This window comes from Brevundimonas sp., from assembly GCF_029945885.1.
Taxonomy (GTDB): Bacteria; Pseudomonadota; Alphaproteobacteria; order Caulobacterales; family Caulobacteraceae; genus Brevundimonas.
In genome coordinates this window covers 166484-222230 of the sequence record NZ_JAQSDK010000014.1, presented here as the reverse complement: position 1 = coordinate 222230, position 55747 = coordinate 166484, and the positions used below count along the sequence as shown (strand labels likewise).

The 55747-nt window shown below is 68.7% G+C and carries 56 protein-coding genes (2 of these 56 cut by a window edge); 22 read left to right on the top strand and 34 right to left on the bottom strand.

Features of this window, described 5'->3' with window-relative positions:
• From dnaA to mutM, 7 genes are all read right to left on the bottom strand, one after another.
• A protein-coding gene (gene dnaA / locus PSV00_RS08850) for a chromosomal replication initiator protein DnaA (RefSeq protein ID WP_300446194.1) crosses the window boundary here: on the bottom strand, nucleotides 1-386 show its start. The gene continues 1048 nt to the left of window position 1, outside the view; the window shows 386 of its 1434 coding nt (coding positions 1-386); the start codon lies at nucleotides 384-386; the stop codon falls past the left edge of the window.
• A 447-nt stretch (nucleotides 387-833) separates the two neighbouring features.
• Nucleotides 834-1103, bottom strand: coding sequence for a 30S ribosomal protein S20 (gene rpsT / locus PSV00_RS08845; protein ID WP_300446192.1), 270 nt, complete (start codon nucleotides 1101-1103; stop codon nucleotides 834-836).
• A gap of 103 nt (nucleotides 1104-1206) precedes the next feature.
• A complete protein-coding gene (locus PSV00_RS08840) occupies nucleotides 1207-1992 on the bottom strand; it encodes an enoyl-CoA hydratase (RefSeq protein ID WP_300446190.1) in 786 nt (261 codons plus the stop codon).
• Nucleotides 1993-2029: 37 nt separating this feature from the next.
• Nucleotides 2030-2248, bottom strand: a complete 219-nt coding sequence (locus PSV00_RS08835) for a helix-turn-helix transcriptional regulator (protein WP_300446188.1) — start codon at nucleotides 2246-2248, stop codon at nucleotides 2030-2032.
• A complete protein-coding gene (locus PSV00_RS08830; RefSeq protein WP_300446186.1) occupies nucleotides 2248-2712 on the bottom strand; it encodes a hypothetical protein in 465 nt (154 codons plus the stop codon). Before PSV00_RS08830 ends, PSV00_RS08835 begins: the two co-directional genes overlap by 1 nt.
• 88 nt (nucleotides 2713-2800) lie before the next feature.
• On the bottom strand, nucleotides 2801-3328 hold the full coding sequence (locus tag PSV00_RS08825; RefSeq protein ID WP_300446184.1) for a DUF1697 domain-containing protein: 528 nt from the start codon (nucleotides 3326-3328) through the stop codon (nucleotides 2801-2803).
• Nucleotides 3329-3332: 4 nt separating this feature from the next.
• On the bottom strand, nucleotides 3333-4196 hold the full coding sequence (mutM, locus tag PSV00_RS08820) for a bifunctional DNA-formamidopyrimidine glycosylase/DNA-(apurinic or apyrimidinic site) lyase (RefSeq protein WP_300446182.1): 864 nt from the start codon (nucleotides 4194-4196) through the stop codon (nucleotides 3333-3335).
• Nucleotides 4197-4374: 178 nt separating this feature from the next.
• Here mutM and PSV00_RS08815 point away from each other — a divergent pair, with 178 nt between their 5' ends.
• On the top strand, nucleotides 4375-6426 hold the full coding sequence (locus PSV00_RS08815) for an OPT family oligopeptide transporter (protein WP_300446180.1): 2052 nt from the start codon (nucleotides 4375-4377) through the stop codon (nucleotides 6424-6426).
• A 219-nt stretch (nucleotides 6427-6645) separates the two neighbouring features.
• The gene (gene typA / locus PSV00_RS08810) at nucleotides 6646-8478 is read left to right on the top strand and encodes a translational GTPase TypA (protein ID WP_300446178.1); all 1833 of its coding nucleotides are present in this window, start codon (nucleotides 6646-6648) and stop codon (nucleotides 8476-8478) included.
• Nucleotides 8479-8561: 83 nt separating this feature from the next.
• Here typA and PSV00_RS08805 read toward each other — a convergent pair whose 3' ends face one another.
• A complete protein-coding gene (locus PSV00_RS08805; protein WP_300446176.1) occupies nucleotides 8562-8801 on the bottom strand; it encodes a GlsB/YeaQ/YmgE family stress response membrane protein in 240 nt (79 codons plus the stop codon).
• A 186-nt stretch (nucleotides 8802-8987) separates the two neighbouring features.
• Here PSV00_RS08805 and PSV00_RS08800 point away from each other — a divergent pair, with 186 nt between their 5' ends.
• Nucleotides 8988-9368 (top strand): helix-turn-helix transcriptional regulator, encoded by a 381-nt coding sequence (locus PSV00_RS08800; RefSeq protein WP_300446174.1) that lies wholly within the window; start codon nucleotides 8988-8990, stop codon nucleotides 9366-9368.
• Between the two features lie 74 nt (nucleotides 9369-9442).
• On the top strand, nucleotides 9443-10240 hold the full coding sequence (gene hisN / locus PSV00_RS08795) for a histidinol-phosphatase (protein ID WP_300446172.1): 798 nt from the start codon (nucleotides 9443-9445) through the stop codon (nucleotides 10238-10240).
• A 40-nt stretch (nucleotides 10241-10280) separates the two neighbouring features.
• Here hisN and PSV00_RS08790 read toward each other — a convergent pair whose 3' ends face one another.
• From PSV00_RS08790 to PSV00_RS08780, 3 genes are all read right to left on the bottom strand, one after another.
• Nucleotides 10281-11372 (bottom strand): alpha/beta hydrolase, encoded by a 1092-nt coding sequence (locus tag PSV00_RS08790; protein WP_300446170.1) that lies wholly within the window; start codon nucleotides 11370-11372, stop codon nucleotides 10281-10283.
• Nucleotides 11369-12259, bottom strand: a complete 891-nt coding sequence (locus PSV00_RS08785; RefSeq protein WP_300446168.1) for a methyltransferase — start codon at nucleotides 12257-12259, stop codon at nucleotides 11369-11371. Before PSV00_RS08785 ends, PSV00_RS08790 begins: the two co-directional genes overlap by 4 nt.
• 122 nt (nucleotides 12260-12381) lie before the next feature.
• A complete protein-coding gene (locus tag PSV00_RS08780) occupies nucleotides 12382-13167 on the bottom strand; it encodes a methyltransferase (protein ID WP_300446166.1) in 786 nt (261 codons plus the stop codon).
• A gap of 268 nt (nucleotides 13168-13435) precedes the next feature.
• On the opposite strand from PSV00_RS08780, the gene PSV00_RS08775 reads away from it, so the two are divergent.
• Nucleotides 13436-13906 carry an Hsp20 family protein gene (locus tag PSV00_RS08775; protein WP_300446164.1) on the top strand — a complete coding sequence of 157 codons (471 nt, stop codon included), beginning with the start codon at nucleotides 13436-13438 and terminating at the stop codon, nucleotides 13904-13906.
• Between the two features lie 75 nt (nucleotides 13907-13981).
• Here the strand turns inward: PSV00_RS08775 and PSV00_RS08770 are convergent, their stop codons facing one another.
• The 3 genes from PSV00_RS08770 to gpmA form a co-directional block, all read right to left on the bottom strand.
• Complete coding sequence (locus PSV00_RS08770; protein WP_300446162.1) at nucleotides 13982-15262, bottom strand: pentapeptide repeat-containing protein; 1281 nt, start codon at nucleotides 15260-15262, stop codon at nucleotides 13982-13984.
• Nucleotides 15263-15326: 64 nt separating this feature from the next.
• Nucleotides 15327-15956 (bottom strand): bifunctional diaminohydroxyphosphoribosylaminopyrimidine deaminase/5-amino-6-(5-phosphoribosylamino)uracil reductase RibD, encoded by a 630-nt coding sequence (locus tag PSV00_RS08765; RefSeq protein ID WP_300446160.1) that lies wholly within the window; start codon nucleotides 15954-15956, stop codon nucleotides 15327-15329.
• Nucleotides 15953-16666, bottom strand: a complete 714-nt coding sequence (gene gpmA / locus PSV00_RS08760; RefSeq protein ID WP_300446158.1) for a 2,3-diphosphoglycerate-dependent phosphoglycerate mutase — start codon at nucleotides 16664-16666, stop codon at nucleotides 15953-15955. Before gpmA ends, PSV00_RS08765 begins: the two co-directional genes overlap by 4 nt.
• Nucleotides 16667-16842: 176 nt before the next feature.
• On the opposite strand from gpmA, the gene PSV00_RS08755 reads away from it, so the two are divergent.
• Complete coding sequence (locus tag PSV00_RS08755; protein ID WP_300446154.1) at nucleotides 16843-18342, top strand: phosphomannomutase/phosphoglucomutase; 1500 nt, start codon at nucleotides 16843-16845, stop codon at nucleotides 18340-18342.
• Complete coding sequence (locus tag PSV00_RS08750; protein WP_300446213.1) at nucleotides 18329-19645, top strand: FAD/NAD(P)-binding protein; 1317 nt, start codon at nucleotides 18329-18331, stop codon at nucleotides 19643-19645. The genes PSV00_RS08755 and PSV00_RS08750 overlap by 14 nt, the downstream gene beginning before the upstream one ends.
• Nucleotides 19646-20024: 379 nt before the next feature.
• Here the strand turns inward: PSV00_RS08750 and glmM are convergent, their stop codons facing one another.
• Nucleotides 20025-21374 (bottom strand): phosphoglucosamine mutase, encoded by a 1350-nt coding sequence (gene glmM / locus PSV00_RS08745; RefSeq protein WP_300446152.1) that lies wholly within the window; start codon nucleotides 21372-21374, stop codon nucleotides 20025-20027.
• A gap of 166 nt (nucleotides 21375-21540) precedes the next feature.
• Between glmM and glmS the strand changes: the two genes are divergently transcribed.
• The 4 genes from glmS to PSV00_RS08725 all read left to right on the top strand — a co-directional run bounded on the left by glmS (nucleotide 21541) and on the right by PSV00_RS08725 (nucleotide 26560).
• Entirely contained in the window at nucleotides 21541-23355 is a 1815-nt protein-coding gene (glmS, locus tag PSV00_RS08740; protein ID WP_300446150.1) for a glutamine--fructose-6-phosphate transaminase (isomerizing), read from the top strand.
• 92 nt (nucleotides 23356-23447) lie between these two features.
• A complete protein-coding gene (locus PSV00_RS08735) occupies nucleotides 23448-24326 on the top strand; it encodes a UTP--glucose-1-phosphate uridylyltransferase (RefSeq protein ID WP_300446148.1) in 879 nt (292 codons plus the stop codon).
• Nucleotides 24327-24401: 75 nt separating this feature from the next.
• Complete coding sequence (locus tag PSV00_RS08730) at nucleotides 24402-25634, top strand: NAD-dependent epimerase/dehydratase family protein (RefSeq protein ID WP_300446146.1); 1233 nt, start codon at nucleotides 24402-24404, stop codon at nucleotides 25632-25634.
• A gap of 5 nt (nucleotides 25635-25639) precedes the next feature.
• Nucleotides 25640-26560, top strand: a complete 921-nt coding sequence (locus PSV00_RS08725) for an SDR family oxidoreductase (RefSeq protein WP_300446144.1) — start codon at nucleotides 25640-25642, stop codon at nucleotides 26558-26560.
• A 66-nt stretch (nucleotides 26561-26626) separates the two neighbouring features.
• On the opposite strand, the gene PSV00_RS08720 is transcribed toward PSV00_RS08725, so the two are convergent.
• From PSV00_RS08720 to PSV00_RS08680, 9 genes are all read right to left on the bottom strand, one after another.
• Entirely contained in the window at nucleotides 26627-27244 is a 618-nt protein-coding gene (locus PSV00_RS08720) for an EipA family protein (protein WP_300446142.1), read from the bottom strand.
• Nucleotides 27245-27388: 144 nt separating this feature from the next.
• On the bottom strand, nucleotides 27389-29797 hold the full coding sequence (gene pheT, locus PSV00_RS08715; protein WP_300446140.1) for a phenylalanine--tRNA ligase subunit beta: 2409 nt from the start codon (nucleotides 29795-29797) through the stop codon (nucleotides 27389-27391).
• Nucleotides 29798-29806: 9 nt separating this feature from the next.
• Nucleotides 29807-30883, bottom strand: a complete 1077-nt coding sequence (gene pheS, locus PSV00_RS08710; protein ID WP_300446138.1) for a phenylalanine--tRNA ligase subunit alpha — start codon at nucleotides 30881-30883, stop codon at nucleotides 29807-29809.
• Nucleotides 30884-30960: 77 nt separating this feature from the next.
• Entirely contained in the window at nucleotides 30961-31164 is a 204-nt protein-coding gene (locus PSV00_RS08705; protein WP_300446136.1) for a dodecin family protein, read from the bottom strand.
• A 139-nt stretch (nucleotides 31165-31303) separates the two neighbouring features.
• Nucleotides 31304-31660: a 50S ribosomal protein L20 gene (rplT, locus tag PSV00_RS08700; protein ID WP_300446134.1), complete on the bottom strand. Its 357-nt coding sequence runs from the start codon at nucleotides 31658-31660 to the stop codon at nucleotides 31304-31306.
• A gap of 109 nt (nucleotides 31661-31769) precedes the next feature.
• On the bottom strand, nucleotides 31770-31967 hold the full coding sequence (rpmI, locus tag PSV00_RS08695) for a 50S ribosomal protein L35 (RefSeq protein WP_300446132.1): 198 nt from the start codon (nucleotides 31965-31967) through the stop codon (nucleotides 31770-31772).
• Nucleotides 31968-32185: 218 nt separating this feature from the next.
• Nucleotides 32186-34147, bottom strand: coding sequence for a S9 family peptidase (locus PSV00_RS08690; protein WP_300446130.1), 1962 nt, complete (start codon nucleotides 34145-34147; stop codon nucleotides 32186-32188).
• A 203-nt stretch (nucleotides 34148-34350) separates the two neighbouring features.
• The gene (gene infC / locus PSV00_RS08685; RefSeq protein ID WP_300446211.1) at nucleotides 34351-34872 is read right to left on the bottom strand and encodes a translation initiation factor IF-3; all 522 of its coding nucleotides are present in this window, start codon (nucleotides 34870-34872) and stop codon (nucleotides 34351-34353) included.
• Nucleotides 34873-34995: 123 nt separating this feature from the next.
• Nucleotides 34996-35973 carry a glycosyltransferase family 9 protein gene (locus PSV00_RS08680; RefSeq protein WP_300446129.1) on the bottom strand — a complete coding sequence of 326 codons (978 nt, stop codon included), beginning with the start codon at nucleotides 35971-35973 and terminating at the stop codon, nucleotides 34996-34998.
• 71 nt (nucleotides 35974-36044) lie between these two features.
• Here PSV00_RS08680 and PSV00_RS08675 point away from each other — a divergent pair, with 71 nt between their 5' ends.
• A complete protein-coding gene (locus PSV00_RS08675) occupies nucleotides 36045-36815 on the top strand; it encodes an alpha/beta hydrolase (protein WP_300446128.1) in 771 nt (256 codons plus the stop codon).
• 19 nt (nucleotides 36816-36834) lie between these two features.
• Here the strand turns inward: PSV00_RS08675 and PSV00_RS08670 are convergent, their stop codons facing one another.
• On the bottom strand, nucleotides 36835-38037 hold the full coding sequence (locus PSV00_RS08670; RefSeq protein WP_300446127.1) for a M23 family metallopeptidase: 1203 nt from the start codon (nucleotides 38035-38037) through the stop codon (nucleotides 36835-36837).
• 547 nt (nucleotides 38038-38584) lie between these two features.
• Here PSV00_RS08670 and PSV00_RS08665 point away from each other — a divergent pair.
• The 4 genes from PSV00_RS08665 to PSV00_RS08650 all read left to right on the top strand — a co-directional run bounded on the left by PSV00_RS08665 (nucleotide 38585) and on the right by PSV00_RS08650 (nucleotide 42670).
• Nucleotides 38585-41737 carry a YdbH domain-containing protein gene (locus PSV00_RS08665; protein WP_300446126.1) on the top strand — a complete coding sequence of 1051 codons (3153 nt, stop codon included), beginning with the start codon at nucleotides 38585-38587 and terminating at the stop codon, nucleotides 41735-41737.
• A gap of 80 nt (nucleotides 41738-41817) precedes the next feature.
• The gene (locus tag PSV00_RS08660; RefSeq protein WP_300446125.1) at nucleotides 41818-42009 is read left to right on the top strand and encodes a YnbE family lipoprotein; all 192 of its coding nucleotides are present in this window, start codon (nucleotides 41818-41820) and stop codon (nucleotides 42007-42009) included.
• 12 nt (nucleotides 42010-42021) lie between these two features.
• Nucleotides 42022-42384, top strand: a complete 363-nt coding sequence (locus tag PSV00_RS08655; RefSeq protein ID WP_300446124.1) for a YdbL family protein — start codon at nucleotides 42022-42024, stop codon at nucleotides 42382-42384.
• A 7-nt stretch (nucleotides 42385-42391) separates the two neighbouring features.
• On the top strand, nucleotides 42392-42670 hold the full coding sequence (locus tag PSV00_RS08650; RefSeq protein WP_300446123.1) for a hypothetical protein: 279 nt from the start codon (nucleotides 42392-42394) through the stop codon (nucleotides 42668-42670).
• Nucleotides 42671-42672: 2 nt separating this feature from the next.
• On the opposite strand, the gene PSV00_RS08645 is transcribed toward PSV00_RS08650, so the two are convergent.
• Nucleotides 42673-43821 carry a DNA cytosine methyltransferase gene (locus PSV00_RS08645; RefSeq protein ID WP_300446122.1) on the bottom strand — a complete coding sequence of 383 codons (1149 nt, stop codon included), beginning with the start codon at nucleotides 43819-43821 and terminating at the stop codon, nucleotides 42673-42675.
• Nucleotides 43822-43915: 94 nt separating this feature from the next.
• On the opposite strand from PSV00_RS08645, the gene PSV00_RS08640 reads away from it, so the two are divergent.
• The 6 genes from PSV00_RS08640 to PSV00_RS08615 all read left to right on the top strand — a co-directional run bounded on the left by PSV00_RS08640 (nucleotide 43916) and on the right by PSV00_RS08615 (nucleotide 48542).
• On the top strand, nucleotides 43916-44410 hold the full coding sequence (locus tag PSV00_RS08640; RefSeq protein WP_300446121.1) for a hypothetical protein: 495 nt from the start codon (nucleotides 43916-43918) through the stop codon (nucleotides 44408-44410).
• A 36-nt stretch (nucleotides 44411-44446) separates the two neighbouring features.
• Nucleotides 44447-45589: an acyltransferase gene (locus tag PSV00_RS08635; protein WP_300446120.1), complete on the top strand. Its 1143-nt coding sequence runs from the start codon at nucleotides 44447-44449 to the stop codon at nucleotides 45587-45589.
• Nucleotides 45590-45625: 36 nt separating this feature from the next.
• Entirely contained in the window at nucleotides 45626-46138 is a 513-nt protein-coding gene (locus PSV00_RS08630; RefSeq protein ID WP_300446119.1) for a CHAP domain-containing protein, read from the top strand.
• 45 nt (nucleotides 46139-46183) lie between these two features.
• Nucleotides 46184-47146 carry a magnesium transporter CorA family protein gene (locus PSV00_RS08625; RefSeq protein ID WP_300446118.1) on the top strand — a complete coding sequence of 321 codons (963 nt, stop codon included), beginning with the start codon at nucleotides 46184-46186 and terminating at the stop codon, nucleotides 47144-47146.
• A 26-nt stretch (nucleotides 47147-47172) separates the two neighbouring features.
• Nucleotides 47173-47985, top strand: coding sequence for a tryptophan 2,3-dioxygenase (locus PSV00_RS08620; RefSeq protein WP_300446117.1), 813 nt, complete (start codon nucleotides 47173-47175; stop codon nucleotides 47983-47985).
• A 71-nt stretch (nucleotides 47986-48056) separates the two neighbouring features.
• The gene (locus PSV00_RS08615) at nucleotides 48057-48542 is read left to right on the top strand and encodes a PA2169 family four-helix-bundle protein (protein ID WP_300446116.1); all 486 of its coding nucleotides are present in this window, start codon (nucleotides 48057-48059) and stop codon (nucleotides 48540-48542) included.
• Nucleotides 48543-48621: 79 nt separating this feature from the next.
• Here the strand turns inward: PSV00_RS08615 and rplS are convergent, their stop codons facing one another.
• The 8 genes from rplS to PSV00_RS08575 all read right to left on the bottom strand — a co-directional run.
• Nucleotides 48622-49044 carry a 50S ribosomal protein L19 gene (gene rplS / locus PSV00_RS08610; protein WP_300446115.1) on the bottom strand — a complete coding sequence of 141 codons (423 nt, stop codon included), beginning with the start codon at nucleotides 49042-49044 and terminating at the stop codon, nucleotides 48622-48624.
• A 2-nt stretch (nucleotides 49045-49046) separates the two neighbouring features.
• Nucleotides 49047-49799 (bottom strand): tRNA (guanosine(37)-N1)-methyltransferase TrmD, encoded by a 753-nt coding sequence (gene trmD, locus PSV00_RS08605; protein ID WP_300446114.1) that lies wholly within the window; start codon nucleotides 49797-49799, stop codon nucleotides 49047-49049.
• 44 nt (nucleotides 49800-49843) lie between these two features.
• Nucleotides 49844-51688: a DUF885 domain-containing protein gene (locus PSV00_RS08600; RefSeq protein ID WP_300446113.1), complete on the bottom strand. Its 1845-nt coding sequence runs from the start codon at nucleotides 51686-51688 to the stop codon at nucleotides 49844-49846.
• Between the two features lie 67 nt (nucleotides 51689-51755).
• Nucleotides 51756-52208, bottom strand: coding sequence for a hypothetical protein (locus PSV00_RS08595; RefSeq protein WP_300446112.1), 453 nt, complete (start codon nucleotides 52206-52208; stop codon nucleotides 51756-51758).
• 11 nt (nucleotides 52209-52219) lie between these two features.
• Nucleotides 52220-53878, bottom strand: a complete 1659-nt coding sequence (locus PSV00_RS08590; protein ID WP_300446111.1) for a thiamine pyrophosphate-binding protein — start codon at nucleotides 53876-53878, stop codon at nucleotides 52220-52222.
• A 33-nt stretch (nucleotides 53879-53911) separates the two neighbouring features.
• A complete protein-coding gene (gene truA / locus PSV00_RS08585) occupies nucleotides 53912-54676 on the bottom strand; it encodes a tRNA pseudouridine(38-40) synthase TruA (protein WP_300446110.1) in 765 nt (254 codons plus the stop codon).
• A 10-nt stretch (nucleotides 54677-54686) separates the two neighbouring features.
• On the bottom strand, nucleotides 54687-55640 hold the full coding sequence (fmt, locus tag PSV00_RS08580; RefSeq protein ID WP_300446109.1) for a methionyl-tRNA formyltransferase: 954 nt from the start codon (nucleotides 55638-55640) through the stop codon (nucleotides 54687-54689).
• 26 nt (nucleotides 55641-55666) lie between these two features.
• Nucleotides 55667-55747, bottom strand: partial view of a hypothetical protein gene (locus PSV00_RS08575; protein WP_300446108.1) — the end only. It continues 144 nt past the right edge of the window; the window shows 81 of its 225 coding nt (coding positions 145-225); its start codon lies off the right edge, out of view; it ends in the stop codon at nucleotides 55667-55669.

Here is a 55747-nt window from a genome sequence, read left to right as displayed (position 1 = left end):
GCGCGGGCCCCGTCGGCCACCGGTCCCACGGTCGGGCGCGGCATCGGCATCACGGCGGCCAGTTCGCCGCGGGCGGCGCTGACGGCGGAGGCGGGCGGGGTCGAGCTCATCTCGGCACGGCAGCGGACGTCGAGGCGACGCGACAGGCCGTCGAGGCCGAGCCACAGCTCGTTCATGCGACGCAGGGCGTTCTTGCGCACCCAGTCCCGGGCATAGGCGGTCGGGGTGACCAGGATCAGCTGGCCCGCGCCATCGACCCGTACGGCCGAGGGGGCGATGTAGGAGCTGAACGGACCTTCGCCGATTTCGGTCCGGAGGCGACCCGACGCCTCGGTCCAGATGCGATCCGGATCCGTCATGCTCGCCATTGCCACGCCCCCCGCCATATCAATCACCCAACCTTACAAATTCAACGTTCAGACCACACTCCAGGGCCGCCGGTACCGAGGACGACTTCTCCTGCCCCGCAAAGCGCTATGCTTTGCAGGCGGGGTCATACTCTCGAACAGACGTCCCACGCCGACGCGATACCCAGGTTCCGCGCCGCCTTCATCCGTGTCGGGATGGAAGTGCGTAAGAGCCCAAAACTTACGCTCAGGACGGGTTGGGTCAACGCTGATTCGCGACTCGAATTGCAGTTAAATTGTTTGACTCCGCTAAAGCCAAACGAGCGTTGAGGAAATGTTCAATTCCCCGTTCAGGCGAGCGCCGATTCTTCGGCGACGACTTATTCGCAGACATGGAAACGGCGAGGGAGCGGTAGCGCCCTCGCCGTTGAAAACCATAATTTTTCGCATGACGGCCCGATGAAGGGCCGTCCGGAGACGTCTAAGTCAGGCGGCCGACAGCTTCTTCAGCTGGGCAGCCAGACGGGAGACTTTCCGCGAACCGGTGTTCTTGTGAACCACACCCTTGGAGACCGCGCGCATCAGCTCGGACTGGGCCTCGATGAAGGCCCCCTTGGCTGCACCGGCGTCGCCCGAGGTGAGGGCTTCCTGGAATTTGCGGAGGAAGGTGCGAACGCGGGTGCGTCGCGCCTTGTTGACCTCGGTACGGGCCGCGATCTTGCGGATCGCCTTCCGGGCGCCGGGGTTGTTAGCCATTTGAAAAAACCTTCAACGGAAAACGCCGCAGACCAAGCGTCCACGGCGTGAAATCTCAAGAGCGCGCGGATATAGCTGAAAGGGTGGAGGGGGTCAACGCGAGTCAGCGCCCCGTGAAATTCGGCTTCCGCTTTTCGACGAAGGCCGACATTCCCTCCTTCTGGTCCTCGAAGGCGAACAGCGAGTGGAACAGGCGGCGCTCGAACAGGACGCCCTGGGTCAGGGTGGTCTCGAAGGCGGCCCCGACCATCTCCTTGTTGGCCATCACCGCGAGGATGGACTGGGCGGCGATCTTCGTCGCCACGGCGCGGGCCTCGTCCAGCAGGGTGTCGGCGGGGACGACGCGCGACACCAGGCCGGCGCGTTCGGCCTCGGCCGCATCCATCATCCGGCCGGTCAGGACCATCTCCATGGCCTTGGCCTTGCCGACGGCCCGGGTCAGCCGCTGCGAGCCGCCGATGCCGGGGGCGACGCCGAGGTTGATCTCGGGCTGGCCGAATTTGGCATTGTCGCCGGCGAGGATGAAGTCACACAGCATGGCCAGCTCGCAGCCGCCGCCGAGGGCATAGCCGGAGACGGCGGCGATGATCGGCTTGCGGAAGCGGGCGATACGGTCGTGGCCGAGGGCGAAGAAATTGCCCGTGTACATCTGGGCATAGGTCTGGTCGGCCATCTCCTTGATGTCGGCCCCGGCGGCGAAGGCCTTGGCCGAGCCGGTCAGGACCAGGCAGCGGACGCTGTCGTCCTGTTCGACAGTGTCGAGAAAGGCGGCCAGTTCGGCAAACAGGGTCGAGTTCAGCGCGTTCAGCGCCTCGGGCCGGTTCAGGGTCACCACCGCATAGCCGTCGGCATGGCGTTCGATCAGCAGGGTGGAATAGCTGTCAGACATGATGGTGCTCCTCTGGGTCGGGGCGAGGTCTAGCGCGTCACCCGTCCCACTGGAACACCTCACCGATATCGACCCCGAACACGGCGGCGATGCGGAAGGCGGCTTCCAGCGACGGCGAGTATTTGCCCTGCTCCATGGCGACGATGGTCTGGCGGGTCATACCGATACGCGCCGCCAGATCCGCCTGGGTCATTTCGCCGGCATGAAAGCGCAGCTCACGGATGCGGTTGCGGATCGGCGGCGGGGCCTTGACCATCAGCGGCCCCGACGGGACAGGACGACCGCAACCAGGTGGCGAACGGCCTCGGCCACGGCCAGGGCCAGGACCACACCGTTGACGGCGACGAGGGCGGCGGTCGACAGGGGTTCGACTCCCAGCAGGTCAGGGTGTTTGACCGAATGGACATAGGCGAACCCCGACAGGCCGCCCAGCACGGCCCCCAGGATTATGAAGGCGGCGTTGCTGGCCTTCAGGGCGATGGCCTGCTCGCGCTCGTCGCGGACGAGGATGTCGGACTGCGGGCCGCTGCGGGCGGCGGCGATCGCGCCGATGATGTAGCCGATCAGCAGAACCACGATACAGCCGATCAGCAGCCACAGGGACCGGTCCGCGGTCAGGGTGCCTTCGGCCGACAGCTGGGCCAGCCGGGTGAAATAGAAGCCCCAGACCAGCACGATATTCACCAGGGCGAACCCCGACAGTTTTTCCTTGAACGACATTGTTTCCCTCATTCCAGAACGAGAGTCCGTGTCGCATTTGAACGACACCATATCTAGTATTTTTTACATCGAGTCCGAATTATCAGACTCAAGCGAGCGCCGCCAGCCTGAGGACGGTGTTCCAGTTGCGCCCGGTGCCGACGCCGGTCAGGCGCGGCACGGCCTTTTCGGCCATCCGCGACCGGCCGATGCCGTCGGCGCACCACAGATAGAGAGTCCCGTCGACGGCGGCGGCCCGTTCGTCGCCGACGGCGAGGCCCTGCAAGGTTTCAAGCGCCCCGTCCGCCAGCCTGGCCTTCATCACCATGACCAGCAGGCGGCTGCCGTCAGTCACGGCCTGTTGCGGAAAGGGATTGGCGGCGATCAGGGCGGCCCACTGATCGGGTGTGCGCACCATAATCTCTATGGGCCGGCCGAAGCGGGCAGCGATGCCCGCTTCCAGCCGGGCCTCCAGATCCAGAGGCTCGGCGTCGCTGTCGACCACCAGATTGCCGCTGGCCAGCAGGGTGCGGGGATTGGCGAGACCGAGGGTGTCCGCGACGGTCTTCAGCTCGGTCATCAGGACCTTGACCCCGCCGACATTGACCCCGCGCAGCAGGCAGATGCGGTGGCTCATGCCCTCACCCCTTCTGGCAGACCGGGCAGAAGAAGGTCGAACGCCCGCCCTGGACGATACGGGTGACGGTGCCGGTGCAGCCATCGGCGAGACAGGGCTGACCCTCGCGGCCATAGACGTCGAACCGGTGCTGGAAATAGCCCTGGCCGCCCTCGGCATTGGCGAAATCCTTCAGGGTGGAGCCGCCGGCAGCGATGGCCTCGGTCAGGACGTCGCGGACCACGGCCGCCAGCGCCTCGAGCCGGGGCTGCGAGACCTGGCCCGCCGGGAGCCGGGGCGAGATGCGGGCGCGGAACAGGGCCTCGCACACATAGATATTGCCCAGGCCGGCGACATGGCGCTGATCCAGCAGGCTGACCTTGATCGAGGGCTTGCGGCCGGCGAAGGCTCCGGCGAGGTGGGTGCCGGAAAACCCGTTGCCCAGGGGTTCGGGGCCCAGGCCGGCGAACCAGGCATGGGTCTCGAGAGCCCCGGCCGGGATCAGGCCCATGAAGCCGAAGCGGCGGGCATCGGTATAGCCGACCCGGGTGACGAGGGGGCCGGAGACGGCGTCCAGACTCATATGTTCATGCTTGCCGGCCGTCGGGACCTGATGGGCGAAACCCCCGGGGGCGACCCCGGCCAGGGTGAAGCGTCCGGTCATGCCCAGATGGGTGACCCAGGTCTCGCCGGTCGACAGGGCCGCCAGCAGATATTTGGCGCGCCGGTCGATGCGCTCGACCACCGCTCCGTCGAGACGGTCGATGAAGCGCTCGGGAAAGGGAAAGCGCAGATCGGGCCGGTTCTGGCGCACCGCGGTCAGCCGCGCCCCGACGAGGACGGGCTCGAGGCCGCGGCGGACGGTTTCGACTTCGGGCAGTTCGGGCATTGGGCTCCGGCTCAAGCGGTAGGGCTTAGGTCTTAGGTCTTAGGTCTTAGGGCTTGGAAGGTTGGGGCGGGAGTCCGCTTCCCCTAATCCCCAGGCCCCCTCACTGCGCCTACTCACTGCTCACTGGCGCCTGGCGCGGTTTCCGGCTTACCTCCATCCGAAGCCGGAGACGACCCTGATGACCGACACACCCGCCGCGACGCCCCGCAAGCGTATTGAACTGACGCTGCGGGCGCTGGTTCTGGGTTGTTTGCTGGCGGTCGTGTTTACCGCCGCCAACACCTACCTGGGCCTCAAGGTCGGGCTGACCTTCGCCTCGGCCATTCCGGCGGCGGTCATTTCGATGGCCATCCTGCGGATGTTCAAGGACTCGACCATCTGGGAAAACATGACGGTCCAGACCGTGGCCTCGGTCGGCGGGGCCATGAGCTCGATCATCTTCGTCCTCCCCGGGCTGGTCATGGTCGGCTGGTGGCTGGAGTTCCCGTTCTGGGAGTCGGTGTTGATCTGCGTCTTCGGCGGCGTGCTGGGGGTGACCTTTTCGATTCCGCTGCGCCGCGCCCTGGTGGTCGAGGCGAACCTGCCCTACCCCGAGGGCGTGGCCGCCGCGGAGGTGTTGACCGTCGGATCGCGCGGTGCCGAACAGACCGAAAGCGCCGTGCGCGAGAACGCGGCCGGCCTGTGGGTCGTGATCACCGGTGCCGTCGTCTCGGCCGGCTACGCCCTGCTGGTCGCGGGACGGGTCTTCGCCGGCGAAGCGGCCCGGTTCATCAGGCTGCCGGCCTCGCTGGGCGGCGGGGCCACCGGCCTCGGCTTCGGCATGCAGTTCGCCCTGCTGGGCGCGGGCCATCTGATCGGCCTCGCCGTCGGCCTGGCCCAGCTGTTCGGCCTGATCCTCGCCTGGGGGATCGCGGTGCCGATCCTCACCAGTCCGGACACCATCGCCTGGCTGACCGCCCACGGCATTCCCTCGATCGCCACCACCCTGCCGGCCGGAATCGGTGCCGAGGAACTGGCCGGCACGGTGTGGAGCCGCGAGGTCCGCTTCATGGGGGCCGGCGTCATCGGCGTGGCCGCCATCTGGACCCTGATCAAGCTGGCCGGGCCGCTGATCGGCGGCCTGGCCTCGGCCCTGGCCGCCAACCGCCGCCGTCAGGGCGGGGAGGTGCTGGAGCGCACCGAGCAGGACATTCCGATCAACATCGTCGCCGGCCTGTCGGTCGCCTGCCTGATCGGCATCGGCTTCATCCTCGCCTGGTTCGCCCAAGGCAATCCGACCCTGGCCGGCTCGACCGCCCTGCTGGTCGGGGGCGGCCTGATCTATGTCGTCCTCATCGGCTTCGCCGTGGCCGCCATCTGCGGCTATATGGCCGGGCTGATCGGATCGTCCAACAGCCCCGTGTCGGGGGTCGGCATCCTGGCGGTGGTCATCGCCTCGGTCCTGATGCTGGGCGTGCTGGCGCTGGCCGGACTTCCGGCCGACCCGTCGGTGGTAGCCTTCGCCCTGATCGTGACGGCCGTGGTGTTCGCCGTGGCCGTCATCGCCAACGACAACCTGCAGGATCTGAAGACCGGTCAGCTGGTCGGGGCCACCCCGTGGCGGCAACAGACCGCCCTGATCGTGGGTGTCATCGCCGGTGCCATCGTGATTCCGCTGATCCTCAACCTGCTGAACAAGGCCTTCGGCTTCGAGGGCGGACCGGCCGGCATCGCGGACCAGCCGTTGGCGGCACCGCAGGCGACCCTGATCTCCGCCCTCGCCCGCGGGGTCATCGGCGGCGACCTGCGCTGGGACCTGATCGGTCTGGGCGCGGTGATCGGCGTGGTCATCATCGCGCTGGACGCCGCGCTGAACGCGGCCACGAAAGGGAAGATGAAGCTTCCGCCCCTGGCCGTCGGCATCGGCTTCTACCTGCCGGCCGCCGTCACCACCATGCTGGTGCTCGGGGCAGTCTGCGGCTGGGTCTACGACAAGGCGATCAGGACGACCCGCTTCGCCGACGTCGGGCGTCGCATGGGCGTGCTGCTCGCCTCCGGTCTGATCGTGGGCGAAAGCCTGTTCCTCGTCATGACGGCGGGGGTGATCGTCTCCACCGGCGACGACGCGCCGTTCGCCCGCTTCTTCCCGGTCGGCCAGGGCTGGCCGGCCATGTTGGCGGGGCTGGCGGTGTTCGTGGCCCTGACGGTCGGTCTCTATGCCTGGGTCCGCAACCGGTCAGCCCGGGTCTGATCCGGCAGGATTCCACCGAGTCCCGTTCCGCCACTGCCCCGCCCTCGCCGTTTTTGCCCGGTAGGAGGTCCGGCAATTGGTCAGGCGGCGTGTTCCACACGCTCTGGCCTTTGCGTGCGCGTCCCTGTATGAGGCGCGCGCTCCCTGAACTGTCGCTCTTTCTCCGCGGCCCGCCCGGTTCATCCCGTTCGCCGGCCGCTTTTCACGTCTGATATCAAAATGAATATGCGCAACGTCGCCATCATCGCCCACGTCGACCATGGCAAGACCACCCTGGTTGACCAGCTTCTGGCCCAGTCCGGCGTGTTCCGAGCCAATGAGGCGACGACCGAGCGCGCCATGGACTCCAACGACCAGGAGAAGGAACGCGGGATCACCATCCTGGCCAAATGCACCTCGGTGCTGTGGAACGGGAAGGCCGGCGAGACCCGGATCAACATCATCGACACCCCCGGCCACGCCGACTTCGGCGGTGAGGTCGAGCGTATCCTGGGCATGGTGGACGGCTGCGTCATCCTGGTCGACGCCGAAGAGGGCGTGATGCCCCAGACCAAATTCGTGCTGACCAAGGCCCTGAAGATGGGCCTGCGTCCGATCCTGTGCATCAACAAGGTCGACCGTCCCCACGCCGACCCCGACCGGGTTCACAACGAGACCTTCGACCTGTTCGCCGCCATCGGCGCGACCGACGAGCAGCTGGACTTCCCGCACATCTACGCCTCGGGCCGTAACGGCTGGGCGACGCTGGACATGAACGTGCCCAACGACAACCTGGCCCCGCTGTTCGACCTGATCGTCGACCATGTGCCGCCGCCCAAGGTTCAGGAGAACAAGGACAAGCCGTTCCAGATGCTGAACGTGCTGATCGAGTCCGACCCCTTCCTCGGCCGTCTGCTGACCGGACGCATCGAGAGCGGCAAGGCCATTCCCGGCATGGCCATCCACGCCCTCGACCGTGACGGCAAGGAAATCGAGCGCGGCCGCATCACCAAGGTTCTGGCCTTCCGCGGCCTGAAGCGTACGGCGCTGGACGAAGGCTCCGAGGCCGGCGACATCGTCGCCATCGCGGGCCTGTCCAAGGCTACCGTGGCCGACACCCTGTGCGCCATCGACGTCACCGACGCCCTGCCCGCCCAGCCGATCGACCCGCCCACCATCTCGATGACCGTCTCGGTCAACGACAGCCCGCTGGCCGGTCGCGAAGGCGACAAGGTCCAGTCGCGCGTGATCCGTGACCGCCTGCTGAAGGAGGCCGAGGCCAACGTCGCCATCCGCGTCACCACCAGCGAGGGCGGCGACGCCTATGAGGTCGCGGGCCGGGGCGAACTGCAGCTGGGCGTGCTGATCGAGAACATGCGCCGCGAGGGCTTCGAGGTCTCGATCTCGCGTCCGCGGGTGGTCTATCAGTTCGGCGAGAACGGCGAGAAGCTGGAGCCGATCGAGGACGTCATGATCGACGTCGACGACGAATATACCGGCATCGTCATCGAGAAGCTGTCGGCGCGCAAAGGCGAGCTCAAGGACATGGGTCCGTCGGGTGCCGGCAAGACCCGCATCAGCCTGATGTGCCCGTCGCGCTCGCTGATCGGCTACCAGGGCGAGTTCCTGACCGACACGCGCGGTTCGGGCGTGCTGAACCGGGTGTTCAGCCACTATGAGCCGCACAAGGGTCCGATCGAGGGTCGCCTGAAGGGCGTGCTGGTGTCCAACTCGGACGGCGAGACCGCCGCCTTCGCCCTGTGGAACCTCGAGGACCGCGGCGTGATGTTCGTGGGCTCCGGCGAGAAGACCTACCAGGGCATGATCATCGGCGAGAACAGCCGCTGGGATGACCTCGACGTCAACCCGATCAAGGGCAAGGTGCTGAACAACATCCGCGCCTCGGGCAAGGACGAGGCCGTGCGCCTGACCCCGCCGCGGGCCATGTCGCTGGAACAGGCCATCGCCTATATCGGCGAGGACGAACTGGTCGAGGTCACGCCCAAATCGATCCGCCTGCGCAAGCAGATCCTGAACCCGAGCTTCCGCAAGAAGCGCGCCCGCCCGGAATAGGGTCGCGGCCCGATCCGGACCGGAAACGAAAAAGGGCGGCCCCGACGGGGCCGCCCTTTGTTTTGTCGGCGACGGCAAACGCCCTAGCGACGTTTGACCAGTCCCAGCAGGAACAGCAGCACGATCGCGCCGATGGTGGCGACGATGGTCGAACCGATCCAGCCGCCCCAGGTGAAGCCGAGGGCGTTGGCGATGAAGCCACCGATCACGGCACCGATGACGCCGACGATCAGATTGGTGATCAGGCCGTGGTTACGGCCCATGATCTGCTCGGCCAACCAGCCCGCGATGATACCGACGATAATCCAGAACAGGATAGACATGAGGATTTCCCTTCCTTGAAAGCCAAGCTCCCGCAGTAAATGCCCCGGTCACAATCCGGTTGCGTCGCGCTGGTAATCCACCGTTCGACGACATTCCCCCGCCGCGCGAACGCGGCACGCCCCTTGCCCCATGAGAGGCGAGCCGTTCCGTTTCGGGACAGCGCGACATCAAGGGGATTTGGGGCCATGGCTACCGATATCGATCTTCACCTGGGACGCCGTCTGCGTCGTCGTCGTCGCCTTCTGGGCCTGACGCAGCAACAGCTGGCGATGCAGGTCGGGATCCGTTTCCAGCAGATCCAGAAATACGAGTGCGGGGCCAACCGCATCTCGGCCGCCCGCCTGTGGCAGCTGGCCGAGGCGCTGGAATCGCCGGTCAGCTATTTCTACGACGGGCTGGAAGAGGCCATCGAACGTCAGGAGGCTGCCGGCGCGAACGGTGGCGAGATGTTTTCCCGCAAGGAAACGCTCGACCTGATCCAGGCCTATTACCAGCTGGGCGAACGGCCGCGCCGCCGCCTGCTGGACCTGGCCAAGTCGCTGCATGCCGAGGGCGACGCCGCCTGATCCGGCGCGTCGGGGCCCGGTCGGGCCCACAAGACGGGTGACTTGCCGGCGGCGCTTGCTGTATGCCGCCGGCGATGACCGAGCTTGAATCCTTCACCGTCGACCTGGCCCGCGAAGCGGCCCGGGTGTCCCTGCCCTTCTTCCGCAGCGTCTTCGCCCAGGAGGACAAGGGGGCCGACGGAGCCTTCGATCCGGTCACCGAGGCCGATCGCGCCGCCGAGGCCGCCATCCGCCGGCTGATCGCCGCCCGCTATCCTGACCACGGGGTCATCGGTGAGGAATATGGCGAGGATCGCCCCGAGGCCGAGCACGTCTGGGTACTGGATCCGATCGACGGTACGCGCGCCTTCATCGCCGGCCTGCCGTCCTGGACCTGTCTGATCGCCCTGCGTCACGCGGGCCGGCCGCGCATCGGCGCGATCGCCCAGCCCTATCTGGACGAGATATTCCTGGGCGGCCCCTCCGGCGCACGCCTGCTGAAGGGCGGGGCCGAGACGGCGCTGCGGACCCGTCGTTGCGCCGGTCTGGACGAGGCCCTGATCTCGACCACCGATCCCGAGCTGTTCACCCCGGTCGAGCGCGCGGCCTGGGCCCGGGTGCGCGCCGCAGCGCGCCTGGCCCGGCTGGGATGCGATGCCTATGCCTATGCGATGCTGGCCGCCGGCAATATCGATCTGGTCGCCGAAAGCGGGCTGAAGGTCTGGGACTGGTCGGCCCTGGTGCCGGTCATCGAGGCTGCGGGCGGCCAGGTCACAGACTGGCACGGCGGCGCGCCCAACGACGGCGGACAGATTCTGGCGGTCGGCGACGCCGGCCTGCAGGAGCCGGCCCTGTCCAGCCTGCGCACGGCCGCCCTGGCACCGGCGGCCTGAAGCCACCGGCCCGGCACCGTCAGACAGCGGACATCAGGCCTCAGGCGACCTCGGAGGAATCCCGGGTCGGCTCGGGGAAGGCCAGGGGGGGCGCAGCGGGCTCCGCGGCCGGACCGGCCACCGGTGCCGCCGCGACCGGGGACAGGTCCTGGATCGGCGAGACATAGGCCGCCATAGCATCGAACTCTTCCAGGAAGACGGCGCGCAGGTCGTCGGTCTCCATGATGACCTCGTGTCTGGATCCCGGCACCTCGACATAGCGGCCGCGGCTGAGCCGACGCGCGGCCCATTTGTTGGTCTGTTTCCAGACCCGGTCGTCGTCGCCGGCCTGGACGATGGCCACGGGAATTTTCACCGCCTTCAGGGCCTTGGGCTTGAGGGACCGCTCGCCGGCGTCGAGGGCGAAGGCCAGCCAGCCCCAGGTCGGGCCGCCGACGGCCAGGTGCGGGCAGGCGTACAGCTGCTGGCGCCAGAGCTCGTAGCGGGTCTCGTCCGAGGTCAGGGCGTCATTCTCGAAGGTATGGTCGAACGGATCATCGGCGTCGTCGAGCACATAGTCCCCGGCCTTGCCGTGACGCAGGTTCCAGCGGGCGGCCAGCTTGACCGACCACATCGACCGTTTGCCGGTCTTGATACGCAGCATCGGACTGCACATCAGCGCGCCGGAGAACCGGGTCTCGCCGGCCTCAAGCGTCATCAGATTGAGCGTCGCCCCCATCGAATGGCCCAGCATGATCCACGGCTTGGGCGCGCGGGTCTCGAAGGCTTCCAGCAGGCGGCCATAATCGTCCAGAAACTCCTCGACCGCCCGGGCATGGCCCTTGAGCCGGTCCGGCAGCAACCGGGCCGACAGACCCTGGCCGCGCCAGTCATGGGCCAGGACACAGAAGCCGCGGGCCAGCAGATTGCCGATCAGTTCGAAATATTTCTCGATCGGCTCGGTGCGACCGGTGCTGAGGACCACAGTCCCCCGCGGCTTGGCGGCGACCAGGCTCGAGGGCGTCCACAGGGCGGCGCGCAGTCGCAGACCACCGGCTCCACGGAACCACTCCCCCTGTCCGCCGGGCGGGGGGGCGGCGCCTGGCACACCCATCAGGGGGGCGTTGGCGGCATAGGCGACAGCACGGTTCACTCGGGCTTCCTGAACTTCAAGGTCATGCGATCGCTCTCACCGATCTCATCATATTTCTTCCGATCGAACGTCGGATCGGGCGTCTGGCCCCGCGGTGCCGTCAAACTCTGGGGCGGCAGGGTGTCGACGCCGAACGGATGATCCTTGGTATCCCTTTCATTCGCGTTGATTTCCGAAGACGCGACGAAGATGAAACCGGCCTCGGCGGCCAGCTGCCGGACGAAGGCCTCCTGGACGTAGCCGTTGGCGGCCGCGGGATCCTGGTCCTCATCCGGGGCCAGGCGATGCTGCTCGATCCCGAGGGTCCCGCCGGGCCGCAGGGCCGCATAGGCGTCGGAAAAGGCCTTCTCGGCCACGCCGGCCGCCATCCAGGCGTGGATGTTGCGCATGAACAGGACCAGGTCCGCCGTCCCCGCCGGGGCCACGGGGCCGCTGGTGGGGCCGAAGGCGCTGAATTTGAGCTCGCCGTACAGTTTGCGGTCGGCGGTGAAATGGGTCTGGAAGGCCGCCATCAGGGCCGACTGGGCCGGATCGTCGCCACCGCCGGTCTGGAAGCCCGCCGCATAATAGGTGCCACCGCCGCGCGCCAGATAGGGGGCGAGGATTTCGGTGTACCAGCCACTGCCCGGCCAGAAATCGACCACGGTCATGTTCGGTTGCAGGCCGAAGAACCGCAGGGTTTCCATCGGATGGCGGGCGGCGTCGCGGCCCCGGTCCTGGACCCGCCAGTCGCCGGCGATCGCCCATTCCAGCGAGCCCGCCGGCGGCCCCGACGGCGCGTCCTCGACGACCGGCACCTCGGCCTTCTTGCCGCGACCGCAGGCCGCCAGGCCCGTCAGGACGACGGCAGAGGCTCCGAGAAGCATACCGCGACGCGACGCGACCATTCGCCGGTCCTGCCAAGACTCAAGCATACAATTCCCCCGTGCCGTCGATCCGCGTTCCAGCCACCGACCTCGACAAGGCTGGATTAACCACGTTCGCCGCCATCGTCAAAACGACCACCGGCTCAGCCCGGTTTGCGGAACCGCAGGGTCATGCGGTCGCTTTCGCCGACGGCATCGAAGGCTGCCCGCTCGGCCGGGGTCAGGGTGCGGCCCTGTCCGGACGAGCGCCGTACCGGCGGCAGGGTCCAGACACCGAACGGATGGGCGTGGTCATCGCGCGGATTGGCATTCAGTTCGCTGCGGGCGTCGAGGACAAATCCGGCCCGTTGGGCCGCCTCGATCACATAGGATTCGGAGACATAGCCGGTCGGTGCCGTGACCGAGACATCCAGGTCGCCGGGACTGCGGTGTTGCTCGACCGCCAGCACACCACCGGGCTTCAGGGCCTGGAAGAAGGCCGCCATATAGGGGTCGGTGCGACCGTCCCGGGCCCAGTTGTGCAAGGCCCGGGCGACGACGACCAGATCAGCGGCCCCGTCGGCCACCCCCATGCCGTCGCCCGGCCGGTTGACGGCGACATAACGACCGCCGCTGTCGCGGGCATAGGGCTCGAGGATACCACGCCACCAGCCGGCCGCGCCGGGCTCGATCTCGACCACGGTCTGGCCGGGGGTCAGGCCCCAGAAGGTCAGGGTCTCGAACGGATGACGCGCGGCGTCGCGGGCCACGTCGGCCGCCGGACGGGACGGGGCGGCGATCACAGACCGCAGCAGCTCATCCTCCTGCGGAACCGGCGGAACCATGGCCAGAGGCCCATGGCCGGCCCGGGCAGCGGTGGGGCCGGTTTCGGCGACGGCAACCGCGGGCAGGATCAGGGCGGTGGACAGGACGAGGGCGAGCAGACGCATGGGCGAACTCCGGAAGGGGAAGGACAGGCAGGGCGTTTCATACGACGCATGGCGGGCGGGGCAAGTCACGATCCCGAACATCGTCGCCCGTTTGACCCTGCCCCTTGACCCGGGAAAGACGCTTCCCACATCGGACTCCGAGAGCGCCGGTTTCGGGCTCTCCAGACCCGACGGGGCCCACCAGGGACCGTCACGGCCTGATCCCCACCGCCGTCCGGGGCAAATTCGCCGGGCGGCTCAACCTTGCTGATCCCCAGGAGGATGACCCATGCGTGCCTATGATTTCACTCCGCTCTACCGTTCCGCCGTCGGCTTTGACCGGCTGGCCCATCAGCTGGAGACGGCCGCCCGAACCGGCGAGCCCGGCGGCTGGCCGCCCTACAATATCGAGACCACGGGCGAGAACGCCTATCGCATCGAGATCGCCGTCGCCGGCTTCAGCCCTGACGAACTGACTCTCGAGGTGAAGGAAAACCTGCTCACCGTCACCGGTCGCAAGACGGCCAATGACGACAGCGACGGCCGCACCTATCTGCACCGCGGCCTGGCCGAGCGCGATTTCGAGCGACGGTTCCAGCTGGCGGACTATGTCATCGTGACCCGGGCTGATCTGGTCAACGGTCTTCTGAGCATTGATTTGAACCGCGAGCTGCCTGAGGCGTTGAAGCCTCGTCGTATCGAGATCGGCACCGCTGCACCGCTGATCGAGGGCCGCAAGCCCAAGACCAAGGCCGCCTAGCGCGGGGTTTCGAGACGACACTCCGACGGACATCGGACTGAAGGGGGTGGCGTTCGCGCCGCCCCCTGTTTCGTATCAGGCGGCGACCTCGGGCGCGTCGGGCACTTCCAGGCCCCGGACCCCGGTCACGACAGCGTCGGTCAGTTCGGCCTGCCGCAACTGGGCCCCGTGCAGGATGGCGCGGGACAGGTCCGCCCCGGTCAATACCGCCCGCCGCAGATCCGCCCCCGTCAGGTCCGTTCCGCGCAGGCAGGCCCCGGTCAGATCAGCCGGCAACAGCCGGTCGACGGCCAGCATCAGCGGTCCCAGCTGGGCCCCGCGCATATCCGCCCCGTTGAGGCGCGCCCGGGCCAGTCGGGCCCCGCGCAGGTCGGCCCCCTGGAGGTTGGCCGAACGCAGGTCGGCATCCTCGAGATGCGCGCCCTGGAGCTGCACCCCGGCCATGTCGAGGCCGTAGAAGACCGCGCCACGGGCCGACAGGGCCGTCAGATTGAGTCCGGTGATCGATTTCAGGGCCCGCAGGTCGACGCCGTCGAACACCGAGGGCTGACCCTCGGCCCCGCCGGTGTCGCACCAGCGCGCATGGGCCCCCAGCATATCGGCCGCCGGCATGACCGCGACCGGTGCCCCCGACGAGCGATGGTCGGTCAGGGCCCCCTCCATATTGGCCCCGTCGGTGCGCCACATGTCCACCTTGACCCCGACCAGGATGGCGTCACGCAGATCGGCCCCGGAAAGGTCGGCCCCGGACAGGTCGGCCCCGGCCAGATCCGCCCCGCGGAAGCTGGCCTGTTTCAGATTGGCCCGGACCAGTTTGCAGTCCTTCATGATCGCATCGGTGAAGTCGGCCGAGACGGCGATGATTCCGGTCAGCTTGGACCGCTGCAGATTGGCCCCGGCCAGACAGGCCCCCTGGGCCTGGGTATCGGCCCGGGATTTCGACTCGACGACCCGGAAGCCGAGCCGGGAATCGGCGGCGGCGATGGTGCCTTCGCGCAAATCAGCCTCGAACATGTCGGCACCGGACAGGTCGGCCCCGCGCAGACAGGCCCCGCGCAGGTCGGCGCGGCGCAGGCTGGCCTCGACCAGGATCACGTCCTGCATGTCCGAGCCGAAGAAGGTGGCGTTGTCGAGCCGCGCCCCGGTCAGATCACAGCCGATCATACAGGCGGCCGAGAAATCGGCGTCAGCGAGGTTGCGCCCCGCCATGCTCAGGCCGCTGAGGTCCATCCAGGCGAAGACCGCGCGCGCGCCGCCAGGCCTGGCCTGCCAAAGGCGATCATGCCGCGCGCAGACTGCGTCCAGCTCGGGCTGGGTCAGGCGGCGGCGAGTGGCATCTGGCGAGGGCGCAGGCATGGATTCATGATGAACCCCTTCACTTAACGAAGACTTGCGGAAATCCCGGTTTTTGTCTTCAGACTCAAGCGGTCAGCAGGCCCTGTTCAGCCAGGGCATCCGCCAGCTCGCCGGGACCGGTCCACAGGCGCGTATAGCCCGCCTCGCCGAGGCGTTTCAGCTCCATGCCCAGGTCGGCCCGGGGCGAGGCGGCGAAACGGGCATCGAACCCGGCCCCTTCCTCGCTGATCCGGACCATCGGCCGGCCGGTTTCGAGCCGGTGCAGATAGCCTTCGTACAGGACGGCCGCGTCATCACTGAGCAGGCCGGTCTCGACCGTCAGTCCTGACTGGCGCAGGCGTTCGATGCCGCGTCCCGAGGCGAAGGGCGACGGATCGACGGCCGCCACCACCACCCGGGCGATACCGGCCTCGACCAGAAACTGGGCACAGGAGGTCCGCCCCGACGATCGCGCACCACAGGGCTCCATCGTCACATAGGCGGTTGCACCCCGGGCCAGGTCGCCGGCAGCGGGAATGGCCTGTTCCTCGGCGTGGGGACGGCCGCCGGCGGCGGTCGCGGCCTCGGACACCATCACCCCGTCACTTACGATGACGCAGCCAACGGCCGGATTGGGCCAGGTGTCGCCCATCCGGGCCAGGGCCAGGTCGATGGCCCGGCGCATGAAGCCGAGATCGGCGGCGGCGTCGTTCACGGCATCACCGGCAGGGCCTGGGCCCGGTCCGTGTCGAGATAACGGGCGGCGACCGGCTTCAGCCCGGCGTCGAGATCGATCTCGAGCGGATTGCCGGTCGGAATCTCGACCGCGACGATCCGGTCGTCCGGCACCTGGAACAGGTGTTTGACGATGGCCCGCAGCGAATTGCCGTGGGCGACGATCAGCACATCCTCGCCGGCCCGGAGGCGCGGGGCGATGGTGTCGGTCCAGTAGGGCAGGACCCGTTCGAGCGTGATCTTCAGGCTCTCGGTGTCGGGAATGGGCTGGCCGGCGTAGCGGGGATCGGCATGGAAATCATAGGCCCCGCCCGGGGCCAGGGGTGGTGGCGGTACATCGTAGCTGCGACGCCAGATACGCACCTGGTCCTCGCCGTGCGTTTCCGCCGTCTCGGCCTTGTTGAGCCCGGTCAGGCCGCCGTAGTGGCGCTCGTTCAGCCGCCAGTCCTCGACGGTCGGGATATCCTTGAGACCGGCGGCCTGCAGGGCCAGGGCCCCGGTCCGTTTGGCCCGTTTCAGCACCGAGACGAACATCACATCGGGCTTGAAGCCGGCCGCGGCGATCAGTTCACCGCCGTGACGGGCCTCGGCCTCGCCCTGGGCGGTCAGGTCGACGTCAACCCAGCCGGTGAAGCGGTTCTCGAGGTTCCACTGGCTCTGGCCGTGACGCAACAGGATCAGACGGGGCATACAGGGTCTCCGGAGCAATAGACGGGGCGTAGGACCGGGTGCGCGCCGGGTCAAGGCGACCCCGGCGCAGCCGCTGTCGGGACGAGGGAGCCGTCACCGGCGACCGGCGTTGTTGTTGGCCCTGCCCCGGGTGTCCTATAGCCAGCCCCAGTCCGGTCTCATTCAAGGCTCCGTCCATGCAAAAGCCCCGTTCCGACCTTCGCGCCAATACCGCCGACTACGAGACCATACCGCTGGTGAAGGCGACGGGGTTCCGCGAATATGACGCGCGCTGGATCCTGGACACGGAGATCAACCTGCTGGGCCTGCAGGCCCTGGGCCTGGGCCTGGCCACCTATGTCCATGAGGTCGGGACCCGGCCGCGCATCGTGGTCGGTCACGACTACCGCTCCTATTCGCTGAGCGTGAAACAGGCCCTGATCCTCGGCCTGCTGGAAGGCGGGATGGAGGTGCTGGACATCGGCCTGGCCCTGTCGCCGACCGCCTATTTCGCCCAGTTCGCGCTGGATGCCCCCTGTGTGGCCATGGTCACCGCCAGCCACAACGAGAACGGCTGGACCGGGGTCAAGATGGGGGCCAATCCGCCCCTGACCTTCGGCCCCGACGAGATCGGGCGGCTGAAGACCATCGTGCTGGAGGGCCAGGGCGTGGCCCGGCCCGGCGGACGGCTGGAACGGGTCGAGGGCTTCCGCGACCGTTATCTGGACGAGGTCACCACCGGGGTGAAACTGACCCGGCCGCTGAAGGTGGTGGCCGCCTGCGGCAACGGCACGGCCGGGGCCTTCGCCCCCGAGGCCCTGCGCCGCATGGGGGTGGAGGTGATCGAGATGGACACCGAGCTCGACTATAATTTCCCCAAATACAATCCCAACCCCGAGGACCACGCCATGCTGAGCCAGATGGCGCAGCGGGTGCGGGAAACCGGGGCCGACCTGGCCCTGGGCTTTGACGGCGACGGCGACCGCTGCGGCGTGGTCGACGACACCGGCGAGGAGATCTTCGCCGACAAGATCGGCCTGATGCTGGCCCGCGACCTGTCGGCCCTGCACGCCGATGCCACCTTCGTCGTCGATGTGAAATCGACCGGCCTGTACAAGACCGACGCGGTGCTGAAGGCCAATGGGGCGGACACCGTCTACTGGAAGACCGGCCACAGCTATATCAAGCGCAAGACCGCCGAACTGGGAGCCCTGGCCGGGTTTGAGAAGTCGGGCCATTTCTTCTTCAACGCCCCGATCGGCCGGGGCTATGACGACGGCATCGTCGCCGCCGGGGCCATCCTGGCCATGCTGGACCGCAACCCCGGGAAAAAACTGTCCGAGCTGAAGGCGGCCCTGCCCGACGCCTGGACCAGTTTGACCATGAGCCCGCATTGCGACGACGAGCTGAAATATGAGGTGCTGGAGCGGATCGTCGCCGGCTACGAGGCGCTGGCGGCGGCGGGCGGGTCGATCCTGGGGCGCAAGATCGTCGAGGCCATTACCGTCAACGGCGTGCGGGTGCACCTGGAGGACGGATCCTGGGTGCTGGTGCGGGCCTCGTCCAACAAGCCGGAACTGGTGGTGGTGGTCGAGAGCATGCGCTCGGCCGACGACATGCGGGCCCTGTTCCACGACGAGGTAAAGCCGCGGCTGGCGAAATACCCCGAGATCGGGGCCTACAATCAGGAAATCTGAACCCATACGGTCCGTCGCCATCGTCGGCGGGGGGTTTTCCGGGGCCATGCTGGCCGTGCGGCTGGCCGGCAGCGGCGTCGCCTCGACCCTGATCAACCGCAGCCCGGACTTCGGCCTGGGCGTCGCCTATGCGACCCCGTTCGACGGCCATCTGCTGAATGTGCGCACCAGCCGGATGAGCGCGGTCGAGGCCCGGCCGGACGACTTCCTCGACTGGGTCCGGGAGCGGCATCCGGCATGCGCGGACCCGGACGGCTTCGCGCCGCGCCGGCTGTTCGGCCTCTATGTGCAGGACCGGCTGGCGGCGGCCGAGGCGGCCCATCCGGGACGGATCGAGCGGATCGTCGGCGAGGTCGTGGCGCTGGAGGTCGAGGCTGTGCGGCTGGCCGACGGCCGGGTCGTCACCGCCGGGGCCGTGGTGCTGGCGACCGGCAACCCCGCGCCGCGGACGGCAGCGGGCGGGGCGGCCAATGATCGTGTCCTGAGCGACCCCTGGGCCCCCGGGACCCTGTCACGGATCGGGGCCGGCGAAGACATCCTGATCATCGGCACGGGCCTGACCATGGTCGACATGCTGCTGCAGCTGACGGCGGGCGGCTGGCGTGGCCGGGCCACCGCCCTGTCGCGCCGGGGCCTGCTGCCCCGGGCCCACCGGGTCCATCATGAGGTGCCGATCGCCCCCACCCCCGGCATGGTCGCGGGCCCGGCCTCGCGGCGACTGGGCGACGGACGACGGCTGGCCGGTTCCGGGGGCTGGCGGTCGATGATGGACGGGTTGAGGCCGGTCACCGCCGACCTGTGGCGCGAGACCGACCCGGCGGTGCGGGCGCGGCTGGTGCGGCATCTGCGGCCGTGGTGGGACGTGCATCGCCATCGCCTCGCCCCGGTCGTGGCCGGGGCCATCGACGGGCTGGTGGCGGACGGACGGCTGCAGGTCGTGGCCGGCCGGGTACGGCGGATCGCGCCGGTAGGCGACGCGGTGAGCCTGCACTGGATGCCGCGTCATGCGACAATGGGGGAGACCCTTACGGGTGGCTGGCTGATCGACTGCACCGGCCCCGGCCACGATCCGGCGCGGGACCCGCTGACCGGCCCGCTGATCAGCAACGGACGGGCGCGGCTGGACGCCCTGGGTCTGGGCCTGGATCTGGATGGCGACGGGCGCGTGCTGGGGGCAGACGGCAGGCCGGATTCCCGGCTGTTCGTGCTGGGTCCCCCGGCCCGGGCCGCCTTCTGGGAGACGATCGCCGTGCCTGACATCCGCCAGCGGGTCGAGGCCGTGGCGGCGGCCCTGACGGCCTAGCGGTAGGCCCCTCACGCAGGTTGATGTCATATTCGACCCAGGCCTTCAGGGCCGACAGCATCTGGGTCCAGCCGGCGCAGTTGCCGTAGGAGGCCCTCAGTCCGGCCGGGGTTGGCGTCCAGCCGTCGTCGAGCGGGGCAAAGGTCAGGGTCACGGTCGTGTGGCCGTCATCCAGGCCTTCGGCACCGGCCCCGCGCAGCACGATCTTCCGGTCCTGAACAACCTCGATCACCTCGACCGGAAAGGCCCCGGGGAAGTCGGCGAAATCCCACCGGACCGTCGCGCCGGTCTCGAGCCGCCCGCCCGTACAGCTGTGCGCGGCCGAGCCGTCGCTGGATCGCTGTACGGTGATGCAACACCTGAGGCGGGTGGAGGGAGCCTAGCCGACCGCCTCGATCGCCGCGACGATGTCGGTGACCACGCTCTCGACCAGGGCCGGATCGTCGCCCTCGGCCATCACGCGGATCAGTTTCTCGGTGCCGGACTTGCGCACCAGAAGCCGGCCGGTTCCGGCGAGGCGGGCCTCGCCGTCGGCCATGACCGCCTTGACCGCAGCGGACTCCAGCGGCCGACCGGCGCTGTAGCGCACGTTCTGGAGCAGTTGCGGCACCGGCTCGAACTGTCGGGCCAGATCGCTCATCTTGCGGCCGCTCTCGACCATGACGGCCAGGACCTGCAGGGCCGACATCAGGCCGTCGCCGGTGGTGGCATAGTCATGCAGGATGATGTGGCCCGACTGTTCACCGCCGAGGTTGAACCCGCCCGAGCGCATCCGTTCCATCACATAGCGATCGCCGACCCTGGTCCGCTCCAGGGTCAGGCCGTCGGCCAGCAGGCCACGCTCCAGCCCGAGGTTGGACATGACGGTGGCGACGACACCCCCGCCGGTCAGCAGGCCGCGCCGGGCCCAGTCGCGGGCGACCAGGGCCATGATCTGGTCGCCGTCGACGACCTTGCCATGCTCGTCGCAGATGATCAGCCGGTCGGCGTCCCCGTCCAGGGCGATGCCGATGTCGGCCCCGTGATTGCGGACCGCCGCCGCCAGGGCCATCGGATAGGTCGAGCCGCATTCGGCATTGATGTTCAGCCCGTCCGGGTTGACCCCGATCGGGAAGACCTCGGCCCCCAGCTCATAAAGGGTGGTCGGGGCGACGCGGTAGCCGGCGCCGTTGGCGCAGTCGATGGCGATGCGCAGGCCCTGCAGGCTGAGGGCCTTGGGGAAGCTGGCCTTGGCGATCTCGATATAGCGGGCCTGGGCGTCGTCGATCCGTTTGACGCGACCCAGTTTTTCCGGCGCGGCCAGACCCTCGTCCAGGGCCGTGTCCATCATCGATTCGATCTTCAGCTCGACCTCGTCCGACAATTTGTAGCCGTCCGGACCGAACAGCTTGATGCCGTTGTCGACGAAACTGTTGTGCGAGGCCGAGATCATCACCCCGATGTCGGCGCGCATCGACCGGGTCATCATGGCCACGCCGGGCGTCGGCAGCGGTCCGAAGGTCAGGACGTCCATACCGGCGCTGGCAAAGCCGGCGACCAGGGCCGGTTCGATCATATAGCCCGACAGACGGGTGTCCTTGCCGATCACGACCAGATGGCGACGCTCGTTGCCGGACATGAACAGACGGCCGGCGGCGAGGCCGACGCGCAGGGCCACCTCGGGGGTCATCGGATAGGTATTGGCCCGGCCGCGAATGCCGTCAGTGCCGAAATAGCGTCTCTCGCCCAAAGGGGTTCTCCCGTGGCGTCGCCGGTATGGAAACCTTGCGAAACCGCAATTCAGATGCCTCAAGGCTGCAGATCGCCTAGATGCGCAACCGGACCTTCCGTGCCGGATTAGACCGTCAGGCACCGGCGCGCAAAGCAGCGGTCATCAATTTCCGGGGAAAGACATCATGTGCGGCATCATCGGAGTCACCGGTACCGGCCCTGCGGTCCCGCGGATCATCGACAGCCTGAAGCGGCTGGAATACCGCGGCTATGACTCGGCCGGGATCGCCGCCCTGGTCGACGGCCGAATCGAACGTCGCCGCGCCAAGGGCAAGATCCGCGAGCTGGAGGCCGTTCTGCTGGCCGAGCCGCTGGCGGCGACCATCGGCATCGGCCACACCCGCTGGGCCACCCACGGGGCCCCGACCACGACCAATGCCCATCCGCACCAGGCCGGGCGGGTCGTGCTGGTCCACAACGGCATCATCGAGAATTTCGCCGAGCTGAAGTCCGAGCTGGCCGTGGCCGGCCGCGTGTTCGAGAGCCAGACCGACACCGAGGTCGTGGCCCATATGCTGGATGAGGCCCTGAAGACGGACACCAATCCCGTGACGGCGTTCAAGTCCGTGCTGGACCGGCTGACCGGGGCCTATGCCCTGGCGGTGCTGATCGAGGGCGAGGACGGGCTGATCCTGGGGGCCCGGCGCGGCAGCCCGCTGGTGGTCGGCTGGGGTGAGGGCGAGATGTATCTGGGCTCGGACGCCCTGGCGGTCGGCCCCTTCACCCAGAAGATCAGCTATCTGGAAGAGGGCGACTACGTCGCCGTCAGCCGGGACGGCGCGCGGATGTTCGATGTCGACGGGACCGAGGTGAAACGCCCGATCGTCCAGGTCTCGGCCTCCTCGGCCATGGTCGAGAAGGGCGAATACCGGCATTTCATGGAGAAGGAGATCCATGAGCAGCCCGACAGCGTGCAGCGGACCCTGTCGGAATATCTGGACTTCGTGAACGGCCGGGCCAAGACCCCCGCCATCGACTTCACCGCCATCGACCGCATCCAGATCGTCGCCTGCGGCACCGCCTTCTATGCCGGCCAGATCGGCCGCTATGCCTTCGAGCGGCTGGCGGGTCTGCCGTGCGACGTCGAGATCGCCTCGGAGTTCCGCTACCGCGAACCGGCCGTGACCCCGGGAACCCTGGCCGTGGCCGTGTCCCAGTCGGGCGAGACGGCCGACACCCTGGCCTGTCTGGCCTGGTGCAAGGCGCACGGGCTGAAGACCGCCGCCCTGGTCAATGTCCATTCCTCGTCGATGGCCCGCGAGGCGTCGCTGCTGTGGCCGACCCATGCCGGCCCCGAGATCGGCGTCGCCTCGACCAAGGCCTTCACCGCCCAGGTCGCGGCCCTGCTGGCCCTGGCCGTCGCCGCCGGCGTCGCCCGCGGTCGGATTGACGCCCCCACCGAGGCCGAACTGGTCAAGGCCCTGTTCGAGGCCCCGCGCCTGATCGCCGAGGCCCTGCAGATGGACGGCGACCTGCGCGAGGTCGCCGTCGACATCGCCAAGGCGACCGACGTCATCTTCCTGGGCCGGGGGCCGATGTTCCCCCTGGCCATGGAGGGGGCGCTGAAGCTGAAGGAGATCAGCTATATCCACGCCGAGGGCTATGCCGCCGGCGAGCTGAAGCACGGCCCCATCGCCCTGGTCGACGAATTCACCCCGATCGTGGCCCTGGCCCCGATGGACGATGTGTTCGAGAAGACCGCCTCCAACCTGCAGGAGGTGGCCGCGCGCGGCGGTCCGGTGATCATGATCGCCCCGACCCGCGCCCCCGATCCGCACGGGGCCGGCATCCGCCGCATCGCCGCCCCCGACTGTCATCCGCTGATCGCGCCGCTGGTCTATGCGGTGCCGATGCAGCTGCTGGCCTATTACACGGCCGTGCAGAAGGGCACCGACGTCGACCAGCCGCGCAACCTGGCCAAGTCGGTGACGGTGGAATAGCGGCGCTCAAGCCCGCTCCGACGAAATCGGGAGGGGTACGAAGTTTCGCATTGGGCGCTAGGGTGCCCGCAAGAACCGACTCAGGACCTCCCATGACCTCCACGCCCCGCCGTCTTCGCAAGGCCGTCCTGCCCGTCGCCGGCCTGGGCACCCGGGTCCTGCCCGGGACCAAGACCACGCCCAAGGAACTGCTGAACGTCGTCGACCGGCCCATCCTCAGCTATATCGTCGAGGAGGCCCGCGAGGCCGGGATCGAGCATATCGTCTTCGTCACCGGCCGCTCGAAGGGCGCGATCGAGGACTATTTCGATCACCAGATCGAGCTGGAGGCCCAGCTGCTGGCCAAGGGCAAGACCGAGATCCTGGCGGCAATGAACGCCGAACTGGCCACGGCCGGCGAGATGAGCTTCACCCGCCAGATGCAGCCGCTGGGCCTGGGCCACGCGATCTGGTGCGCCCGCGACATCATCGGTGACGAGCCGTTTGCCGTGCTGCTGCCGGACGTCATCGTCGATTCCCGGCCCGGCGCGCTGAAACAGCTGGCCGGGGTCTATGCCCAGGTCGGCGGCAATGTCATCGGCGTCGAGGCCGTGCCGGACGCGGACACCCATAAATACGGCATCGTCGACCCGGTCGATCGCGACGGTCGCAACATCCGCATGCAGGGGATGGTCGAAAAGCCCGCCCGGGGCAGTGCCCCGTCGAACCTGTCGATCTCGGGTCGCTACATCCTGCAGCCGGAGATCTTCGACATCCTCGAGACCCAGGAACGCGGGGCCGGTGGCGAGATCCAGCTGACCGACGCCATGGCCCGGTTGATGAAGGACCAGGGCTTTACCGCCGTCGAATACGAGGGCGTGACCCATGACTGCGGCGACAAGATCGGCCTGCTGCGGGCCAATGTCGCCCTGGCGCTGAAGCGGCCCGATCTGGGGGCCGCGGCGCGCGCCGCCATCACCGCCCTGCTCTAGGTCCACCGCTGCGCTTTGCCCGCGCCCGCGCTTGGGCTAGTCAGGGAGCCCTGTAGCAATGAGGGTTTGAGCGAGATGCGTGTACTGGTTCTGGGTGGTGACGGGTTCTGTGGCTGGCCGACGGCGCTGCACCTGTCGGCACGGGGCTGGGACGTGACCGTCGTCGACAACCTGTCACGCCGCAACATCGACAATGAGCTGGAAGTCCAGTCGCTGACGCCGATCCGCACCATGGGCGAGCGGATCGCGGCCTGGAAAGACGTGTCCGGCAAGACCATCGATTTCGTCAACATGACCGTCGGCAAGGAGTTCGACCGGCTGGTCGCCCTGATCCGCGAGCTGAAGCCCGACAGCGTGGTGCATTTCGCCGAACAGCGCGCCGCGCCCTATTCGATGAAGTCGGCGCGGCACAAGCTGTACACGGTCGACAACAACATCAACGCCACCAACCATCTGCTGGCGGCCATCGTCGAGAGCGGGCTGGACGTGCATCTGGCCCACCTGGGGACCATGGGGGTCTATGGCTATGCCACCGCCGGCCTGCGCATCCCCGAGGGCTATCTGAAGGTCACGGTCGACACCGACAACGGCCCGACCGAGCAGGAAATCCTGTTCCCGCCCAATCCGGGCTCGATCTATCACATGACCAAGACCCAGGACGCCCTGCTGTTCCAGTTCTACGTCAAGAACGACCGGCTGCGCGTCACCGACCTGCACCAGGGCATCGTCTGGGGCACCCAGACCGAGGAGACCCGGCAGGACGAGCGGCTGATCAACCGGTTCGACTATGACGGCGACTACGGCACGGTGCTGAACCGGTTCCTGATGCAGGCGGCGGTCGGCTATCCGCTGACGGTGCACGGCACCGGCGGCCAGACCCGGGCCTTCATCCATCTGCAGGACACGGTGCGCTGCGTCGAACTGGCCCTGGCCAATCCGCCCAGGCGTGGCGACCGGGTCAAGATCCTGAACCAGATGACCGAGAGCCACCGGGTGCGCGACCTGGCGGCGATGATCGCCGGTGTGACCGGGGCCACGGTCAGCAATGTGCCCAATCCGCGCCTCGAGGCCGACGAGAACGACCTGGTCGTGGCCAATGACCAGTTCCGCGACCTGGGGCTGAAGCCGATCACCCTGGCCCAGGGGCTGCTGGACGAGGTCACCGGCATCGCCCGCCGCTATGCCGACCGCGCCGACCTGGGCAAGGTGCCGTGCGTCTCGTCGTGGAACAGCGCCCGGGCCGAGGCGGTCCAGGCCGGCCCGGCGGTCGTGCCCGCCCCCCGGCCCTCCACAGCGCGCAGCGCCTGACCCGGATGGCCCGTCCAGAGCCCGCCGTCCCCGCGTCCCTGCTGATCTATGGCGGCGGCTGGCTGGGTCAGGCCGTGGCCCGGGCCGTGCTGGCCCGGGGCGGCCATGTGATCGCCACCTCGCGCGATGCCGGACGCCGCGCGCGGCTGGCCGAAGCCGGCATCACCCCGCTGGACCCGACCGACGCGGCCGCCGTGCAGACAGCCGTGGCCGGAGCCTCCGCCATCCTGGTCACCGCCCCGCCCGAGGCCGGGGGCTGCCCCGGCGCGAGCGACCTGATCCCGGCCCTGGCGGCCTCGGGATCGTGGCCGGACTGGATCGGCTATGTCTCCTCGACCGCCGTCTATGGCGATCGCGACGGAGGCTGGGTGTTCGAGGACGACGCCCTGAACGCCGCCAGCCTGGAAGGCGCGCGCCGGGTGCGGGCCGAACAGGACTGGCTGGACGCCGGACAGGGGATGGGGCTGACGGTGCAGGTCTTCCGCCTGCCCGGCCTGTACGGACCCGGGCGGTCGGCGATCGAACGGCTGCGCGACGGCACGGCCCGGCTGGTGCGCAAGCCCGGCCAGGTGTTCAACCGCGTTCATGTCGATGACGTGGTGTCCGGCCTGTTCGCCTCGATGGCGCGGCCCCGGCCGGGGGCCGCCTATAATCTGACCGATGACGAGCCGTGTGCCGCCGAGACGGTGACCGCCTGGACGGCCGAGCGGCTGGGCCTGCCGCGCCCGCCCGAGGTCGACTGGACCGACCCGTCGGTCAGCGAAGGGATGCGGCGCTTCTATCTGGACTCGAAGCGGATTTCGAACGCCCGGGCCAAGGCCGAGCTGGGCTGGTGCCCGCGCTATCCCAGCTACCGCGAGGGTCTGGAAATGCTCATCGCCAACGCGGATCGCGGGCCGGGCCAAACGGAGACAACAGGGACATGACCGTGGCCACATCCGGTACAATCCGGCGATAAGCGGGACAGGCGGGACAAAAGCCCCGCCGACCGGTCAGAACGGCAGCAGGTTGCGCTGGCGGCTGTAGGCCATGGTGCCGACATTGGCACCGAGGCGCAGGCCGACGCCGGTGCGGATCGGGGCCAGGACGATGCCGTCGGCCTGCTGGTAGTTCACACCGAGGCCGCCGATCAGATAGGCGCTGCCCTCGACCCCGGGGTAGCGGCGGTACAGGGCGTCGGGCTGGTACAGGCCATAGACCAGGGTGAAGACGCGGCTGGCATTGCCACCGACGTCCCAGCCGATCGAGATACCCTGCCAGAACACCTCCTGCGAGGCCGAAAGGTCCTTCATATGCAGGGCCCCGCGGCCGTAGCGCAGGCCGATGCCGGCGGCCCCGGCCCCCTCCTCACCGGCGATATAGGCGGTGGGACGGTCGCCCTGTTCGGCGAAGACCCGTTCGATGGCGCTGCCCATGGCCTCGGCGGCGATGCCCAGTTCGCGCGATCCGGCGGCGATCAGTTCGTCGGCGGTATAGGCCGGGGCCTGGGCGTCGGACGAGATCGGATAGCTGGGCTCGGACGGCTGACGCGGGCCCGAGGCGCAGGCGCCGAGCGCGGATCCGGCGGCGGTGGCGGCGAGACCGGACAGGATCAGTTGACGACGATGCATGGCGGGACTCTCTGGCTGTCGACGGAGACGGTCGGCCACGCGACTCGCGACCGGACCCACAGGGTCACCGCCTTTTACGGCAGACTTGCGGCCCCAAGGTTAACGGAACCTTGCCGCGCCGCCGCTCATCCCTGTCAGCGGGCCTCAGGCCCGCAGGGTCGCGCCGGTTTTTTCCGCCGCCGCCACGATCTTCGCCGACAGGGCCTCGATCTCGGCCTCGGTCAGGGTCGCCTCGCGCGGCTGGATCACCACCTCCAGCGCCATCGAGACCCTGCCCTCGGGCACGCCGGGGCCGCGATACAGGTCGAACACCCGGACCTCTGTGATCAGGGTCTTGTCGGCTCCGGTGACCGCCCGGACCAGGTCTGCCGAGGCTGTGCCGTCGGCGACCAGGAAGGCGAAGTCGCGGGTCAGGGGCATTAGATTGGCGAGGCTGGCGGGGCCACGGGCCTTGCCGCCCTTGCCGCGCGGTTCGGGCACCGAGTCCAGCACGATCTCGAAGGCCAGCATCGGGCCGTCGGCGTCCAGCGCCTTGAGCACGCGCGGATGCAGGGCCCCGAATTCGGCGATAACGGTCCTGGGACCCAGTTGCAGCCGGGCCGAACGGCCGGGGTGCCACCAGTCGCGGTTCTGGCCCTGGTTCAGCTGCATCGAGGCCACCGGGGCCCCGATCTGCTCCAGCAGGGCCAGCAGGTCGCCCTTGAGGGCGAACAGGGCATCCTCGCCCGCCCCGGCCCAGTGGCGGGCCGGATGCGGCGCGATCAGGCCGGCGATGGCCGTGCGCTGGTCGCCGGGACCATCGCCCAGATAGACGGGGCCGATCTCGAACAGGGCGGCGTCGGGATGGCCGCGGGCCGCGTTGCGGGCCGCCGCCTGGATCAGGTTGGGCAGGATCGACGGCCGCATGCAGTCGAGGTCGGCGGCGATCGGGTTCTCGAGCACCAGCCGCTCATCACCGCCGCCGAACATTTCGGCGATGGCGCGGCGGGTGAAGGACCAGGTCACGGCCTCGGCATAGCCGAGACCCGCCAGGGCGCGGCGGGCCAGACGGACGCGGGCCTGACGCGGGTTGAGCACCCCCTTCGAAGCGGTGGGCATGTCCGGCAGGGGCGTGTCCGGCAGGGCGTCGAAGCCCTCGATCCGGGCGACCTCCTCGACCAGGTCGGCCGGTCCCTCGACGTCGCGCCGCCACGACGGCGGCGTCACCGACCAGGGCGTGCCGCGGGTCAGGCTGAAGCCGAGCGCCAGCAGAATTTCGGCGATCCGGTCTTCGGTCAGGGACAGGCCGGACAGGCGCTGCACATAGGCGGGGTCGAAGGCGAAGGCGGCCGGGTTAGCCGGGGCCTGTCCGGTGACCACGACCCCGGACGGTTCGCCGCCACACAGGTCGAGGATCAGCCGGGTGGCCAGTTCCAGGCCGGGTACGACCGAGGCCGGATCGACGCCGCGGGCGAAGCGGTACTGGGCGTCGGAATTGATGCCGAGGGTCCGACCGGTCTGGGCCGTGACGATCGGGTCGAACCAGGCGCTCTCGAGGAAGACGTCGGTGGTCGCGTCGGAACAGCCGGTCGACTCGCCGCCCATGACGCCGCCGAGGCCGATCGGGCGCTCGCCCGCCGCATCGGCGATGACGCAGACGGCGGGGTCGGCCGCATAGGTCTTGCCGTCCAGCGCGATCAGATGTTCGGGCTCGCCGGAATCGGTCGCGACCTGTCCGGCGCGTACGACGATCTCGCCACCGACCAGATGGGCCGCGTCATAGACGTGCAGCGGCCGGCAGCGGTCGTAGGTGATCAGGTTGGTGATATCGACCAGCCGGTTGATCGGCCGCAGGCCGATGGCGGTCAGCCGGGCCTGCAGCCATTCGGGCGACGGGCCGTTCTTCACGCCACGGATCATCCGCCCGGCGAAGACCGGACACAGGTCGGGAGCGTCGATCCGCACCGTGATAGGCGACGGGAAGGTGCCGGGCACCGGATCAATGGCCGGGGTCTTCAGCGGGCCGAGGCCGGCGGCGGACAGGTCGCGGGCGATGCCGGCGACACCGAGCCAGTCGGGCCGGTTGGGGGTGACCTCGAAATCGATGACCGGCTCGGCCCCGAACACCTCGGCGGCCGGGGTGCCGACCCTGAGGCTGTCATCAAGGTCGAGGATGCCGTCGCTGTCACCGGCCAGTTCCAGCTCGCCCGCCGAGCAGAGCATGCCGTTGGAGACCACGCCACGCACCGGCTTCTCGACCAGGGTGACGCCCAGACCGGGCACAAAGGCCCCGATCGGGGCATAGATGGTGACCAGTCCCGCACGGGCGTTGGGCGCACCGCAGACGATCTCCTTCATGCCGTCGACGGTCTCGACCTGGCAGACGCGCAGGCGGTCGGCATTGGGATGCTGCACCGCCTCAACGATCCGGGCGACGGTGAAGGGGGCCATGGCCGCGGTCGGGTCGGTGACGTGCTCGACCTCAAGCCCGGCCATGGTCATGGCGGCGGCGATGTCGGCGACAGGGGCTTCGGTCTCAAGGTGATCCTTGAGCCAGGACAGGGTGAATTTCATGTCGTGTCCTCAGCTCAGGCCGCTGGCGGCATTCGGGGCCGCGAAGGCGGAGAAGCCATAGTGGGCCAGCCAGCGGGTATCGGCCTCGAACATCGGGCGCAGGTCGGACACCCCGTATTTCAGCATGGCCAGCCGGTCGACGCCCATGCCGAAGGCGAAGCCCTGGTATTCATCGGGATCGATGCCGCAGTTGCGCAGCACATTGGGGTGGACCATGCCGCAGCCCAGAATCTCGAGCCAGTCGGTACCCTCGTTCAGCTTCAGCTGACCGCCCGAGCGGTCGCAGCGGATATCCATCTCGGCCGAGGGTTCGGTGAAGGGGAAATGGTGCGGGCGGAAGCGGGCGTCGACGTCGTCGACCTCGAAGAAGCGGGCGATGAAATTGGTCAGGGTCGTCTTCAGATGGCCCATGTGGATGTCGCGGTCGATCACCAGACCCTCGATCTGGTGGAACATCGGCGTATGGGTGGCGTCCGAATCCTTCCGGAAGGTGCGGCCGGGCGCGATGATGCGGATCGGCGGCGTCTGCGACATCATCGTGCGCACCTGCACGGGCGACGTATGGGTGCGCAGCACCTTGCGCTCGCCGGTCCCGGGGTCGGGCTTGAGAAAGAAGGTGTCGTGCATTTCCCGGGCCGGGTGTTTGGGCGGGAAATTCAGGGCGGTGAAATTGTGGAAATCGTCCTCGATGTCCGGGCCCTCGGCCACGGCAAAGCCCATGTCGGCGAAGACGGCGATCATCTCGTCCATCACCTGCATGGTCGGATGGACGCTGCCCTTGCGACGCGGCCGGGCCGACAGGGTCAGGTCGACATGTTCGGCCAGCAGGCGGGCGTCCAGCTCGGCGGCTTCCAGTTCGGCCTTGCGGGCAACCAGGGCGGCCTGAACGCGGTCGCGCAGACCGTTCAGCCTCGGCCCCTGTTCGCGGCGCTCGTCGGGGCTCATGGCCCCCATGCCCTTGAGCAGGCCGGAGATGGTGCCGGACTTGCCGAGGGCGGCGACGCGCAGGTCCTCGACGGCGGCCACGGTGGCGGCCCCGCCGATGGCGTTGATGAGGTCGAGTTCGAGTTGGGCGAGATCAGTCATGGTGCCGACCGTCTAACCCGCCGACGCCGTCACGCAAAGCCTTTGCCCCGGACCGAAGCGGCCCGGGGCGCGACGGCTCAGTCGTTGAGGATGAAGGTGATCTTCATATTGACGCGGTATTCGACGATCTTGCCGCCGCGGACGACGACCTTCTGGTCCTGGATCCAGGCCCCCTCGACATTCTTCAGCGTCTTGTCGGCCCGGGCGATGCCCTGGGTGACGGCATCCTCGAAACTGGTGGCCGAGGAGGAGGTGATTTCGGTGACTCGGGCGATGGACATGGAGGGCTCCGTGAGATTCGACCCGGTCGCGACGTAGCGTCGGACGGTCTGAACCGTACGCCGGGGACCCTGGGCCAACGGAAAACGCCCGCCCCGGTTCCCCGGAGCGGGCGTCTGTGTCTTCAGATCGTCCGACAGATCAGGCGGCGAGCGCGCCGCGGACCTTGTCAGCGATGTCCTTGAAGCCGGTGCCGTCCATGGCCAGGGCGGCGAGGACCTTGCGGTCCAGCTCGATGCCGGCCTTGTCCAGTCCGTGCATGAACTGGGAATAGGTGAAGCCTTCGGCCCGGGCAGCGGCGTTGATGCGCTGGATCCAGAGCGAGCGGAAATTGCGCTTGTTGGTCCGACGGTCACGATAGGCATATTGCCCGGCGCGATCGACCGCGGCCTTGGCGGCGCGGATGGTGTTCTTGCGGCGGCCGTAGAAGCCCTTGGCCTGGGCCAGAACCTTCTTGTGCTTGGCGTGGGAAACTACGCCCCTTTTGACGCGAGCCATGTGGCTTTATCCTTGTCTGGGCCCCTGACGCGGCGCTCGTGGCGCTCGGCGATGTCGGGGGCAGTGTTCAAATTCAGTGAAAGAAGATCAGGTCGAACCGCTACGCCGATCAGGCGTAGGGCATGTAGGATTTGATCTTCTTGACGTCGGCGGCGGCCATCAGCTTGGTGCCACGGTTCTGGCGGATATATTTGCTGTTGTGGCTGATCAGGCGGTGACGCTTGCCTGCCACACCGGACTTGACCTTGCCGGTCGCCGTGAATTTGAAGCGCTTTTTTGCGCCTGACTTCGTCTTCAACTTGGGCATTTCTACTCTCTTTTGAGTGGGCTATCGCCCCTTGGACCTTGTGAGCCCCCGGGGTGCAGACCCTTGATTAAGAACCGCCCAGGCATGCCTGTAAGCCCGGCGGTTCGGTACGCGAAGGCGCGGCTTGTAGGCCAGGCCTGAACGGAAGGCAAGATGAGTCTGGGCCTGCCCGACCGGATGCCGCCTCACGGCCGGGGCGCGTGAGGCGGCGGGTCGGATCAGCGGGGCGGGTTGTGCTGCTCGAGGAAGGGGATCAGGGCCTGGAATACCGCCAGGCGGCCCGCGGCGCTCGAGAGCCAGTGGTCCTCGCCCACCAGATCGACCATTTCAACATCCTTGCCGGCCCGACGCAGGGCCGTCGCGAACATCTCCGACTGGGCATAGGGCACGACGCTGTCGTCGCGGCCATGGATCAGCAGGATCGGCACATTGGCATTCTGGACCATCCGGGTCGGCGAGACCTCGGCGAGACTGCCGTCATTGATGCGCGTCGCGCCCATGAACCGCTTCCAGTAGCGCATCACCGGGGTGTCGCGACCGCCGGTCTGGTCCCGTTCCCAGTCCAGCATGCGCGGCAGGTCCGAGACGCCGGCACCGGCGGCGGCACAGCGATAGACGCCCGGGTCGATGGTCGGGCCGGCCATGGCCGCATAGCCCCCATAGCTCCAGCCCCAGATGCAGACCCGCGCCGGATCGGCGATGCCTTCAGCGGCCAGATAGCGGACGCCGTCGGACAGGTCCGTCTGCATCTTGCGACCCCATTCGCCGAAGCCGGCCTCATAATGGGCCTTGCCGAAGCCGACGGAGCCACGGAACTGCGGCTGCAGAACCGCATAGCCGCGCGAGGCCAGCAGCTGGGCCCAGTAGTCGAAGCCCGGCTCGTCGCGCGCCTGGGGCCCACCGTGCGGCATGACGATCAGCGGCAGGTCGGCCACGTCCCGTCCGGGCGGCAGGGTCAGATAGGCGGGGATGTCGGTGCCGTCGGCGGCGGCATAGTGGATGAAGCGCACCTCGCCGATCGCCTCGGCGGGGATGGCCGGATACTGCGACCCGATCCGGACCGCGCGACCGGCGGTCAGGTCGACGAGCTGGTAGGTGCCCGTATCGCCTTCACCCTGGGTCTGGACGATCAGTTTTGTGAAATCGGGCGTCGACGAGACCAGTGAGACATCCTGGTCGGGATAGGCGGCCATGACCGAGGCCCAGGCCCCGCCCATCCGTTCCTCGGTGAACACATATTCCCGGTCATTGTCGCCGAGGAAATAGAAGCCCAGCAGGGCCCCGGTGCGCGGGTGATAGATCGGCGAGGCCTCACCGACATTGCCGAAGGCCAGCTTGCGCGGCTCGCTGCCGTCCAGCGGGATTTCATAGAGGTGATCACCGCCGTCCTCTGGCACCCGGACGATCACGGACTCGTCGGTCCGGCCGAAACCCAGCAGGCTGGGGGTATCGATCATATGGTCCTCGCTGGTCCAGATCTGGGCCAGACCGACCGCGCGCCGGGCGGACACCCACCAGCGCCCCCGGCTGGAGTCCCAGCCGGCCTCCGCCACGGCGCGGCCATCGGGGCCCATCACGCCGTTGAAATCGTCACGCGGGGTGCCGATGCCGGTGTCCAGGTCGACCTCGAAGGTCTTGAGCTGGAATTCCCGATCATAGCTGGTGACGAAGGTCCGCGGCACGCCGTTGACAACATGGACGAACGGCGGCCCGGCCAGAATATTGACCACGCCAGCCCCTCCGGAGATGCGGGTGCTGGCCATATTGGCCCCGCCGCCGACCGTCCGGTTGAGCAGGGCCACAAACCGGCGGGTCCGCACATTGTAGGACTGGGCCGTGTAGAATTCGCGCTCGGTCGCCATGCCGGCGAGATCGGTGAAGCTGGAGGTATAGATCAGCACGTGATCGTCGTCGGCCCAGCGCACGCTGCGGACCTTCTGGGTGCCGATATCGACCACACCCAGGGGCTCGCCGGAAACGGTCTGGACGCCGAGGCGACGACTGGCGCCGACCTGGCCGATGAAGGCGATACGCTCGCCGTTCGGCGAGAGGGCCAGGTTCGACAGGGCCGGCAGGGAGGCATAGGCCTCGATCGGCGGCGGAGCCGGCTGCGCAACCGCAGGCAGGGCCACAGCAGCCGTCAGGGCAAGCGCCCCCGCCGCGAGAAGTGATCGGATCATATTTACCCCTGTTCCGTGCCGGACCGCGGTTCCCGCTGCCCTCCCCACCGGCCGTTTATCGCGCGGCGGGTCCGGTTTGAAAAGCGCTACCGGGACGCGATTTTGCCATAAAATAACCCCGGACGCTCGCCGAACGGAGTTCGGAAACGAAAAACGCCCCGGCCGCAGGGCCGGGGCGTTTGTCTTTATCGGGGTCTATTCCGTCAGCGTGGGGCCAGGATCATGATCATCTGGCGGCCTTCCATGCGGGGCGCATATTCGACCTTGGCGATTTCGTCGAAATCGGCCTGGACCTTGTTGAGCAGTTTCATGCCCAGTTCCGGGTGGGCCATTTCACGGCCGCGGAAACGCAGGGTCACCTTGACCTTGTCACCCTCGTCGAAGAAGCGGTGCATCGCCTTGGTCTTCACCTCGTAGTCGTGCACGTCGATGTTCGGGCGGAGCTTGATCTCTTTCAGCTCGACGACCTTCTGACGCTTGCGCGCCTCGGCCTTCTTCTTCTGTTCCTGGAAACGGAATTTGCCGTAGTCGAGAATCTTGCAGACCGGCGGCTCGGACGTGGACACGATCTGAACCAGATCCATACCCGCCTCCTCGGCGGCCTCAAGCGCGGCCGACGTGGGCATGACGCCCTGCTTCTCACCGTTCTGATCAATCAGCAGAACGCGCGGCGCGCGGATGTCTTGGTTCATGGGCGGCCCGTCCTTGACGGGCGGCTGGTTCATCGGACGGCGAATGGGCGTCGTTTCCTTGTGTGGTCGGAAGGGTAGATGGACTTGCAGGAGAAAACGCACGATCGACGATCGCGTTCTCCAAGGTTCGCTATATGCCCGCGAAAGGGCCTGACTTCAAGGCGCAGCCGGTGACGGCGATGCGATGAAGTCCGCATGCAGGGCCAGGACGGCCGCAAACACCTGATCGACGGACAGGGCCTCGATCGGCGCGAAGGCCCCGCGTCTCTCATTGGAGGCGACGGTGCGGGTGGTCGTGCCCCACGGCCCGTACAGCCACCATTCGGTGGGCCCGAACAGGCCCAGGGTCGGCCGGCCCAGGGCGGCGGCGACGTGCATCAGGCCGGAATCATTGCCGACGAACAGGTCGGCGGCGGCGATGGCATCGGCCGAGGCCAGGATGTCGCCCTTGCCGATGAAGTCGATGCCACGCGGACCGGCCGCCTCGAGGGCCGGGGTGGCCGGAGGCCGGTCACCGGGTCCGCCGACGGCCATGAAGCGCCAGCCGTCGAACCGGGAGTCCGCCTTCAGCCGTTCCACCAGCTCGCCCCAGCGGTCGGCGGGCCAGCTCTTGCCCGGCTGATGGGCGATCGGGGCGAGGGCAAGGATCGGACCGGGGCCGCTGCCGGCGGCGAGTTGCGGCGCGAGCACCGCCCGGCGGTCTGCGTCGGACTGCGCGTCGAGGAAGATCTCGGGCTCCATCGTCCCGGACGCCCCCATCAGGCGCGATACCATCTCGACCTTGCGCACCCCGGTTTCCCAGCGGCGGTTGTAGACCACGCGTCGCCGGGCCGGGATCAGATAGCTGAGCGCCGAGCCGCGAATGTCGATGACCAGGTCCCAGCGCGTGCCGACGACCTGTTTCCACAGGTCAAGCCAGTGGCCGGCCGCCTTCTTCTTGTCGAGAATGATGACCCGCTCGACGCCCGGGGCCGAGCGGAACAGCGGGGCCGGCGGACGGCCGCAGGCGACGGTGATCGCCGCCCCCGGCAATTGCCGTCCGATCTCGCGAATGATGCCCGAGGAGATCACGCAGTCGCCGATGCGGTTGGAGGTGACGAACAGCACCTTCGGGGCGTTCCTGGAGTCGGGCACGTGCATTCGCCTTCGCTTCATCGGTCAGGGTTCGCTATCAGGCCGGGAACGATTGGGCGAGAGGAACGGCCATGAATGACGACACGATCCGCTATCTGACGCGCCCCGACGGCGAGCGACTGGCCTTTCGCGCCACCGTGGGGACGGCCCCCACCGTCGTCTGGATCGGTGGCTTCCGATCGGACATGGAAGGGACCAAGGCCCTGGTGCTGGAAGCGGCGGCCCGCGAGCGCGGCTGGACCTTCGTGCGCTACGATCATTTCGCCCACGGTCGGTCGTCGGGGGACTGGCGGCAGGCGACGATCGGGCGCTGGCGCGAGGACGCGGTGGCCCTGATCGACAGTCTCGACGGGCCGGTCATCCCGGTCGGATCGTCGATGGGCGGCTGGATCGCCCTGCTGCTGGCCCTGGCCCGGCCGGAGCGGATGGCCGGACTGGTGCTGGTCAATCCGGCCCAGGACTTTACCGAACGGCTGATGTGGCCCGGCCTGGCCGACCACGAGCGGCAGGCCATCCTGCGCGACGGCGAGACGGTGATCGTCGAGGAGGGACCGGGTCCCTATGTCCTGACGCGGGCGATGTTCGAGGAGGCCCGGACCTGGCTGTTGCTGGACGGGGCGATCACCCTCGCCACCCCGGTTCACATCCTGCAGGGACGGGCCGATGCTGTTGTGCCGTGGCGACACGCCCTGGCCCTGACGGAACAGCTGACCGGGGGGGATGTACGGCTGGATCTGATCGAGGGCGGCGATCATCGGCTGTCCGGTCCGGCGGACCTCGAGCGGCTGATCGCGGCGGTCGAGGCCATGCGGACGCGCGGCCAGGCCGGGTCGATTCGCTGAAGGGGCGGGAGTGCGGGCCCTAGGCGCGGGCGGGACGCAGACCTTCGACCGAGGCTTCCAGCACCGCCGGCTTGCGCTCACCGCCGGCGGCGATGATGCGATCGATCCGGGCCTTTTCGGCGCGGAAGGCGGCCAGGTCAGACCCTGACAGGATCGTGCCCTCGGAGGTGCGGATGCCGGCGGGGTTGATCCGCTGGCCGTTGCGCCAGATCTCGTAATGCAGGTGCGGTCCGGTGGAGGCCCCGGTCGAGCCGACATAGGCGACGACCTGGCCCTGGCGGACGCGCTGGCCGGCCCGGATGCCCGAACCGTAACGCGACAGGTGGCCGTAGCCGCTTTCCAGTCCGTTGGCGTGGCGGATCCGCAGCCAGTTGCCGTAGCCGCCCCAGCGCCGGGCCTCGACCACCACGCCGTCGGCGGGGGCGATGACCGGGGTGCCGGTGCCGGCGGCGAAATCCATCCCCTGGTGCATCTTGCGATAGCCGGCGATCGGATGACGACGGAAGCCGAAGGTCGAGGAGATGCGGAAGCCCCGGTCCAGCGGCGTGCGCATCATGGTCGAGCGCATATTCTTGCCGGTGGCGTCGAAATACTGGGCCTCACGTTCGCCCGGAACCTTGAAGCGGTAGAAGACCACGCCCTTCAGCTCGGCATAGAGCAGGTCGCCGGAGCTGACCGTGCGGCCGTTCTCGGTCACCGAGCGGGGGAAGACGAAGGTATAGTCGTCACTGGCGCGGACATCGCGGTCCAGATCGAATTTGTGGGCGAACAGCTGGATCGCGCGACGCCGGACCGCAGCCGGGGCCCCGGCCCGCTGGGCAGAGGACGACAGGGATCCGCGGACCTCGCCGTGCAGGACCACGGTTTCGTCGGTCACCTTCTCGTCGAGCGCGCGCAGGCGCAGCGCGCCGTCGAAGCTGCGTGACACGGTGAGCTGGCTGGCCGGACCCGTACGCATGGTCAGGCCGATCAGACGGGCGTCGCCGCGACCGGCGCGGGGCTGTGAGATGGCGGTTTCGAAACGGAGGCCGGCGCGAAGATCCTTGAGATCAAAGGCACTGGCGATGGTCGCGGCGACGGCACTGGCCTCCTCGGCACCGATGCCGGTGCGGCGGACAGCCTGTTCGAACGTCTCGCCGCGGCGGATCTGGACGGGGATGGCCTCCGGGGCCGTCAGCCCCTCGGGCATGCCGGCCGTCGCAAAGGCCTGGGCCTCAAGCACGGAAAATTCTTGCTGGGTCAGAGACGGAGCCTCTACCGCATGAGCGGGTTGGTAAACCCGTCCAGCGAGCAGCGCCACCGAGATCGCGGCCACCGCCGTGAGGGCGTGCGGTGCGATACGCATCGGCTGGCGACGTGGGTCGAACTGAGCCATCGGTCCCCGACATACTACGACGCCACACGGCGCCAAGTCACTTCAAGCAAGGATCGCGCCCAGGAGCCCCATGGGTCGCGAAGCGAGCGATATAACCCGTCAAATCCATCATGGGAAGCATCAGGGTTACAAATGATTAACCGCTGTCCGTTTCAGCGGTATTACAGGCACCAACATGGCGTCCCCCGCCGGGAGCGAACAGTCTATTCACGGCGTTAGGGTAAAAATCGCGCCTCCAACGACTCATCCGCCCGTCCCGTTACCGCAGCCGAACTGAAAGTGTCTGAAGTGCAACGCTACAGTGTTCAATCAGCAACGTTAGTGATGCTGTCTATGGCAGGAATGCTCATCTGTTCCGCCACCGTCCCACTTCAGGACTCCGATGGATCAACCGGTGAGTGACGCCCCCCGCCCGACCGCCCGACGGGCGCAGACGGGACGCGGTCGCCGCGTCGCCGTGGGGCTGGTCGCCGGCCTTCTGATCCTGCTGGCCGCCCTCTATCTCAACCGCCGGTCGGTAACCCGCGAGGTCCTGGTCGGCTGGCTCGAGAGCCAGGGGGTCGAGGCCGATGTCACGGTCGACCGCGTCACCCTGGACGGCATCGTCGCGCGGGTGCGACTGGGGCCGGCCGAGGCCCCCGATCTGGTGGTGGACCGGGTCGAGGTCGACTATGGCATCACCCTGCCCTGGTCGTCCGGCGGTGCCGGCCTGACCCCGGATCGCATCCGTCTGGTGCGGCCGGTCATCCGGGCCGGCTGGCACGACGGCAAATTGTCGTTCGGATCGCTGGATCCGATGATCACCCGTCTGATGGCCCGGCCGCCCAGCGACGTGACCCCCGGGCCCCGCATCCTCGTCGAGGGTGGACAGGTCCGGCTGACCACCGACCAGGGGCCCGTCGCGCTGCGCGCCGACGCCCGTGTCGAGGACGGCCGGCTGATGCAGCTGACGGCCGTGCTGCCGGCCCAGCCGCTGGGCCGGGACGGCGATCTGGCCCGGGGACTGGGCGGGACCCTGAGCCTGATCACCACCGGTGACCGGATGGCGCTACGACTGGCCGCAACCGCGGACCAGGCGGATCTGCAGGGCTGGAGCGGGCGCGGTCTGCGGCTGACCGCGACCGGGGACCTGCCCTATCCGGACAGCAAGGCCAGACAGATGACCGGCCGGGCGATGCTGAACGCCCGGCTGACGGGTGACCGGATCGGGGGCAACGGCATTGAGGCCGGGGCGGCCGTGGCCAGCCTGGACTTCGCCGGACAGGTCGAGGGCTGGACCAATGCCGTCAAGGTCGCGGGCCAGAGCGACCTCGGCCTGACGGCCGACCGGATCGAGGGTCAGGACCTCGACCTTCGGACCGTGCGGCTTGGCCTGACGGAAGCCCGCACCGAGGTCGATCATAATGATCGCGGCCTGGCCTGGCGTCTCGACGGTGCCGCGAACCTGCGCGCCGCCCGGGCGCGCGGCGCGGGGGTGGACGGCACCGGCCTGGACCTGGGCGGATCACGCTTCACCGTCGGCGGCCGGGGCGCGGCGGTCGAGGCCAGCGGGCCCGTGCGACTGACGGCGCGGCAACTGGTGTGGAGCGACCTGAGCCTGAAGGATGTGGCCGGAGCGCTGGATCTGGATCTGATCTTTGACGCCGGGCTGCGGCTGGATGCGACGGGATCGCTGCAGGCGGCCCACGGGGCCTGGCCCCTGTTCGGGACGGTCAGGGCCGACGACCTGCCGGATCTGGCGGCGATGAAACAGGCCCTCGGCGACTTTTCGCTGAGCGCGCCGGGCCTGACCCTGTCGGCCGGCGAGCCCGGGGTGCGGGTGGTGATGGACCGGCCTGTGCGGCTGGTCCCGGCCAGCGGCGGGGTGCTGACCCTGACCCCGGCGGCCGGACCGGTCTTTGCCGCCCCCAGCGGACAGGCGGGCGGCGGGTCGCTGAACCTGACGGCGACGCGCGGACCGGGCCTGCCCGAGGCGGAGTTCGCGATTCCGGCCTGGGGACTGACGCCCGGTGGCTTCCGCGCCGAGCTGGACGGGCGCGCGGCCCTGGACTTCGACCTGGCGCGCGGCCTGACCCTGCAGACCCGGGGCGTGCTGGCCTCGAACCGGGGCACACTGACCTACAGTTCCACCGGCTGCGTCGCGACGACGGTGGCGCGGCTGGAGCTGGGCGACAATGACGTCACCGGAATCACCGGCGACCTCTGCCCTGACGGACGGCCGCTGGTCACCGTGGCCGACGGCCGCTGGCAGGCCGGGGGCGCGCTGCGCGGGGTGAGCGCCGAAGCCCCCTTCCTGGCCATGCGTTTCGCCGACGTCGCCGGGGCCCTGAGCGCGACCGGAGGACCGGCCGGGATCGGCCTCGACACCCGGATCGACGCGGCGCGGGTCGCCGACACCGCCAGCCCGGTGCGTTTCTATCCGGTCGACGCCTCGGGCGCGGCGCGGCTGGAGGACCAGAATTGGCGCGGTACCTTCGACCTCGAGCGTGGCGGGCATCGTCTCGGGCGGCTGGTGCTGGCCCATGACGGACGCAGCGGGACCGGCGGCATCGACATCACCACCCCCGACCTGGTCTTTGCCGAGGGCGGGTTGCAGCCGGCCGAGCTGACGCCGCTGGCCGAGCTGCTGGGTCCGCCGGTGACCGGGACGGCCCGGTTCGAGGGGCGGATCGACTGGGCCGCCGACAGCGAGGGTTCAAGCTCGGGCCTGCTGACCGTGCCCGGGATCGATTTCACCAGCCCCGCCGGACGGGTGACCGGGCTGAAGGGCGACATCGCCTTCACCAGTCTGACCCCGCTGGTCACCGCCCCCGGCCAGGTGCTGACCGCCAACCGGCTGGAATCCTTCGCCCCCCTGACCGACCTCGACCTGACCTTCGGCCTCGACGCGGCGACGATCAGCGTCGCGGGCGGTGAGCTGGTGGTGGCGGGCGGGACGATCCGGCTCGAGCCCTTCAGCCTGCCGCTGGACCGCAACCTGCCCTTCACCGGGGTCATCGTGCTGGACCAGGTCCAGCTGGGCGAGATCATCGCCGGGGCCGGGTTCGGCGACCGGGTGCAGATGGACGCGGTCGTGTCCGGCCGCCTGCCCTTCGTCTCCGACCCCGCCAGCGGGATCAAGGTCACCGGCGGCTCGCTGTTCGCGGCACGGCCGGGGCGGCTGTCGATCCAGCGCTCGGCCCTGAGCGATCTGGAGGCCGGCGGCGGCGGGGCGGTACCGCCGTCGACGGTCGAGGACCTGGCCTACCAGGCGATGGAGAACCTGGCGTTCGACGTGCTGACGGCCGAGGTCAACAGCCTCGACGAGGGCCGGCTGTCGGTGCTGTTCCATATCAGGGGCCGCCACGACCCGCCGCAGAAGCAGGAAATCCGGCTGACCCTGTCCCAGCTGATCCGGCGCGACTTCCTGAAGGAGACCCTGCCCCTGCCGTCGGGCACGGCCATCGACCTGACCCTGGACACCACCCTGAACGTCAACCAGCTGGTCAATGACCTGCTGGACCTGAACCACGCCCGTAACGGCGGGGTCGGGCCACGCCTGCCCTGAGCGTCACCGTTCAGGACCCATTCACCCCGACTCGCGTTACATCACCGCAATCGCACCTCGCACACCCGGAGCGCCACGACATGATCACCAAGCGCCATCTCGGCCTGATACTCGCGGGAGGCCTGGCCACCGCCGGGCTGACGGCCTGTACCCCGACCATCCGGCTGCAGGTCGACCCGATCCAGATCTACGCCAAGCTGGATGCCGACGTCCGCATCCGCCTCGACAAGGAGCTCCAGGACCTCCTCGTCGAAAACCCCAACCTGTTCTAGGGAGTCGCTCAGATGAACATGCGCAAGATCTTCGTCGTCGGGGCCGCCATCGCCGCCCTGGGCGTCGCCGCCGGGGCTGCCATCGCCCAGACCCCGGCCCAGAAGGCCATGGTCGACGCCGCCAAGACCCAGGGCGTCGTCGGCGAACAGGCCGACGGCTATCTCGGCTTCCGTGTCCCGGCCCCCAGCCCCGACCTGACCGTCGCGGTCCAGACCATCAATACGGCGCGCCAGCAGCTCTATATCGAGAGCGCCACCGCCGCGGGCACCACCGCCGAGGTGGCCGGGGCCCGGATGTTCGAGAGCCAGCTTCTGCCCCGCATGACCACCGGCCAGTGGTATCGCAATACCGACGGCCAGTGGGTGCGCCGCTAGGCCGGCCATGTCCCGACTACTGAAACGCGCCCTGCTGACCGTCGCGGTCGTGGCCCTGGCCGCGGCGGCCACGGTCGGCACGGCGCGGATCTGGACCGCGATCGGGGGTGCCCCCCTGTCGATCCACGGCTGGATCGCCATGGCCGTCGGTATCGGCGGCACCGTGGCCCTGGCCTGGGTCCTGATGGCCCTGGCTTTCCGCTCGGACCGCGATGGCTGGGACGCCCGGGCCGACCGCCTGCCCGAGGCCGATGACGCGGCCGCAAACCCTCCCGGCCTGCCCTGACCCTAGAGGCCGCCGGACAGGGCCGGCCGCAGCAGGCCGTCGGCCAGGGCCCGGACCACCGGCACGGCGACGGCGTCGCCCATCAGCTTCAGCGCCGCGCCCTCGCCCGCCGGCAGGGCATAGGCCTCATCGACCCCCATCAGCCGGGCCGCCTCACGCCCGGTCAGGCGGCGCGCGCGGATCCGGCCGGCGTCACAGACCACCACATATTGCCGCGAGGAACCGCCCGCCGGCGTGCGCAGACAGCCGGCCAGGCCGTCGAAACGCAGCTCCAGCCGCTGGACCTTGCGTCCGGCCTCGGTGCGGACGCGGCGATAGCCGGCCCCGACCTGACGCCCGCCGGAGGCCAGCGCCCGCTCCAGCTGGATCCGGTGCAGGGGTGCGCACAGGGCCAGCAGGGCCGTCGTGCGCTCGGCATCGAACCAGTCGACCCGGTCGTCCGGCTCCAGCACGGCTGACAGGTCGACATTGCGCCGCGCCGGGGCCGCCAGCGCCCACCAGACCCAGGCCGCCCGCGCGGCGCGCGGCAGGCGGGCGTGGGCGGCGACCAGACGGCGACTGTGAAAGGGGGCCACCGGCCCCGGCACGGTCGGACCGGCGACGCCGCGCATGGCGACGATGAACAGGCGCGGGCGCGACTGGGGCAGCCACAGGGCGGCGTCCATCTCCAGTGCCCCGACGCGGTAGCCGGCAGCGGCCATGGCGGCGCAGACGGCGGCGAAATCGGCTCCGCCCCCCGAGGTCAGCAGTCCGGCGACATTCTCGACGACGATGACCGGCGGGGCGCGCCCCGCCGCGTCCAGCGCCTGGATCAGCTGCCAGAATCCCCAGAAGGCCCCCGAGCGGACGCCCTCCAGCCCGGCCCGCGCCCCGGCAAGACTGAGATCCTGACACGGGGACGAGGCCCAGCACAGGTCCGGCGTCCCCGGCAGGTCGGCCGCCGACAGGGACCAGACGTCGGCCTGATGCAGGGGGATGCCGGGATGGTTGGTGCGGAAGGCGGCGGCCTTCATCGCATCAATGTCATTGGCCAGGCCGATGCTGAACCCGGCCAGACCCAGCCCGGCCAGCCCGCCCCCGGCGAAGAATTCCCACGCCACCGGAACCGGGGCGGGACAGGATACGGCAGGGGCGTCGACGCGAATCGTCATCCGGCCAGCATAGGGCAGTCGCCTGCGGTCGGTGCCCCCCCTTGACCCCTGTCGGGCGGCGGCGCTCCATGGGCCCGACCTGCCGGAGCCTGTCATGCGTATCGCCCCCCTGTTCGGCCTGACCATCCTTGTGCTGGCCGCCTGTTCGCCGTCCCCCGAGGTTCCCGACGCGCCGACGATCGACGTCTCGCCCGCCACCCTGGCCGGGGTCGATCTGGGGCGACCGATCCGGGCCCTGGGCAACGAGCCTTTCTGGGCCGTGACCATCAGCCCCGAGGGCATCGTCTATTCCGGAGTGGACCGCCCCGAACAGACGGCCGACAATCCCGGCCCGCTGCTGCAGGGGACGACCGCCCGCTATGAGGCCACGACCGGCACGGGCAAGCCGATGTCCGTGGCCCTGATCGCCACCACCTGTTCGGACGGCATGAGCGACCGCACCTATCCGCTGACCGCCGTGGTCAAGATCGACGGCGAGACCCTGACCGGCTGCGCCGCCTCGGTAGCGGCCCTGGCCACGGCCGGGGAGTCGGGACTGGTGGTCGAGACGGTCGGGCCGACCCCGCCGGCGGGCCCGCCCCCGGCTTAACCCTTCACCAAGCGATCATGCCGCAAGATGGCGGCCATGACCCCGACCTCGCCTCCCGCCGACCTGCGCGCCCTGACCTCCCTGCGGTTTCTCGCCGCCGCCTGGGTGGTGATGTACACCTTCTGGCCGGACCTGAATTTCGGCCTCGTGCCCGTGGCCGTGACCAAGGGTTATCTGGGGGTCGAGACCTTCTTCATCCTGTCCGGCTTCATCCTCAGCCATGTCTATCTTCAGGCGGCGGGCGAAAAGCAGTTCCGTTACGGCGGCTTCCTGTGGGCCCGGGTCGCGCGCGTCTATCCGCTGCACCTGCTGACCCTGGCCGGGGTGATGGTCCTGGGCCTGGCGGCAGTGGCGGCCGGCATGACCATCCACGGCGACGTGCTGAGCTGGGCCTCCCTGCCCGCCCAGTTGACGATGACCCATGCCTGGGGCCTCGCCCCGGCGGCCGGGTTCAACCATCCGTCCTGGTCGATCTCGGCCGAATGGTTCGCCTATCTGGCCTTTCCGGCCTTCGCCTTCGTGGCCTGGCGGCTGCGGTCGCGGCCCTGGCTGGCGGTGGCGGGGGCCGCCCTGTTCCTGGTGGGCCTGTACCTGGCCTTCGAGGCCATGGCCGGATTTTCCCTGACCGAGGCCACCTTCCGCTGGGGTGCCCTGCGGATCGTGCCCTGTTTCGCCCTCGGCTGCGCCCTGTACCTGGTTTATCGCCGCGCGCCGCTGAAGCGGGCCGGGCTGTGGGTCGCCGGGTTCGCCGGGGCCATGGCAGTCAGCGCCTCCCTGGGGGCGTGGGACGGGATCACCGTCCTGCTCGCCGGCGGACTGATCCTCGGCCTGGCGTCGATGACCAATGCCGGGGCCGGCTGGCTGGCCTCGAAGCCGGCCGTCTATCTGGGGGAGATCAGCTATTCGATCTATATGGTCTGTGTGCCGTGGCAGATCCTGGCGGTGAACATCGCCGCGCGGCTGACCGGGGCCGAGGACAAGCGGCTGTCTGTGGGCGTCTGGCTGGTCGTGGTCGCCCTGCTGCCGATTGTCGCAGCCGCTTCCTACCACCTGGTGGAACGCCCGGCGCGGACGGCGCTGCGGGGCATGGCCAACAGGCGACGCGCGGCGCAAACGGACACCGCCGACAGGGTAAATTCCCCGGAAAGGGTTCTTCAACCTTCGGAAACTATCGTCTAAGGCTACCTTCCCGGAAACAATCGGAAACACGCCAGTATGACAAAACGGATCACCGCCGCCGTGGTTGCAGCCTCCCTCGGGTTTTTTGCCCTGGGCGCGGCACCGGCAAAAGCGGACGATCCCTACTGGCAGTGCGTGACCTTTGCCCGGATGTTCTCGGGCATCAATATCTTCGGCGACGCCTGGACCTGGTGGAGCCAGGCGGTGAACAGCCTGCGGACCGGCCATGCGCCGGAGACCGGCTCGGTGCTGGTGTTCCGTCCCGAGGGCCGGATGAGCCGCGGCCATGTCGCGGTCGTTTCCGACATCCTGACCGACCGGGTGATTCGCGTGACCCACGCCAACTGGGGCGGCAGCCGCGGCAAGGTCGAGGAAAACGTCACCGTGGTCGACGTATCGGGCGACGGCGACTGGAGCCAGGTCAAGGTCTGGTACAATCCGATCAGCGACCTCGGCTCGACCGTCTATCCGACCTACGGATTCATCTACAAGAACGCCCGCGACGCCTTCAGCGGCGCGCGCGAGACCGGGGCCAGCGGCCAGCCCTGACGGTCGCCCGTCGGGCCGCATCCTTACGCCGCCGGGAACCTTCGTATGATCCATATCCATCGCCGGGGCGACGCCGCCGGACCGGCCCCGGACCCGTCGTCCCCGACCTTCGTGGTCGGCCCGGACATCCTGTGGGTTGACCTGATCGACCCGACCCGGGACGAGGAATTGATCATCGAACGGGTGCTGGGTCTGTTGCTGCCGACCCGCGCGGAGATGGCCGAACTCGAGGCCTCGAGCCGGTTGTACCGCGAGAACGGCGCGACCTATCTGACCGCCGACCTGATTCACAACGGCGACGCCGAGGTTCCGGCCGTCGACCCGGTCACCTTCGTGATGACCCCGGGCCCCCTTGTGACCATCCGCTATTTCGACCCCCGCCCCTTCCCGATCCTGAAGGAGCGACTGGATCGGGATCCGGACCTGTGCAGCAGCGCGCCTGACCTGTTCCTGAACCTGATGGAGGCGGTCATCGACCGCGCCTCGGACGTGCTGGCGCGCAACGCCGCACGCGTTGAGGTGATCGCAGGCCAGATTTTCGCCGGCCGCAAGACCGTTGGCTTCGGAAAGCTGATCACCCGACTGGGCCAGGCCCAGATGGCGGCGAGCCGGATCGAGCAGAGTCTGGCGGACCTGGCGCGGGTCTTCGCCTTCATCACCCTGGACGACCGCATCGGCCATGATCCGGATGCCCGCGACCACGTCAAATCCCTCAGTCGCGACGCCGCCAGCCTGAGCGCCCACAACCAGGCGGTGGCGGCCAATCTCAATTTCCAGCTCTCGGCGGCCCTGGGCCTGATCAATATCGAACAGTCGTCGATCATCAAGATCTTCTCGGTGGCGGCCGTCGCCTTCATGCCGCCGACCCTGATCGCCTCGATCTACGGCATGAATTTCCGCCACATGCCCGAGTTGCACCAGGTCTGGGGCTATCCGCTCGCCCTGGTCGCCATGTTGGCGGCGGCCGTGATGCCGCTCGTCTGGTTCAAACGCAAGGGCTGGCTCTAGCGGGCCATCCGGGGATAGGACAGGGCATGACCGAACCCAGCACCGAAGCGACCGCCGAGATCACCTATGCCAGCTATCTGGACCTTGATGTCCTGCTGAGCGCCCAGAATCCGCGCTCGGACGAGCATGACGAAATGCTGTTCGTCATCATCCACCAGACCAAGGAACTGTGGCTCAAGCAGATCCTGCACGAGGTGGCCCTGGCCCAGAGCCTTGTACGGGCCGGGGATCTGGTGCCCGCCTACAAGAGCCTGGCCCGCGTCAGCCGCATCCAGGCGGTGATGACCCAGAGCTGGGACATCCTGGCCACCATGACTCCGGCCGACTACCTGCGGTTCCGCGGGGCCCTCGGGACCTCGTCCGGTTTCCAGAGCGACCAGTTCCGCCGCTTCGAGACCATGCTGGGACTGAAAGACGACCGCTTCCTCAAATTCCACGTCGACCGGCCCGAGGCCCATGCGGCCCTGACCGCGGCCCTGGACTCGCCCAGCCTGTATGACGACGCCCTGTCGCAGCTGGCGGCGGCGGGGCTGCCCGTGCCGGCCGAGGTGCTGAACCGCGACGTGCGCCAGCCCTATGTGGCCTCGGCGGGGGTCGAGGCGGCGTGGCTGGAGGTCTATCGCGACACCACCCGCTGGTGGCCGCTCTACCAGCTGGCCGAGAAACTGGTCGACCTGGACGACGCCCTGCTGACCTGGCGACACAAACATGTGGTGACGGTCGAGCGCATCATCGGCCGCCGACGCGGCACCGGCGGCACCGAGGGGGTGGCCTATCTGGCCTCGACCCTGGAGCGGCGCTGCTTCCCGGAATTGTGGTCGCTGCGCACCAGTCTCTAAACGGCCACGCTGAAACCAAACGGGGATTTCCGCGCTTTTTCACTGTTCCTCCCACAGCGAAAGGCACGATCATGAGCACCCCCAACCATCACGATATCAAGGTCCTGAACAGCCTGATCGAGACCACCCTGGACAGCGCCGACGGCTATCGCGAGGCCGCCGGCGAGACCGAGGACCGGCGCTTCAAGACCCTGTTCGAGCAACGCAGCTTCGAACGCCAGGGTCTGGCCGGCGACCTGAAGGGCGCGGTCCTGACCCTGGGCGGCGAGCCCGAGGATGACGGCTCGGTCCTGGCCAAGGCCCACCGCGCCTTCCTCGACGTCAAACACGCCCTGCTCCGCGACGAACAGGCGGTCGTCAACTCGGTCGAGAACGGCGAGGACTTCATCAAGGCGAAGTTCGAAAAGGCGCTGGAAGACTCCGACGTTTCCGACTCGACCCGCGACACCATCCGCCGCGCCTATGCGACGGTGAAGGACGGCCACGACCAGATGCGCGACCTGAAGCACAGCCTGGAAGGGCAGAAGGACGCCTCGAACCCGCTGTTCCCGAACTAGCCGCTCGGCGAAACACCCATGAAAAAGGCCCCGGCGGATCCCGCCGGGGCCTTGATCAATTCGGGTGATCCGGAGGGGATCAGCTCTCGGCGGGCGTTTCGGCCTTGCCGGTTTCCGGCACGATGGCCTTCTTGTCCGGGCGCACGGTCTGCTTCTCGGCGATCCGGGCCGACTTGCCGCGACGATCGCGCAGGTAATAGAGTTTGGCGCGCCGGACGACGCCGCGACGCTTGACCTCGATGGACTCGATCATCGGCGAGACCAGCGGAAAGACGCGCTCGACGCCCTCGCCGAAGCTGATCTTGCGGACGGTGAAATTCTCGTTGATGCCGCCGCCGGCGCGGGCGATGCAAACGCCTTCGAAGGCCTGGACGCGCTCGCGCTCGCCTTCCTTGATCTTGACGTTGACGCGCAGGGTGTCACCGGGCTGGAAGGCCGGGATCGGACGGATGGCGGTCAGGCGGGCTTTTTCTTCAGCCGCAATCTGCTGGACGATATTCATATCTACTTCTCCTCGAGCTTTGCGCTCTTTACCTGTGATTTGGCGGGGTCATGCCCCGCGGTCGTCTGTGCAAGGCGCGCCGCCCAGAGGTCCGGCCGTCGCGCCCGCGTGGTCTCTTCCCGCTGCGACTGACGCCAGGCGGCGACCTTTTTATGGTCGCCCGACAGCAGCACCTCGGGAATCTCCAGCCCCTCGAACGTCCGCGGTCGCGTGTACTGCGGGTGTTCCAGAAGGCCGTCCTCGAAGCTCTCGGATGTCAGGCTTTCGGCCTGGCCCAGAACACCGGGGATCAGTCGTACGCACGCCTCGATCACCACCATCGCCGCCGCCTCGCCACCGGCCAGGACCGCGTCGCCGACGGCGACCTCCTCGAACCCGCGCGCATCGAGCACGCGCTGGTCCACCCCCTCGAACCGGCCGCAGAGGACGGTAATCCCGTCCGCCTTCGCCCATTCCTTGACGCGCGCCTGGGTCAGGGGCCGACCCCGGGCACTCATGTACAAAAGCGGCCGTCCTGACCCGGATACGCTGTCGAGCGCCCTGGCCACCACGTCCGCCTTGAGTACGGCTCCGGGACCGCCACCCGCGGGGGTATCGTCCAGGAAGCCGCGCTTATCTTCGGAAAAGGCGCGAATGTCCACTGTTTCAAGCGACCACAGGTTCCGCTCACGCCAGGCGGTGCCGATCAGCGACACGCCGAGCGGGCCGGGAAAGGCCTCGGGGAACATGGTCAGGACGGTGGCGGTAAAGGGCATGGCGCGCGCCCTTTACCGCCGATGGGCCGTCGAGGCGAGAGGCTTCAGCCTGCCGGGCGGCCGCCACCGGCCGCGATCCAGCCGTCGACCCGGGTTTCGAGCACGTCCAGCGGCACGGCACCGCCGCCCAGCACAACGGCGTGGAAATCCCGGATGTCGAACCGGTCCCCCAGGGCCTGGCGGGCGCGGGCGCGCAGCTCGAGGATCTTCAGCTGGCCGATCTTGTAGCTGGTCGCCTGGCCGGGGTTGGTGATGTAGCGCTCGACCTCCTTGACGATGTCGCGTTCGGATACGAGCGTATTCTGCTGGAAATAGGCGATCGCCTGTTCACGGCTCCAGTGTTTGGCATGCAGGCCGGTATCGGTGACCAGACGCGCCGCGCGCCAGATCTCCAGCGAGAGGCGGCCGAAATCGGCATAGGGGTCCTGGTAGAAGCCCATCTCCTTGCCCAGCAGTTCGGAATACAGACCCCAGCCCTCGGAAAAGGCCCCGTAGCCGCCGAAGCGACGGAAGCGCGGCAGGCCCTCGATCTCCTGGGCATAGGCGATCTGGAAATGGTGACCGGGCGCGCCCTCGTGATAGCTGATGGCCTCGACCTGGGGCTTCAGCACCTGGGTCATGTCCGCCAGGTTGACGTAGTAGATGCCGGGCCGCGACCCGTCCGGTGCCGGCCGGTTGTAGAAGGCGACCGAGGCCGTCTCCTGACGCCAGGCCTCAACGGCGCGCACCTCGAGGGCGGCACGCGGCAGGGTGTGGAACCACTGCGGCGCGACCCGCATGGCGTCGCCGACAGCAGCGCGGGCGTCGACCAGATAGGCTTCCCGGCCCTCGGCGGTGTTCGGATACTGGAAGCGTGGATCGCCCTTGATGTAGGCGAAGAAGTCCTGCAGCGAGCCGGTGAAGCCGACGCGGGCCTTGATGGTCTCCATCTCGGCCTGGATACGCGCCACCTCGGACAGGCCGATCTGGTGGATCTGATCCGGGGTCAGGTCGGTGGTCGTGGATTGCCGCACCCGTTCGGCATAGTAGGCGTCGCCGTCGGGCAGCCGCCACACCCCATCGTTGGAGGTGGCCAGCGGCTGGACCCGTTCGATCGTGGCCAGAATTCCGTCATAGCCGCGCCTGAACGGGCCCGTCAGGGCATCGCGCCCGGCGGCCAGCAGCGCGGCCTTTTCCGTGTCGCTGGTGTCGAGGGCGGCGACCTTCTTCTGGAAATCAGCCCAGACCGGATTGTCGGGACCGCCGTCGAACGGAGCCCCGGAGATGACATTTCGGGTGTCGGTCAGGGTGATCGGAAACACGAAGGCCGGCGACACGAAACCGGCGGCGGCGCGGCGCTCCACATCGGCCGAGATCTCGCCCAGCACCCGTTCTACCTCGACCAGACGCGCGACATAGGCACGGGCGTCATCCGGGCTGTCGATGCGGTGGCTGTTGATCATGAACACCGGCAGGCTGGTCGCCGGATTGCCGTTGGCGGCGAAAATATAGTCGTGGTCGCGCCAGCGCGCGCCAGCCAGCTGACGTTCAACGCCCTCCTCGAACAGCTGCCACGACAGCTGGCTGCGGGGGCTGAGGGCCTCGAACCGGAACTCCGCCTTCATCCGCGCCAGCTGCGCCTCGGCCAGGGCCAGTGACCGGGCGTCGGCGGCGGGCGTGTAGTCGTTCAACCGGTCATAGTCAGTCTTGATACCCAGCGAGGTCATGCCCTGCGGGCTGAGCGCGACCCGTTCCATGAAGGCCGCATCGAAGAAGGCGTCCAGCCGGGCGTCCTCGCTCTGCGCCGGAACCGCCGCGGTCAGGGTACCCGCCGGGGCCACGGGCGCGGCGATACCGGCACAGGCCGTCAGCAACAGGACGGAGACGGATGAAATCAGAATGCGGCGCATGGGCCCCCCGGTAAAACAGGGGGCGACCTTCTGTGCTGGGCCCGGCCGGCGCAACCCCCAACCGGGTCTAGTTGACCCAGGTGATGCGGCAGTCGCTGACGGTCCAGCCGGCAAAACCGGAGCGAACCCGGCACTGGATACCGTTGCCGGCCAGCGGGCCGTGCATGATGGCGCTGTCGACCAGCGCGCCCTGACCGTCATAGCGGGGCTGTTTGAACTGGACCCAGCGCAGCGGCTGGCCGGAGGGCGGGGTCCGGGCGGGGTCGTGGATTTCCGGGAAGCTGAGACCATAGCGGGCCCAGTCGCAGCGCGGGGCCCAGGCGCGACCCTCGTCGTCCAGCCACAGCGGCGGCGGCAGGGTGTCGGTGCTGTTGAACCCATAGTGTTCGCGGGCGACGGCGGCGATGACGGCACAGTCGTCGCCGCTGCCCACCACCGGTCCGGCCGGATCCGGCATCGGGGCGGTGGCGGCGCAGCCGGCCAGCAGCAGGGCGATCAGGGCGGCGGGCGAACGGCGCATGGCGGCTCCGGTCAGCGCCTGAGGTCCGTGATGGTCCGACCCGGTGCGATGTCCTCGGCCGAGGTCACCAGATGAACGATCGCCGGACGGCCAGCGTTCCGCGCCGCCGCCAGGGCGGCGGGGAAGTCGGCGGAGGCCTCGCAGCGGATGCCGAAGGCTCCGAAGGCTTCGGCATATTTGACGAAGTCGGGGTTCTTCAGGTCGGTGGCGATGACCCGTTCGGCCCCCGGATAGTGGCCTTCCTGGTGCATGCGGATGGTGCCGTAGGTGCCGTTGTCGACGATCACGGTGACGACATTGATGCCGTACTGGGCCGCCGTGGCCAGCTCCTGGCCTGTCATCATGTAGTCGCCGTCGCCGGCGATGCAGATCACGTCGCGATCCGGGTGGGCGCTCTTGGCGGCGACCGCGGCGGGAAAGCCGTAGCCCATGGCCCCCGAGGTCGGGGCCAGCTGGGTGCGGCGCGCCCGGTGGCGGTGGAAGCGGTGCAGCCAGGCGGCGAAATTACCGGCCCCATTGGTCAGGATGGCGTCGTCCGGCAGGACCGACCGCAGATGGGTCATGCATTCGGACATATTGACCGCACCGGTGACGGTGACCGGGGTCGAGAAGGTCTCATAGTCGGCGTGGGCCTGGGTGGCCTGATCGCTCCAGGTCCGGCCCGGATCGATCTGTGACAGGGCCAGGGCCGCCAGGGAGTTGTCGGCGGTGGCGCTGAGCGACGGGGTCCAGACCCGGCCCAGTTCCTCGGCCCCGGGATGGATGTGGATCAGCCGTTCGGCGGTCTGTTCGCGGGTGAACAGGGTGTAGCCCTGGGTCGGATTCTCGCCCAGCCGCGCGCCGATGGCCAGGATCAGGTCGGCGGCCCTGGCCCGGGCGGTCAGGGCCGGATTGCAGCCGAGGCCGAGGTCGCCGGCATAGTTGGGACGGTCGTTGGAGATCAGGTCCTTGCGCCGGAACGACAGGGCGACGGGCAGGCCCAGCCGCTCGGCCCAGTCGCCGATGGCGTCGGTGGCGGCGTCGCTCCAGCCCGATCCGCCCAGCACCAGCAGCGGTCGTTCGGCAGCGGCGAGGCGGGCGCGGACCTGTTCGGCGAAGACGGGGTCGAGCCCGGCGCGGGCCGGGACCACCGGGCGGATCGGGGCCGGGCCGCCGTCCGCATGCAGCAGGTCCTCGGGCAGGGCGATGACCACCGGTCCCATCCGGCCCTGCAGGGCGGTGGCAAAGGCGCGTTCGACGATCTCGACCGTGCGTTGCGGACTCTCGATCTCGGTGGCCCATTTGGCCAGGCCGCCGAACACCTCGCGATAGTCGACCTCCTGGAAGGCCCCGCGCCCGCGATCAGACAGGGCCACCTGACCGACGAACAGGATCATCGGGGTCGAGTCCTGATGGGCGGTGTGGACGCCGATCGCGGCATGGGTCGCGCCGGGTCCGCGGGTGACCATGCAGACGCCGGGCTTGCCGGTCAGCTTGCCCCAGGCCTCGGCCATGTTGGCGGCCCCGGCCTCGTGGCGACAGGCGATGACCTGAATCCTGTCGCGGACATCGACGAGAGCATCCAGCACGGCCAGATAGCTTTCGCCGGGCACACAGAAGACGCGGTCGATCCCGTTCATCACGAGAGTCTCGACCAGACGGCGGGCGGCGGTGTTGGGCGCTTGGGTCATGGCTCGCTGCTAGCAGATCGACCCCGGTTCTGGCTATGCGGGCGGGGCCGGAGGCAGTGGATCATAGGCGACCCCGGTCAGATACAGACCGTCGGGCGGGGCTACGGGACCGCAGGCGGCCCGGTCACGGGCGGCCAGGGCGGCGGCGACATCCTCAACGCTCCAGCGCCCTAGCCCGACCTGGACCAGGGTCCCGGTCATCGAGCGCACCTGGCTGTGCAGGAAGCTGCGGGCCGCGAACTCCAGATGGATCTCATCCTCGACCCGGGTCACCCGGGCGAGGTCGAGGGTGCGCAGCGGCGACCTGGCCTGACAGTTGATGTCGCGGAAGGTGGTGAAGTCGTGCCGCCCGACCAGGGTCAGGGCCGCCGCCTGCATCCGGTCGGCATCCAGCGGCTTCTTCACATGCCAGACCCGGCCCGCGTCCAGCGCCGGCGGGGCCGGGCGGTTCAGCAGGCGAAACAGGTAGCGGCGGCCGGTGGCCGAGAAGCGCGCGTGCCAGTCGTCGTCAACCACCACGCAGTCCAGCATGGCCACGGCCTCGCTCATCAGATGGGCGTTGAGGGCATTCATCACCGTCCGCGCGGGCCAGGCCTTGTCGAGGTCGATATGGATGACCTGGCCGGTGGCGTGGACGCCGGTGTCGGTGCGCCCCGCCGCGACGAGCCGAACCGTCTGGCCGCAGAAGGCGGTGACCGCCGTCTCGATCGCCCCCTGGACTGTCGGCAGGCCGTCCTGGGCCTGGAAGCCGTGATAGGCGCGGCCGTCATATTCGATGGTCAGCCGGTAGCGGGGCATTCTGGTTACCCTATCGCTCGCCGCGCTGCGGCTCGCTGTCCGAGGGCGACAACACACTGCCGGCCGGCAGGGCGAAGCCGCGCAGGAATTCGTCGGGGGCCTGGGCGGCCCTGCCCTCGCGCTGCACCCGCAACAGCCGGACCGCGCCGTCGGCGCAGGCGACGCTGAGGCCGTCATCGAGCACGGTGCCGGGTTCACCCGTGCCCGCAGACGGGGCCGACATCAGCACCTTGACCCGCACCGGGCCGTCGGGGCCGGGAGCGAGGAACCAGGCCCCGGGAAAGGGGGACAGGCCGCGGATATGGGCGTCGACCGCGGCGGCCGGCCGCGACCAGTCGATCCGCGCCTCGGCCGGGGTGATCTTCTTCGCATAGGTGGGCTCGCCGACCTGCGGCGTGGTGACGCCGCCGCGTTCGATGGCCCCCAGGGCGCGCGGCCACAGCCCCGCCCCGACCGTGGCCATGCGCTCGGACAGGGTGGCGGCGGTGTCGTCGGGCCGGATGGCCAGGGTCTCGGACAGCAGGACGTCGCCCTCGTCCAGCCCCTCGGACATACGCATGATCTGGACGCCGGTCTCCGCGTCGCCGGCCATGATGGCGCGCTGGATCGGGGCGGCCCCGCGCCAGCGCGGCAGCAGGGAGCCATGCAGGTTGAAACAGCCCAGCCGCGGGGCCTCGAGCACCGCGGGCTTGAGAATCTGGCCATAGGCGACGACGCAGGCGGCATCGAGGCCCAGGGCCTGGAATTCGGCGATGGCCTCGGGCGATTTCATCGACTCCGGCGTGAACACCGGCAGGCCCATGACCTCGGCGAAGGCCTGGACCGGGGACGGGGTCAATTTCTGGCCGCGCCCCCGCGGACGGGGCGGCTGGGACCAGACGCCCACGACCTCATGGCCGGAGGCAATGATCTCGGCCAGGGACGGCACGGCGAATTCGGGGGTACCCATGAAGGCGAGGCGCATGACCCGCCTTTAGCCGGGGTTGCGGCCTACTGCCAGCGTGTGTCGACGCCGCCGCCCTCGTCCCACTCGCCACCGACGTCGAGGGCAGAGTCGAAATTGAGCATCCG

Bases quoted from the DNA above. Each gene is read 5' to 3' on its own strand.
- rpsT (WP_300446192.1), bottom strand. From the start codon at position 1,103: ATGGCTAACAACCCCGGCGCCCGGAAGGCGATCCGCAAGATCGCGGCC.
- PSV00_RS08840 (WP_300446190.1), bottom strand. From the start codon at position 1,992: ATGTCTGACAGCTATTCCACCCTGCTGATCGAACGCCATGCCGACGGC.
- PSV00_RS08835 (WP_300446188.1), bottom strand. From the start codon at position 2,248: ATGGTCAAGGCCCCGCCGCCGATCCGCAACCGCATCCGTGAGCTGCGC.
- PSV00_RS08830 (WP_300446186.1), bottom strand. From the start codon at position 2,712: ATGTCGTTCAAGGAAAAACTGTCGGGGTTCGCCCTGGTGAATATCGTG.
- PSV00_RS08825 (WP_300446184.1), bottom strand. From the start codon at position 3,328: ATGAGCCACCGCATCTGCCTGCTGCGCGGGGTCAATGTCGGCGGGGTC.
- mutM (WP_300446182.1), bottom strand. From the start codon at position 4,196: ATGCCCGAACTGCCCGAAGTCGAAACCGTCCGCCGCGGCCTCGAGCCC.
- PSV00_RS08815 (WP_300446180.1), top strand. From the start codon at position 4,375: ATGACCGACACACCCGCCGCGACGCCCCGCAAGCGTATTGAACTGACG.
- typA (WP_300446178.1), top strand. From the start codon at position 6,646: ATGAATATGCGCAACGTCGCCATCATCGCCCACGTCGACCATGGCAAG.
- PSV00_RS08805 (WP_300446176.1), bottom strand. From the start codon at position 8,801: ATGTCTATCCTGTTCTGGATTATCGTCGGTATCATCGCGGGCTGGTTG.
- PSV00_RS08800 (WP_300446174.1), top strand. From the start codon at position 8,988: ATGGCTACCGATATCGATCTTCACCTGGGACGCCGTCTGCGTCGTCGT.
- hisN (WP_300446172.1), top strand. From the start codon at position 9,443: ATGACCGAGCTTGAATCCTTCACCGTCGACCTGGCCCGCGAAGCGGCC.
- PSV00_RS08785 (WP_300446168.1), bottom strand. From the start codon at position 12,259: ATGGTCGCGTCGCGTCGCGGTATGCTTCTCGGAGCCTCTGCCGTCGTC.
- PSV00_RS08780 (WP_300446166.1), bottom strand. From the start codon at position 13,167: ATGCGTCTGCTCGCCCTCGTCCTGTCCACCGCCCTGATCCTGCCCGCG.
- PSV00_RS08775 (WP_300446164.1), top strand. From the start codon at position 13,436: ATGCGTGCCTATGATTTCACTCCGCTCTACCGTTCCGCCGTCGGCTTT.
- PSV00_RS08770 (WP_300446162.1), bottom strand. From the start codon at position 15,262: ATGCCTGCGCCCTCGCCAGATGCCACTCGCCGCCGCCTGACCCAGCCC.
- gpmA (WP_300446158.1), bottom strand. From the start codon at position 16,666: ATGCCCCGTCTGATCCTGTTGCGTCACGGCCAGAGCCAGTGGAACCTC.
- PSV00_RS08755 (WP_300446154.1), top strand. From the start codon at position 16,843: ATGCAAAAGCCCCGTTCCGACCTTCGCGCCAATACCGCCGACTACGAG.
- glmS (WP_300446150.1), top strand. From the start codon at position 21,541: ATGTGCGGCATCATCGGAGTCACCGGTACCGGCCCTGCGGTCCCGCGG.
- PSV00_RS08735 (WP_300446148.1), top strand. From the start codon at position 23,448: ATGACCTCCACGCCCCGCCGTCTTCGCAAGGCCGTCCTGCCCGTCGCC.
- PSV00_RS08730 (WP_300446146.1), top strand. From the start codon at position 24,402: ATGCGTGTACTGGTTCTGGGTGGTGACGGGTTCTGTGGCTGGCCGACG.
- PSV00_RS08725 (WP_300446144.1), top strand. From the start codon at position 25,640: ATGGCCCGTCCAGAGCCCGCCGTCCCCGCGTCCCTGCTGATCTATGGC.
- PSV00_RS08720 (WP_300446142.1), bottom strand. From the start codon at position 27,244: ATGCATCGTCGTCAACTGATCCTGTCCGGTCTCGCCGCCACCGCCGCC.
- pheT (WP_300446140.1), bottom strand. From the start codon at position 29,797: ATGAAATTCACCCTGTCCTGGCTCAAGGATCACCTTGAGACCGAAGCC.
- pheS (WP_300446138.1), bottom strand. From the start codon at position 30,883: ATGACTGATCTCGCCCAACTCGAACTCGACCTCATCAACGCCATCGGC.
- PSV00_RS08705 (WP_300446136.1), bottom strand. From the start codon at position 31,164: ATGTCCATCGCCCGAGTCACCGAAATCACCTCCTCCTCGGCCACCAGT.
- rplT (WP_300446134.1), bottom strand. From the start codon at position 31,660: ATGGCTCGCGTCAAAAGGGGCGTAGTTTCCCACGCCAAGCACAAGAAG.
- rpmI (WP_300446132.1), bottom strand. From the start codon at position 31,967: ATGCCCAAGTTGAAGACGAAGTCAGGCGCAAAAAAGCGCTTCAAATTC.
- PSV00_RS08690 (WP_300446130.1), bottom strand. From the start codon at position 34,147: ATGATCCGATCACTTCTCGCGGCGGGGGCGCTTGCCCTGACGGCTGCT.
- infC (WP_300446211.1), bottom strand. From the start codon at position 34,872: ATGAACCAGCCGCCCGTCAAGGACGGGCCGCCCATGAACCAAGACATC.
- PSV00_RS08675 (WP_300446128.1), top strand. From the start codon at position 36,045: ATGAATGACGACACGATCCGCTATCTGACGCGCCCCGACGGCGAGCGA.
- PSV00_RS08660 (WP_300446125.1), top strand. From the start codon at position 41,818: ATGATCACCAAGCGCCATCTCGGCCTGATACTCGCGGGAGGCCTGGCC.
- PSV00_RS08655 (WP_300446124.1), top strand. From the start codon at position 42,022: ATGAACATGCGCAAGATCTTCGTCGTCGGGGCCGCCATCGCCGCCCTG.
- PSV00_RS08650 (WP_300446123.1), top strand. From the start codon at position 42,392: ATGTCCCGACTACTGAAACGCGCCCTGCTGACCGTCGCGGTCGTGGCC.
- PSV00_RS08645 (WP_300446122.1), bottom strand. From the start codon at position 43,821: ATGACGATTCGCGTCGACGCCCCTGCCGTATCCTGTCCCGCCCCGGTT.
- PSV00_RS08640 (WP_300446121.1), top strand. From the start codon at position 43,916: ATGCGTATCGCCCCCCTGTTCGGCCTGACCATCCTTGTGCTGGCCGCC.
- PSV00_RS08635 (WP_300446120.1), top strand. From the start codon at position 44,447: ATGACCCCGACCTCGCCTCCCGCCGACCTGCGCGCCCTGACCTCCCTG.
- PSV00_RS08630 (WP_300446119.1), top strand. From the start codon at position 45,626: ATGACAAAACGGATCACCGCCGCCGTGGTTGCAGCCTCCCTCGGGTTT.
- PSV00_RS08625 (WP_300446118.1), top strand. From the start codon at position 46,184: ATGATCCATATCCATCGCCGGGGCGACGCCGCCGGACCGGCCCCGGAC.
- PSV00_RS08620 (WP_300446117.1), top strand. From the start codon at position 47,173: ATGACCGAACCCAGCACCGAAGCGACCGCCGAGATCACCTATGCCAGC.
- PSV00_RS08615 (WP_300446116.1), top strand. From the start codon at position 48,057: ATGAGCACCCCCAACCATCACGATATCAAGGTCCTGAACAGCCTGATC.
- rplS (WP_300446115.1), bottom strand. From the start codon at position 49,044: ATGAATATCGTCCAGCAGATTGCGGCTGAAGAAAAAGCCCGCCTGACC.
- trmD (WP_300446114.1), bottom strand. From the start codon at position 49,799: ATGCCCTTTACCGCCACCGTCCTGACCATGTTCCCCGAGGCCTTTCCC.
- PSV00_RS08600 (WP_300446113.1), bottom strand. From the start codon at position 51,688: ATGCGCCGCATTCTGATTTCATCCGTCTCCGTCCTGTTGCTGACGGCC.
- PSV00_RS08595 (WP_300446112.1), bottom strand. From the start codon at position 52,208: ATGCGCCGTTCGCCCGCCGCCCTGATCGCCCTGCTGCTGGCCGGCTGC.
- PSV00_RS08590 (WP_300446111.1), bottom strand. From the start codon at position 53,878: ATGACCCAAGCGCCCAACACCGCCGCCCGCCGTCTGGTCGAGACTCTC.
- truA (WP_300446110.1), bottom strand. From the start codon at position 54,676: ATGCCCCGCTACCGGCTGACCATCGAATATGACGGCCGCGCCTATCAC.
- fmt (WP_300446109.1), bottom strand. From the start codon at position 55,640: ATGCGCCTCGCCTTCATGGGTACCCCCGAATTCGCCGTGCCGTCCCTG.